This window comes from Micromonospora sp. NPDC023737 (genome assembly GCF_040639715.1).
Classification (GTDB): Bacteria; Actinomycetota; Actinomycetes; order Mycobacteriales; family Micromonosporaceae; genus Micromonospora.
The window spans coordinates 113,442-171,112 of the sequence record NZ_JBFAAL010000009.1; the positions used below are offsets into that span (position 1 = coordinate 113,442).

Consider the following 57,671-nt stretch of genomic DNA (forward strand, 5'->3'; position numbering starts at 1 on the left):
AGGGCGGCCCGGCGGCACGCGTCGACGAGACCCGGCCTCCTGGTTCGGGGGTCGAGCGGCCAACGGATTACGACCATGGGCCTTATGGTATTGGACGAAATCGATCGGGCTGGCGGTCGACAAGCGCGACCTGATTGGCTCTTTTCGCAGGTGGGCCCGAACTGATGGTCGGTGAGGGGCAGTGCGGGTGGCTACCGATCGCTACCATTTGGAGACGGTCCGGAGGTGGCACGCCAGCGGAGCCGGCCTCCGGTACGGGTGTGCCTGGTGCCAGGACCAGAGCTACCGGAGGATCAGGAAGATGGCCGCGATCGAAGGTCCACCGGCAGTTGGCCCGGTCAACCCGTTCTCCCCGACGGCCGTCGCCCGGGTCACCGAGGATGGCACGGACGCGACCACCGTGGTCACGGTCGCCATCCGCGACGCGCTCACCTATTTGGACGACTATCTCCGTACCGGCGACGGCTGGACGCTCGCCGTCGTCGGCGACTACGGAACCGGCAAGACACATCTCGCGGTGGAGTTACTTGCCCACGCTCGTCAGGTTGCCGGGCCGGCGGTGCAGGCGATCTACCTCGACGCTCCGGCCGATACCTTCCTGTCGTTGAGCCGTCAGTTCCTGGGCCGTCTGTCCCGCGACTCGGTACGCGCCCTTGTGGAGGAGCTTCGGCCGCGCTCCCCCGTCCAGGCGCCGGAGCGTGACGGCGACCCGCCAGGGACCGCCATGGAGTTGCTCGCCCAGCGGCTGAACCGGGAGCTGGCCGAGATAACCACAGATGCGTCCTTCGGCAGAGCGCTGGCGATGTTGACGGATCCCAGCACCGAGGCGGTGGCGTGGGACTGGTTGATGGGCTATCCGCCGGGACCGGCCCTCGCGGACGCCGGTGTCACCACCCACACCGACGTGGAAGCCGCCGCCGTGGAGACGATGGCCGCACTCGCCCTGATGCACGGGCGGCGGCACGGTCGCTTCGTCCTGGTGCTCGACGAACTGGACAAGATCCTCTCCACGGCGGGCCGCCCGGGAGACGGGACAGTGAGCCGCTTCGCGCGGATGATCGGGGCCTTCGCGTCGGCCGGAGCCTTCCTCGTGGCAGCCGGGCTGCCTGACATGCTGCACCTGCTCAGTCCCGAGATACGGCAGCGGATCGGCGCGATCATCCGGATGTCGGCGCTGAGCACGCAGGACGTACGGGACTTCATCCGGCGCAGCCAGTTGCGGGCGGCCGGAGAGGCACGGTTGGCGCCGTTCACGGTGGAGACCACCGACTACCTGACCAACCTGGCCGACGGTGTGCCGCGACGGATCATCCGCCTCTGCTACCACCTCTACCAACGCGCGATGCAGGCCGGCGGTCCGGTCACCCACGTCATGGTCCGCGAAGCGTTCCGGGGTCAGTTCGACCTCGCCAGCCGCCAGGACGTCGGCGCCGACGTGCGACGGGTGCTCACCGAGGACGGCTGGCCCTACCAGCGGGACCACCTGGTTGGTTCGATGCGGGATCTGCCCGTCGACTTCTGGGTTCCGCTGGATGAGCAGGGTGCCGGCTGTTGCGTGCTGTTGTCCGACTCGGTACTCAAGTCCGAGGAGGTCGACGAACTCAACCGGCGGGTCGTGGCCATTCGGGCCGCGGTGCCGGACAGCGAGGTGATCCTGGTCGTCGTCGGGCACCTGCCCGCGGACTTCGCCGCGGACCTGGCCGCCACGTTCAGCGTGGAACCGATCGTCTACGACCCGCAGACGTTCGCCGAGGACCTGTCGGGCAGCGTCAAGGCCTCGATGCGCCGCCTGGAGCAGGTGATCGGCGCCGACGCACTGACCTCGGTACGTCAACGCGTCGAACGCATGCAGCGCCAGCAGAGCAACACCCAGCGGTCCATCGAGCGGCTGTCGTACCAGCTCGACGAGATTCGGGGCGAGCTGCGCCAGGACCTCAAGGGAGCAGCGCATCGACTCGAGTCCGATCTCAACGTGCAGCAGCGGTCAGCGGCGACGTCTGCTCTACCCAGTCGGGTGGCGCGGGTCTTCGTCGAGGCGTTCCGGGCACTCGATCAACTGACCGGCTTCGAACGACACCTCCGGGCTGCCTTCACGCCTCCGCGGCGCGGCGTGGAACGTTTCGCCGACACGGAGCTCCCGTTGCGGACGCAGCTACGCTCACGGGACGTGCAGCGGGCATTGGGAACGTCGATGGTGTTGCGGCGACTGATCGAGGCGTTCCAGTCCGGCGTCGAACAGTGGTACGAGTCGCACCGCCGCGATCCGCAACCAACAGACCTGGAGCGGTTGGACCGGCTCTGCGAGACCTACGACGGGATCGCCGAGTACCTGCCGTTGTTCCAGCTCGACGCGCTGGGTGACCTGGCTGTTCCCGGCGAGGACGGTGACGACCCGGTCGAACCGGCGGATCGGTCACGCAGCTGGTCGGAGGCGCGGTCGGTTTTCGACGGGCTCAGCGATCGGGTGCGGCAGTTGATGCTGACGACCGGTTGATTGCCGCTGGCACACGATCGCCCGGCTCACTGGTCCGGTTCGAGTGTCTCGGCTGGGGCGACCCCGCGCATACGAGGAAGTTCGGGCGGGCCGGACGCTGGCGAGGCGTCGCCGTCGGCACCAGGCCCGGGCTGTCCGCGCCGGGCAAGCACCGCGTCGGCCGCCGCGTGAATGGAGTTGATCACGATGATCGCGGTGGCGACGATCCCGACCGTGCCGGGGAAGTTCCGCTCCAACACCAGAGCGAGCACCACCGCGGTCAACCCGTTCTGCTGTCCCCACGCGAGATGCCGCCGGTCGGCGGTCGGCAGGCCACGCGAGATGGGTACGGACACCAGCAGATGAGCGATGACCGCCGCCAGCCCGAGCACCGCGCCCTCGACCAGGTCGACTCCCTGCAGGAGCAACATGCCCAGCAGGAAGGTGGCGACGAGGTAGGCCGCCTGGGTGGAGCGGCCGACCACGGGGCCGAGGCGGGGCCGGAAGAAGAGCCCGGCGATCGCCAGGCCGAGCATGAGGAACTGCCAGGCGGCGATGAGCACGAGCACGATCAGCAGGGCGACGGCCGTCCACCTCAGGGTGGCCCCGACGCGGGCCCCGACGCGGGCCCCGTCGCGCAGGCCAGCGGCCAGCAGCAGCCGCCACAGCAGCCACGCGACCGCCGCGAAGGCGAGGTTGGCACCGAAGCCGAGGACGAGGTCGAGCGGACGGTCCCCCAGCACGCCAGGGGCGGTGCCGACGGCGCCGCCCCTGAGGTCCAGCGCGATCGCGGTGAGGTAGACGGTCATCAGTACCGTCATCGGGTCGTCGAACGATGCCCAGATCGACAGGAGCGAACGGGCCCGCGGCGACATGCGGTCCGGGCGGCTCATCGCGGCCACCGCCAGCGGGTCGATCTGCGCGACGGCCACGCCCAGCACCAGCGCCGCCGGATCACCGAAGAGCAGGAACATGACGCCGGCGATGAGCGCCGCCTTGGCGATCACCCCCACCGTGACGGCGAGCAGCACCGTGGACAGGTGAGCGCGGACCTCCGCGAGGCTGATGTCGCGAGTACTGCCGACCAGTCCCACCGCCAGCAGGGTCGAGGCAAGGAAGAGATAGGTCGGAGACCCGTCCAGCCCGCGGACGCCGCCGGCCCACGCCACCAGCAGGCCGGTGAACCCAGCGCCGATAACCGCTGCCGTTCTTCCCAGGGCTGTCACATCATCCTCTGTGAACTGAAAGCCGGCCGGCTCGACGATGCCCCTACGAGCAGCGCTGAGCCGGTGGTGACCCGCACGGCGCTCAGGGCAGGGTTTCCACGAGCTGCCGAGCGACCGTCCACACGGCGCGATCCGCCTGGCTGACCGACTCCTGGTCGAGGGTGACGCCGAAGACGTAATCGTCCGCTGAAACCCGGTAATAGTATATTGCGCCCATTTCGACGTCGAGTACCAGTCGCGTGACCTCGCTGGCCACAGCCCGGCGCAGGTCGCGACTGATCTGCAGCGCCAGCAGCGACACGTCGCCGGCGAGGCGGTGATACCGCGCTCGGCGGTCGGCGACCGTGACGCCCCGGTTGAAGAACGGGGCCAGCTCCGGGTGCGCCAGGATGTCGGCAACGGCCGCCCGCTCGCCGGCCCGGTAGTGGCTGACGTAGTGCAGGCCGGCCGGTCGCAGCGCCGCCGCGAAGACCCCCGTCAGATCCGTCGATCCGCCCACGTGCAACGGAACGCCCTCGTCGTCCGCGCCTCGCGGGGACGAGTCAGCCTGCCGCCGCGTGGCGGTCGACCAGCCGCCCGGATTGAGCGACGGCTGCCGCACCAGCCGGCGCAGATCGGTGGCCAGCTGGGCGCCGGCCTGATCGATCTCGCTCACCCGGGTCGGGTCGGCGACGGCGCTGTCCCCGGCCCGCGGGACCGCTCCGAAGCTCACCACGTGTTCGCTGCCGACGACCGAGTTGCAGAAGAAGATGTTCTCCCCCGCCTGGACGACCATTCGTATCAGCGCGCCGCTCTGGAGTTCCCACAGCCGCCGGTCGAGTTCGACCGCCCGGTAGACGACCTGTGCGCCCATTCTGCGGTGGACGTCCCGCCGCTGCCGCGCATCCGCGCCGTCCACCGCAGGAGGGGCGGAGCTGTGCTCGAGCAGATCCAGTGCGAAGTCCAGCACGCCCGACGTGTAGTGCGCGACATGGTAGAGGCCGCAACCCCGAAGCAGCACCTCCCGGCACAGCTCCCGCCGCTTCAGGGATCCCCGGAGGTCCTGCTCCGCCGCTTCCTCCCACAAGGCGTCACGCAGCTGCGGGTCTGTCACCTGGCAACTCCTCAGCTCTGCGGCACGTCGATGTCGGTGTCGGTCAACACGGCGTCGTCGGCGCCGTCGCGCAGCGCGAGGAGCGCGGCCAGGTTGGCACTGGCGTCGATGCTGCACGGATGACGCCGGCCGAGGTAGCGGACACAGGTGAGGTGCGTCGCCTCCTGAAGCCGTACGGCTTCGTCCAGATCACCTCGGGCGGCCAGATGGCCGGCCTGCGCCGTCAGCGCGGCCAGGGTCCACGGGTGGACCTCACCGAGCCTCGTACGCAACGCGCGCAGGCCCCGCTCGCCATTGCGGACGGCCTGGTCGTACTCGCCCACACCGCGTTGGAACAGCCCCAGGTTGACCGCGCAGACAGCGGTGAACGGATGCCCGGGCTGCAACTGCCGTTCGTAGCCTCGCAGGCAACGGATGGCGTGCTCGACGGCGATGCCCACGTCGCCGGTACGGTAATAGTCCACCGCCATGCTGAGCAGGCTCGACCGGGTGAGCGGATGATCCTCACCGAGCAGGCCCCGATAGCCACGGAACGTCTCGGCGCTGCGCTTCTTGGCCGGGATCGTGAGCCCGAGCCGGCGCTCGGTGACCGCGAGGCTACGGTTGACGCGCAGTTCGTCCAGGTGGTTCGCGGCCGGCAGCTCGTGGACCCGCGTCAGCGCTTCGCGCAACGTAGCCAGTGACAGCTCGTAGTCGCCCACCTCCCGCTCGTAGGTGCCCACCTGGCAGGACGCCCGCCAGGTACGTGGGTCCTCCGGCCCGAACAGCGACATCCGATGCAGGAGTTCCTGGCGGGCCAGCCGAAGAGCCTCCCGGGCGTCCCCGGTGAGGAGGAAGGAGAGGGCGAGATTGTTGACCGCCATCCTGGTGTTGGGGTGGCCGTCGCCGACGACCTCGTGGAAGCCCGCCAAGGTGGCCTGATCCTCGACCAGGGCATCCTCGAAGCGGCCCAGCCCGCGCAGGTCGCCACCGCGGCCACGGCCGGCGATCAGCGTCCGGAAGTGCCGCAGGCCGTAGCGGCGGCGCTGCTCGCTGAGCACCCGCTCGTCGAGGTGAAGGGCCTCCTCGCAGTGACCCAGTTCCCGGTGCAGATTGGCCGTCTGGACGAACAGCCGCATCGTCAACTGGTCGAGGTCGCCGGTGGCGCCCCACCGCTCGCATGTCGGCATCGCCAGCTGCAACGCAGTCTGCCACGCGTCACTTTCACGAAGCATCAGGAGATAGCGCAACTGTTTGACGACCCAATGCCGTACCAGCGAGTCATCGGTTTCGAGCGCGCCGGATGGAACGAGGTGCGGTTGCAACTCCTCGAAGATGGTCCGATAACGGAGATCATCGGCTTCAGGATCAGTCGGGGCGTACCCGGCGAGGCCACGCAGCACCTGGTAGTGCCGCTCACGCCGTTCCGGTTCGGGCAGCCCCTCACGCAACAGGACCTGGATGGCGCGGTGCATCCGGAGGGCGGCGTCGCGTCCCCAGTCGACGTCGTACAGCGCGAAGCGTGCGCCGACCGTCAGCACAAGATCGATCTCGCCAGCGTTGAGCAGCATCTCCTCCGCGTCGAGTCCAGCGGCTGCGGCGAGTTGGGTCAGCATCGGCGCCGACCGCAGCAAGGGCAGCGCGATACCTTCCGGTGAGAGGAACGCGCTGAGCTCGGCGAGGCGGATCGCCAAGGGCCCGAATTCCACGCCGTGGAGGGTGTCCAGTGCGAGGTCCAAGACCTGGGCGACGGTGCCGGTACGCGACCCGGGAATCCGCTCTGCTCTATCCTCGTCGATGTGCTGTCGCAGGTGGCTCAAAAGTTCCGCGGCACACGTGCTCACCGCTTCGAGATTGGGCACACCGCCGCGTTCCAACGTCCGCGCGCGCTCGCGCATCCAGGAGGTGGCGAGCCGGAGGGCGAGCGGAAGATGTTCCAGCGCGGTCGCGATGGAGCGCGCGTCGTCGGTGCTGATCCCCAGCACACGTCGCAGCATCGCCACGCTCTCGTCGCCGGTGAACGCCGCGACCTCCAGCGGCGCGGGCAGGTTGGAGGATCCATCGTCCCGCGACGTGATCAGCACGTGCCCAGCCTCGGAAGAAGGCATGAGCCCGGTCAGCAGGCTCCCGTCGTCAGCGTTGTCGTAGACCAGCAACCATCGGGCGATGGAGCCACGAGGGTTGGACAGGGCCGCCAAGGCCGACTCCGCCGCGCCCGCGCCGTCCACGGCGTTGATCTCGTGGGCCAGCTCACCGAGGCTCGCCTGGACGGTTTCGCGGTCCTGGGCCAGGATCCACCAGACCACGTCGTAGTCGTAGGCGAAGCGGTGGGCGAACTCGCGGGCAAGCTCACTCTTGCCCACACCGGCGCCCCCGGTGAGGGTCACCGGCCCGCCCCGGCCGGTCAGGCGATCGCGCAGCCGTTCTAGATAGTCGCCCCGGCCCACGAAGGAATCGTTGCGGGGTGGGAGGTTCGTACGCAGCCGACGATCCACCTCCGCGGGGAAGCGCGAGGCGGTCCGCGAGTCGGCGCCGGACTGGGCGGGTGCGATGAGACCGAGCCGGCTCAGCAGCAGTGACTGTGCCCGAGCGGCGTCGGCACCTCGCAGATCGACGGTGCGGCCCGGGTCAATCGGCTGCTCCGACTCCCGGCCGGCCACCAGCACCCCGATCATCTCGCCCTCGGGTGGGGCGGTCAGCCCGGTACCAACCATTCGGACTACGTTCGGGGACAGGACGGCCAGCACGGTGGCGTCTGCGGGAAGTTCCACTCGGGTAGCGGGCCGCACCACGCGGCAGTCGACGGCGACCATGGCGCGACGCAGTTGTCCGCCGATCCAGTCGGCCCACGGCCGGTCGACCGGGTCGTACACCACGACGATGTCGTCCGGCTCCGCCGCCCGCTCCAGCAGGACGCCACGCCGGTAGCGCTGACGAATCCGCTCCGGCACGGTCGCGGCCCGTAGGACCGAACCTTCGCTGATCCACGAGGTCATCCGCTCGTAGGCCGCCAGGATGCTCGTCTCCTCGCCCGGCGGGTCGGCCAAGGCGGCCAGCACGTCATCGTAGGTGTCATAAGTCTGCTCGGGTACCTCGACAATCTCCACTGTGGATGATGTGCCCCGGGCGGAGTCGTCGAGCAGCTTCGCGAAGGCCCTCCGGGCCGTGTCGCGCGCCTCGCCGTACCATGGCTGGCCGACGTCCCGGAGCGTCGGCGCGGCAAGCACCCGGATGCCGCCGGTGGCCTGCCGCTGGAGCTGATCGGCGAGTTCGGCCGCCTGCTGCATCGCCTGTCGCCGCGGCGGCATGCAGACCACCGCGACGTCGCTGAGGACGGCCGTCTCGGTGATGCTCGGCATGGTGTTCGCCACCGGCGTGTCGATCAGGACGTAGTCGTACGCCGTGTGTTGCAGCAACTGACGGACCCGCGCCGCATCGATCTCGGGACGGTCCTCGGCATCGGCCCCGACGCCGACCATGTCGAAGGTGCAGCTCGAGCCCGCGACCACATAGCGGTAGAGCGTGCCTTGCTCGGGCGCGGGCGGAGCGATCACCGCAGGGACCCGGTGCGACGGCCCGTCCGGATACGGACAGATCAACGAGGCGAGCTCCGCGCCCAGCACTCCCGCCGCCGCAACAGCGTCGACCTGGAACGCGCGCAGGTAGTCGTAGACCCTCGGAGTCCTGGCGCACCAGTCGACGGCGAGTACGCGCTTACCGTTCCCGGCGAGGACCCAGGCGATGTTCGCGACGGCACTACTGCGGCCGGTGCCGTTGGTGGGCGACACGAAGGAGACGATCGTGCCGGCGCTCGCCGCCTCGTCGGCCCCTACCTGCCTGGCTCGACCGGGCGCAGCGCGCCGCTGGGGAACACCGGCCACGGCGGACGAGCCGCCCAGGGAATCAGTCCTCGCCATCGAGGACGCTCTCAAAGCCCGCGTACTGGGCGTCCGGGGCGGCGGTGCGGCGCTCCAGTCGGCGCAGCGCGGCCAGGAGCACCGTGTCCGGCAGCGCGTCGAGCGCCGCGGGATCCACATCGGTGAGGTCGATCAGGTCGGAACGCAATACTTCCTCCCTTGCGTCCATCCCCGATCACCGCCTGTCTGCGCCTCGTCATACTTCCGCGTCGTCAGCCGGACATCGACCGGTGGCCAGATCCACTGCGTGTGGTCATGATAACTGTGCGACGCACCGCCCGGGGCCGCGCACACACAGCGCACCGCCCGCGACCCTCTGGCCGGCCAGGCGTCAGGCCCGCCCAAGCGAGGGCCCAACGAACGGTATGTGTCGATGTATGCTGGCGTCTCATCGTTGGCCGGACCGGCCAGCGACATGACGGCGGAGCTGGCTGATGCCCGGAACCGAGGACAGCCGCCGGGCCGTCGGCACGGCGACACGTCATCCGCCGACCGTCGCGTTCCGGCAGTTCGTGGTCAAGCTACACAGCAGGTGCGACCTGGCCTGCGACCACTGTTACGTCTACACGATGGCCGACCAGCGTTGGCGCTCCATGCCACGGTCCATGCCCGACCAGGTCGTCGACTGGACGGCGGAGCGGATCTCCGAGCACGCCCGGACGCACCGACTCGGGCGCGTCGACGTCGTCCTGCACGGCGGGGAGCCGCTACTGGCCGGGGCCGCCCGGATCGAACGGGCCGTCGCGGCGATCCGGCGAAGCACGACGCCCATACCGGTACGGGTGACCGTGCAGACCAACGGCGTCCGGCTCAGCGAGCCGATCCTGCGCCTGTTCGACCGGCTCGGGCTACGGGTGAGCGTCAGTCTCGACGGTGACCGTGAGGCGCACGACCGGCACCGACGCGGGCCCGCCGGACGAGGCAGCCACGACCAGGTCGAGGCGGCGCTGCGTCGCCTGACCGCCGGATACCCGCACCTGTTCAATGGTCTGTTGTGCACCGTGGACCTGCGCAACGATCCGATCGACACCTACCGGAGTCTCCTGGCGCACCGGCCACCCGCGGTCGACTTCCTACTACCACACGGCACCTGGTCCGCTCCCCCGCCCGGTCGCGCGCCCGATCCTCGGCTCGCGCCGTACGGGCGTTGGTTGATCGCGGTCTTCGACGAGTGGTACCGCACGCCGGGCCAACAGACCCGGGTCCGCCTCTTCGACGAGATTATCCAGGTCCTGCTCGGCGGCACGTCCCGGCTCGCCGGTGTCGGCACCAGTCCGGTCGCTGTCGTGGTGGTGCAGAGCGACGGCGCGATCGAGCTGGACGACACGCTGAGCGCCGCGTACCCCGGTGCCGCCCGGACCGGGCTGCACGTGGCCCGGGACTCCTTCGACCTCGCGCTCGCTCTGCCCGCGGTGCGGGCTCAACAGGCCGGTGTGGACGGCCTCTGCGCGGCCTGCCGCGCCTGCGACCTGCACCCGGCGTGCGGCGGAGGACTACGCACCCACCGGCACCGCGTCGACAGCGGCTTCGACAATCCGTCGGTCTACTGCGCCGACCTCTATCTGCTGATCGACCACATCCGGCGCACCTTGCGCCACGACCTGGTCGCGCTACGGGGGGCTTCGTAGTGAGCGTCGCCGTGCATCACCTGCCACTTTCCGTCCTCGACGAGTTGGCCGCCGGCCGGGGTGGAGTGGCGGCCATCGAACGGTTGCGGGCGGCGCAGAGCAGTAAGACGTTGCTGCTGGTACGGACGCTGGTGCTGCTGTCGCACGAAACCCGCCATCCAGACCGGAAGGCGGTCGAGACCGCGTACCGATTCCTCATCGGCCTGCGCCCCGAAGAGCGGGCGGCGGCGCTCGGCCACCCGCCGGTCGCCGCTTGGGCCTTCGGAACCGCGACGCGGCTGCGCCACGGTGACCCCGGCGCCACGTATCCCGCTCTTCTGGCGGCGGTGGCCGTGGCTGCGGCCGTCCGCGCCGGCATCGACGCCAGTTTCGATGTTCCGTTGGCTCCCACCACCGCAGGCCGACTGCACCTGCCCGGGCTCGGCACCGTGCTGGTCCCGCCGCACGCGACCCGGGCCCACGTCCGATGTCTGGGCGGACGGGCTCAAGCACACTGTGCCGGCGAGCGGGTCATGATCGACGGCGGCTGGACGACTGATCCACGATGGCGACCGGTACCCCGGCTGGACCTCGCGCACGATGGGCTGCGACTGTCTCTGCTGGTGGACACACCCACCTGGTGGCACGTACCAGCAGCCGGTGCGGGGCATCCGCTCGGCGGCCTGGTCACCGATGCACACCAGTGGCGGCACCGCCTCGGCGAGGCGTGGCAGATTCTGGTCGACGGGCACCGGCCCGTCGCCGAGGAGGTGTCGGCGGCGATGCGGGCGGTGGTGCCGATCCCCGCGCCCCGGGCCGGTGCCCGTAGCGGCACCTACCATCACGCGTTCGGCTCGATCGCCATGTCGATGCCGCCGGCGGCCCTGCCCGCGGCCGTCATGCTGGCGCACGAGGTCCAGCACCTCAAGCTGGCCGCGGTGACGGACATGTTCGCGCTCGTGGAGCCGGGGCCTACCGAGCTCTTCTACGCGCCCTGGCGCCCCGATCCACGGCCGTTGGCCGGCCTGTTGCACGGCGCCTATGCCCACCTCGCCGTGGCGGACTTCTGGCGGCGGCAGGCGCGGATGACGCCCGTTCCCGGGCACCGGCACCACGCTCTGGTCCAGTTCGCACGCTGGGCCGCGGCGACGAGCGCGACGGTTCAGGTACTCGACGCGCAACAGCGGCTGACCACTCTGGGAACGCGCTTCGTCCGACGCATGGCCGACGTCCTCGAGAGCTGGGCAACGGAGGCGGTTCCGCCGGAGGCGGCGGCAGCGGCGAGGCGACTGTTGACCGCGCACCGGGCACGCTGGAGGCGGGCGCAGGCGCAAACGGGGTGACAGCAGCGTTCGCCGATCTCCACTACGCTGGGATCATGGGGGAGGGCAACGAGGAGGCCGCGCGTCGTGAGTGTTTCGTCATCGCACCGATCGGCCCCGAGGGCTCCGAGGTCCGAAAACGCAGCGACCAGATCCTCAAACACGTCATCCGGCCGGTGGTCGAGGAGCGAGGCTTCGTCGCTGTCCGGGGCGACGAGATCGAGCGCGCCGGCCTGATCACCTCCCAGGTCCTGGACCGCATCATCCAGAACGACCTGGTGATCGCCGATTTGACCGACCAGAACGCCAATGTCTTCTACGAGCTGGCGGTGCGCCACGCGCTCCGCAAACCGTTCGTGCAGCTGATGGCGAAGGACCAGCAGCTCCCCTTCGACGTACAGGGGATGCGGACGATCCTGGTTGACCACACCGACCTGGACAGCGTCCACGCCGCCAAGGAGCAGCTCGGTCGGGCCATCGACGCGATCGGTCGCGACGCGGACATCGTCACGCCGATGTCGGTCGCGCTGACTCTCCAGGACCTACGCGGATCATCCAGCCCGCGCGAGGCAGGCCTGTCGCAGATCATCGAGACGCTGCCGCAGATGATGGACATCCTCCAGGATCTGCAGCGACATCTGGGGACGGACGGTTCCGACGGCGGCTCGGGCGACGAGGACCATCGACGGTTACGGACGCTGGTCGAGTCGCTTGCCACCCGGGGCAGCGTGAAGGCAGAGGACCTGACCGGGCTGCTCGGCGGGGGCAGCAGCAAGTTCGAGCGGTGGGTGGAGCACCTCGTGCAGCGGGTGGGGCAGCCCGCCAACCACCGGGCGGCGTGACGCCCGACGTGGTGATCCCGTGGCCCGACCACGGCCGGCCGATCGAGGTCCGACCGGCGGTAAGGCCCGCGCCGAAACGGCGCGACACGGCCGCCGGCGGGGCCGGCTGCGGTGGCCGCTGCCCGGGCATGTGAGGATCCGCGCATGCGTGCGGTGATCTTCGACGAGTTCGGTGCCCGGCCCGAGGTCCGCGATGTTCCCGATCCGGTGCCGCCGCCGGGGGGCGTCGTGGTCCGGGTGGAGGCGACCGGGCTGTGCCGTAGCGACTGGCACGGCTGGCAGGGGCACGATCCCGACATCCACGCGCCGCACGTGCCCGGTCACGAGTTCGCCGGCGTCGTCGAGGCGGTCGGTGCCGGCGTACGCGGGTGGCGGCGCGGCGACCGGGTCACCGCCCCGTTCGTGTGCGCGTGCGGGCACTGCCCGGCCTGCCTCGCCGGTGACCAGCAGGTGTGCGAGCGGCAGACTCAGCCGGGCTTCACGCACTGGGGGTCGTTCGCCGAGTACGTCGCGGTGCACGACGCGGATGTCAACCTGGTCCGGCTCCCCGACGACCTGGGTTACCCGGCCGCGGCGGCCCTCGGCTGCCGTTTCGCCACGGCGTTCCGGGCGGTGGTGGCGCAGGGGCGCGTCGCCGCCGGCGAGTGGGTGGCCGTGCAGGGCTGCGGCGGCGTCGGCCTCTCCGCCGTGATGATCGCCGCGGCGTGCGGCGCGCAGGTCGTGGCGGTGGACGTCTCCCCCGCGGCCCTGGAGCTGGCCCGACGCTTCGGAGCCACGGTCTGCGTGGACGGCAGTGCCCTCACCGGCCCGGGGGCGGTGGCCGCCGCCGTTCGGGAGGCCACCGGCGGCGGCGCCCACCTCTCGCTGGACGCGGTGGGCAGTCACGCCACCTGCGTCGCGTCGATCGAGAGCCTTCGCCGGCGCGGGCGGCACGTGCAGGTCGGGCTGCTGCCCACCGCTCAGGGGCGCCCGGCGCTGCCGATGGATCTGGTGATCGCGTACGAGCTGGAGCTGCGCGGCAGCCACGGCATGCCGGCGCACGCCTACCCGGAGCTGCTGCGGCTGGTCAGCGCCGGCGTGCTGCACCCCGCCGACCTGGTCACCCGCACGATCGGCCTCGACGAGACGCCCGAGGCGCTGACCACCATGGACCGGCCTGGTTTCGGCGGGATGTGTCTCATCCGGCCCTGGTGATCGTTCCGTGGTCCGCCGCCTGAGCCGGGCGGGTGTCGACGTCCGGCGTCGGGTTCACACCGACGTCGGCGGTGGTCCGACGTAGCCGCTGCTCCACCGGAACCGGTTGCTCGGCTGGGCGTACTCCTCGATGATGTGCGCGATCCAGCCGGCCGTGCGGGCGATCGCGAAGATCACCTCGGCGGCGCCGGGGCCCATGCCGCTCGTGTGGGCCAGCACGGCGAGGGCGAAGTCGACGTTGGGTCGGCTGCCCCGCCGGACCGCGGTGGTGATCAGGCCGTCCACCGTGCCGCGCAACTCGTCGGGGGCCGGCAGCGCAGCCACCAGGTCGAGGAGAGCGGCCGCGCGCGGGTCGCCGTCCGGGTAGAGCGGGTGCCCGAATCCGGGCAGGCCGCCGGTGCGCAGCGATTCGGCGATCGCGGCCGCGGCGCCGTCGCGCAGTGCCGACTCGATCAGTCGGTGGACCGTCCCGCCCACGGCGCCGTGCATCGGCCCGTCCAGCGCGCCCAGGCCGGCCAGCACCGCGGCGTACGGGTTCGCGCGGGTCGATGCCGCCACCCGTACCGCGATGGTCGAGGCGGCCAGGTCGTGATCGGCGAGCAGGACGAGTGCGGCGTTGAGCGCCCGAAGGCCATCAGCGGTCGCCGGCTTCCGGGTCAGTCGGGGCCACAGGCGGGCCGCCAGGCTGTCGTCCGCGGCCGTCTCCCCGGTGGGGGGCAGCGCGTCGACCATGGTGGCCAGCAGGCCGGGCGCGAGCGCCGCCACGGTGGCCGGCGCCAGGTCGAAGCGCAGCGGATCCATCGCCGCCGCGAGCGCGACGACCACCGGGAGCCGGTCGAAGGTTCGGGCGTGCTCCGGCAGGTGGGCGCCGGCTCGTCTGGCACCGTCGATCGTCTCCGGAGCGGCCAGGAAGGCCTCGCCGCGCCGCTCCCCCGTCCAGAGCCACCGGGCGACCTCTTCGAACGGGGTCACCGGGGCGAACTTCGCGGCGTCGACTCCCCGGTAGTGGAGCCGCCCGTAGGCGATCAACGTCGTGGCGGTCCGCATCGTCGCGGCGGTGTCACGATCCGGCCGCGTCGCCTGGGTACGGGCGGCCAGCCGCTCGACGTCGGCCAGCCGGAAACGGCTGATCCGCTCGCCGGGAACCTTGACCCGGGCAAGCAACCCTCGGCTGACGTACGCGTAGATCGTCTCTGGCTTGATGCGCAGGCGGTGGGCCACCTCGGCGGTCGTCAGTAGCTGGTCGTCCGGCATGTGGCCATGCTCTCATATTGACTGGATCAATGTTGACCGGGTCGCCCGGTGAACGTGAGGCTGCCCGCATGGCTGACACCACCATCACCGTTCCCCGGGGCCTTGCCGGCGTCGTCGTCACCGACACCACGATCGGCCGGGTCCGTGGCCGTGAGGGCTTCTACCACTACCGGCAGTACTCGGCGATCGACCTCGCCGAGCGCCGCACGCTGGAGGACGTCTGGGCGCTGCTGATCGACGGCTCCCTGCCGGCGGAGCCGAAGGCCCTGCATCGGGAGATCGCGCCGCTGCGCCACGTACCGCCGGCGGTCGCCGCCGCGCTGCCCGGCATCGCCGCCGCCTGCTCGTCACCGGACCCCATGGGTGGGCTGCGTGCCGCGCTCGCGGTCGCCGGGCTCGCCGCCGGCGCCCGCCCGCTGTACGACACGTCGCCGGCCGAGCGCCGGGCGCAGGCCATGGCGCTCTGTGCGCTCACGCCCAGCCTGCTCGCGGCGCTGTACCGTCTGCGGGCCGGCCTGGAGCCGATCGCTCCGCGCGACGACCTGCCGCACGCCGCCAACTACCTGTACATGATCAGCGGTGAGGAGCCGTCCGAGCCGCAGGCGCGCGCCATCGAGCGGTACCTCATCGCGACAGTGGACCACGGCTTCAACGCGTCGACCTTCACGGCGCGGGTCATCGCCTCCACCGGCGCCGACCTGTACGCGTGTATCGGCGGCGCGCTCGGCGCACTCTCCGGTCCCCTGCACGGCGGCGCCCCGAGCCGGGCCCTCGACACCCTCGACGCCATCGGCACCGTCGACCGGGCCGACGCCTGGTTGCGCGCGCGCATCCTCGGCGGTGAGCGGATCATGGGATTCGGGCACCCGATCTACCGCACGGAGGACCCCCGGTCACGGATGCTCAAGGGGATCGCGCGGGAGCTCGGCGGGGATCTGGTGGACTTCGCCGTGGCGGTCGAGGAGCGGGTGCTGTCGCTGCTGGCGGAGCTCAAGCCCGGCCGGGAGCTGCACACCAACGTGGAGTACTACGCGGGCGTCGTCATGCACCTGTGTGGCCTGCCCCGGGAGATGTTCACGCCCACCTTCGCGGCCAGCCGGGTCATCGGGTGGTGCGCGAACGTGCTGGAGCAGGCGGAGGACTCGAAGATCATTCGGCCGGACTCGCGGTACGTGGGGCCCGGCGCGCCGCAGCCACTGCCCTGATCGGCCCTGCCGGGCGGTCTCGTCGACCAACCGGTGGAGTTCCGGTTAGCGACCGCGCGGCCCGGCTCGCTCCAGTAGTTTCGGATTGGGCCGGCCGCGGGCTCCGCCCGCCGCTGTCGCCTTCGCGGCGGCCCAGCCACCGGCCGGGCATCGTGAGATCCGGCTGGCGTAGGAGCGGACACGGGGGCGTCGACATGGGGCACAAACACGCTGGAGCGACCGCAGCGACGCAGGGTTTCCGGCACGGCGGGCACGTCTACATGCAGACGAACGAGACACGCAACGCCATCATCCACTACCTGCGCTCCGCGGACGGCATCATCACCGAGGTGGAACGCGTCCCCACCGGCGGCGCCGGCTCCGGGACCTTCAAGCCGATCAGTGGCCAGGAGAGCGCGCCGAACGCGTTCGAGGGTGCCGGTAGCGTTCTTCTCACGCCGGACCGACGATTCCTCTTCACCACGAACGGTGGCGACAACACCGTGACCAGCTTCAGCGTCGGCAGCGACGGCCGGCTCACGATGGTGGATCGCACGTCGACCGGAAACCCGGTCACCGGCCGGAGCGGCACGGCCAAGTCCCTGGCGTACGTACCGTCGATCGGAACGCTCGTCGTACTGCACTCGTTCGGGCCGGACCACGTGCGTCTGATGTCGGTCGACGACGCCGGGAAACTCAGCCTGCGGCTGGACCGGTACACGGTGAACACGCCGGACAAGCCGAACCGGGTCGCCACCATGGCGACGCTCTCGCCGGATCAGCGGTTCCTCTTCGTCGGCACCACGTTCGACCAGCCGCCCACCGCCAACCCGGACGGGTCGGCGATTCTCTGGGTTTCCGGGCCCGACGGCAAGCCGAAGTCGATCGCGTCGAACGAGCCCGATCCTGACGGTCTCATCGTCTTCCCCGTGCTGCCGGACGCCACCCTCGGCCAGCCCTCGCTGTACGACGCGAACGGGGGCTCCCCGTTCTTCGTCGCCTTTCTGCACAACCAGCCGGACACCTTCATCATCGGGTACGCGGTGGCCGACGGCATCGCGAAGGGCACCATCGACGCCGACGGCCGGGTCAGCATCGGCCGGCCCGTGCAGATCGACACGAGCGCCGGCAAGCCCTCCGAGCTGTGCTGGTTGTCCATCTCCCCCGATGACCGGTGGGCGTTCGCCACGAACTTCGGCTACAGCGGCATCAGCAGTTTCCGCATCGACGGGCCGGAGCCGGTGGTGGCCCATGATCCCGCGTGCCCGAGGGTCCCGGGTGACGGCACCTTCAGGGCACTCAACGGCACGGTCAGCAGCGGCCCGAGTTGCAGCTGGCTGACCCCGGACGGCGCCTACCTCTACCAGATCTACGGGAACGCCTCCAAGCTCATGGGATACACCGTCCAGCCGGACGGGTCACTCGAAGAGTTGACGAGCATGCCGATCCCCCACAACAGCCCGCAGGGTCTGGCCGGCGTCTGACCCGAGACACGCGTCGATCGCCGACGGCGCGTCCGTCCGGTAAACCGCCTCCGTCGCCTTATGGTTGGCCACGGACGCCGGATGCGTCCGGTTTTATCGCGGTACGGGCTGACTGCGGGGGGCGAGACCATGCATCTCACGCCAAAGGAGATCGAGAAGCTACTCATCCTCTCCCTGGCCCAGATCGCTGCGGCGCGCAAGGACCGCGGCATCAAGCTCAACTACCCCGAGGCGGTGGCTGTGATCTCCGCGGCGGCACTGGAGGGGGCACGGTCCGGCAAATCGGTCGAGGACGTGATGCATGACGCCAGCCATGTCCTCAGCCGGGCCGACGTGATGGACGGGGTGGCCGACATGGTGCCGATGGTGCAGGTCGAGGCCGTGTTCACCGACGGCAGTCGCCTGGTCACCGTGCACGCGCCGATCCAGTAGCCGCAGACCCGGGTGGATAGGCGAGGAATGGGAGGCAGCGGATGGCAAAGGATTTCAGCCGGCACCCCGGGCCCACCGCCAAGCACCGGTGGCCCATTGGCGGTTACGTCCTGGCGGACGAGCCGCTGGAGTTGAACGCAGACCGGCCGACTATTCGGATCGAGGTGCGCAACATCGGAGACCGTCCGATCCAGGTCGGCTCGCACTTCCACTTCTTCGAGGTGAACCGGAGCCTGGAGTTCGACCGGGAGGGGACCTTCGGTTGGCGGCTGGACATCCCGGCGGCCACCTCGGTCCGTTTCGAGCCGGGCGACCGTAGGACGGTCCAACTCGTACCCTACGCCGGCCGACAGCGGGTGTACGGATTCAACGGCCTGGTCAACGGGTGGACCGGCACCGGCCCCACCCCCGGCTACCAGCCGGACCGACCGGAGGCTCTGGAGCGGGCCCGGAAGAGAGGGTTCCGCTCCACCTCGGACGACCGCAGTGCGATCTAGACACAGCCGGACCAGGGGCCGCGGATCGCGGCCGGGAGCAGAGTGATGAGTCAGATTTCCCGGCAGGAGTACGCCGGACTGTACGGCCCGACCACCGGCGACAAGATCCGGCTGGGCGACACGGAGCTCTACATCGAGATCGAGCGCGACCTTCGGACGCTGGGCGACGAAGCACTGTACGGCGGCGGGAAGACCCTGCGCGACGGCATGGGTTCCAGCGCCGAGTTCACCAGCGCGAACGGCGTCGTCGACCTGGTCATCACCAACGTGACCGTCCTGGACGCGCTGTTGGGCGTGGTGAAGGCCGACGTGGGGATCAAGGACGGGCGGATCGCCGGCGTCGGCAAGGCCGGCAACCCGGACACGATGGCGGGGGTCACCCCGGAGCTCGTGATCGGTCCGGGCACCGACGCGATCTCCGGCGAGCATCTCATCCTGACCGCCGGTGGCATCGACACGCACGTGCACCTCGTGGCGCCGCAGCAGGCGTACGCCGCGTTGAGCAACGGCATCACCACCATCTGGGGTGGTGGGACCGGCCCGAGTGACAGCTCCAACGGGGTGAACAGCACCCCCGGGCCATGGAATCTGCACGCGATGATGCGCGCCTTCGAGGGCATTCCGATCAACATCGGCCTGATCGCCAAGGGCAACAGCTCCGGCCTCGGGCCGCTGGAGGAGCAGGCGCTCGCCGGAGCCGCCGGGTTCAAGCTCCACGAGGACTGGGGCGCGACGCCACAGGCGATCCGGTCGGTGCTGACCGCGGCGGAGCGGTTCGACATCCAGGTGGCGGTGCACACCGACACGCTCAACGAGAGCGGCTACATCGAGGACAGTATCGCCGCGTTCGAGGGCCGGACCATCCACACGTACCACACCGAGGGCTCGGGTGGCGGCCACGCACCGGACATCATCAAGGTGGCCGGCGAGATCAACTGCTTGCCGAGCTCCACCACCCCCACCAACCCGTACGGTGTGAACAGCCAGGCCGAGCTGTTCGACATGATCATGGTGGCCCACAACTTCAGCCCGAAGGTGCCTTCGGACGTGGCGTTCGTGGAGAGCCGGGTCCGCGCGGAGACCATCGCGGCCGAGGACGTCCTGCACGATCTCGGCGTCATCTCGATGATGTCCAGCGACTCGCAGGCGATGGGGCGGATCGGCGAGAACTGGATCCGGTTGATGCAGCTGGCCAGTGTGATGAAGGCGGCCCGGGGCAGCCTGCCCGAGGACGCCGCGGGCAACGACAACTTCCGGGTGCTGCGCTACATCGCGAAGATAACCATCAATCCGGCGATCACCCAGGGCATCTCGCACCTGCTCGGCTCGGTCGAGCCGGGCAAGATCGCCGACCTCGTGTTGTGGGAGCCGGCCTTCTTCGGGGCCAAGCCCAAGATGGTGATCAAGAACGGCATGATCCTCTGGTCGATCATGGGCGACCCGAACGCCTCCGTGCCCACCCCGCAGCCGGTGCTCTACCGGCCGATGTTCGGCGCGTACGGCACGGCGCTGAGCGAGAGCTGCGTGACCTTCATGTCACAGGCCGGCTACGAGGCCGGCGTCGCGGAGAAGCTGGGCCTGCGCCGGAGGGTCCTGCCGGTACGCGGGACCCGGGCCCTGACCAAGCGCCACATGGTACGCAACGACGTGCTGCCGCACATCGAGGTGGATCCGGAGACCTTCGCGGTGACGGTCGACGGCGTGCATGCCACCGCGCCGCCGGCCCGTACGGTTCCGCTGGCCCAGCTGTACTTCTTCAGCTAGTGCGGACGACCCACCGCCGGCCGCGGGGCGGCTCGCGGCCGGCGGTACGCGCGCGCTACTCCGGCATCCGTGCGGCCACGGCGATGACGAGCAGGAGCGGCGCGATCAGCAGCGCCGGCGCCCACACGGTCAGGTGGAGCGCGACCAGGGCGCCGACGGCCGCACCGGCCATGAGGGCCAGCAGGACCTGGGCCTTCGGCCGCAGAGTGTGCCAGGGACTTCGGGCGGCGACTCCGCCGATCAGGCTCGTGAGGGTGCCGGTCAGGTAGGTGGAGGAGAGACCCGGGACGCCGAACCGCTGGATGGCGCTGCTCTGCACGCCGAGCGCCGTTGCGGACAGCATCAGCAGCACGAGATCGACGCGTTCCGAGTGGTCGGGAAGGTTGACCTCCCAGACGACGAGGAAGACGACGAACAACAGGAGTTCCAGGATGAGCGCCCGGTTGACCCGGCGCGGCCAGACCGGATCGTCCGGTTGCGCGGCGCCGGCGAGTCGGGCGCCCGCGAGGACACCGGCGATGAAGCTCAGGATGGCGCAGCCGGAGGTCACGGCGAGTTCGGCGTTGCCCCGGCCCGCCGAGAGGCCCAGCAGGACCATGTTGCCCGTCATGACGCTGGAGAAGGCGCCGCCGAGGGCGAGGAAACCGACGGCGTCGGCGCTGCCGGTCAGGAAGGTGAGTACGACGACGAGGGCGTGTCGTCGCCGCAGGAGATCGGCCGGCACCGTCGTGGCGGCGCGGGGGCTTTTGATGTCTCGCTTTGTTCTCGGCACTGTCGGCTGCCCTCCACAGATTGTTCTTCGTATACGCTTCGCGTGGACGTTCACGGAGAGGCGGTCGGGTTGGCTGGAGACCTGCGGGGCAAACTCGGTGCTCAACACCTGCCGCTACGCGACCAGGTCCTCGTCGCCCTGCGGACCGCCATCATCAACGGCGACTACCTCCCCGGCGAGCGGCTCACCGAGGACCGGCTGGCCGAGGACTTCGGCGTTTCCCGTAACCCGGTCCGGGAGGCGTTACGGGTCGCGGAGGCGGAGGGTTTCGTCGTGATCCTGCCGCGGCGCGGGGCGGTGGTCGCCTCCCCGAGCAGCGGCACGGTCGCGGACATGTTCGCCGTCCGCGAGCGCTTGGAGGCGTTGGCCGCCCGCCTGGCGGCCGAGCGGGCGACCCCGGCGGATGTGGCAGCGCTGCGGGAGCTGCTGAACGAGGGCCGTGAGGCGACGCAACGGCAGGACCTGCGCCGGGTCGCCGAGCTGAACAGCGCCCTGCACCTGCGGATCCTCCAGATCAGCGGGAACCCCTGGCTGTCGTCGATCGCCAAGGCGCTGTACCTCCATGTTCAGTGGGTCTTCCGGCTGGGTGCCGCGGAGCGGGCCCCGCACTCCTGGGCCGAGCACATCCAGCTGGTCGACGCGATCGAGTCCGGTGACGGCGAACGGGCCGAGCTCGCGGCTCTCGCCCACCTCGGCGCCGCCTACGCGGCGGCGCACGAGAACGCCGAGGGCGGCTACCAGGCCCGCTGACCGTGGGGCCCGTCTCACCGGACCGTGCCCGGCTGCGCCGGGCGACGACCGGCGGCGTCGGCGGGACGCCGGACACCGCACCGGTGTCCGGACGTACCTCCGCCTTGCCGGCCCGCCGCCCGGACCCTCGGCACGGGCGAGCCCTGCGGCACAGGCCCTAGCGGCCGCTGGCGTAGCCCTGCATACCGCGCGGGTTCGCGCCGGCCGCCAGCAGCCCGGTGCGGGGATCGCGGGTCACCGCACACAGCCGTCCCAGGCTCCACGGGTCGGAGAGCCGCACCTCGTGCCCGTACGCCCGCAACGTCGCCAGCGTGTCCACGTCGAGTCGGTCCTCCACCACCAGCACGCCGGGCTCCATGGCGCGCGGGTAGAACGACGCGGGCAGGCTCATCGTGTGCCAGGCGGGCGCGTCGATGGCCTCCTGAAGCGACCGACCGCCGACGAGGTGGCGCAGCAGGAACAGCAGCTGCCACTGGTCCTGCTGGTCGCCGCCGGGGGTACCGCACGCCATGACCGGATCGCCGTCGCGGAGCACGAGAGTCGGGCTGAGCGTGGTGCGCGGCCGGCGTCCGGGCGCGAGCGACGAGGAGAGCCCTTCCTCGAGCCAGAACATCTGCAGCCGGCTGCCGAGGGGGAAGCCGAGGTCCGGGATGGTGGGCGAGCTCTGCAGCCAGCCACCGCTCGGGGTCGCGGAGATCATGTTGCCCCACCGGTCGACCACGTCGACGTGGCAGGTGTCGCCGCGGGTCACGCCGTCCGACTTGACCGTCGGCTCACCCGTCGTGGCGTCGGTCGTGTCGACGAGAGGTCCCGCGCCCCGTCGTACGTGGCTCGACAACCGTGGGTCGGCCCCGTCGGGGCGCCCCGGGCGCAGCTCCGTCGACGCTCGCTCCCCGATCAGAGCGGCCCGTTCCCGGGCGTACTCCCGCGAGAGCAGCGCCTTCGCGGGCACGTCCGCGCCGTCGCCGTACCATGCCTCGCGATCGGCGAAGGCGAGCTTGAGCGCCTCGGCCTGTGCGTGGATGCCGGCCGCGGTCGACGGGTCGTACACCGCGGCGTCGTCGAGCGCGTCGAGGATCGACAGGGTCTGCAACAGCACCGGTCCCTGGCCCCAGAACCCGGTCTTCGCCACCGTGTGGCCGTGCCAGTCGAGGGTGACCGGCTCCTCCCAGGTCGCGGAGTAGGCGGCCATGTCCGCACCGGTCACGAGGCCGGCGTGCGGGCTTCCGCTGGAGTCCTGGAACGGTTTCCGGCTGAAGGTGTCGACGGCCTCGGCGACGAATCCTTCCCGCCAGGCGCGGCGTGCGGCCTCGATCTGCGCCTCCCGATCCGCGCCAGCCGATCGCCCGGCCTCGACCAGTTTGCGCAGCGTCTGCGCGTACGCCGGGTTACTGAACCGCTCCCCCGCGGTCGGCGGCCTGCCCTCGCGCAGCCAGAGCTGAGCGGAGGTGGGCCAGTGTTCCTCGAACAGTTTCCGCACCGCCGCCACGGTGTCCCCGACCCTGGCGACCAGCGGGTGGCCGTTGGCGGCGTAGCCGATCGCCGGATCCAGCACCTCCGCGAGCGGGAGCGTGCCGTGGTCGCGCAGCAGCAGGAGCCAGGCGTCCACGGCGCCGGGGACGGCCGCGGCGAGGGGGCCGGCGCCGGGGATGAGGTCCATCCCGAGCGACCGGAAGTGCGCGATGGTCGCGCCCGCCGGAGCCGGTCCCTGCCCGCACAGCACCTTCGGTGTCGGATCCTGAGCCGTCGCCACGATGGCGGGCACCTCGCCGCCCGGCCCGTTGAGGTGAGGTTCCACGACGTGCAGGACGAACCCGGCGGTGGCCGCCGCGTCGAAGGCGTTCCCACCGCGTTCGAGGACCCCCATCGCCGCCTGGCTGGCGAGCCAGTGCGTCGACGACACCATCCCGAAGGTGCCCTGCAGCGTCGGCCTGGTGGTGAACGTCATGACAACACCTCATTCGTCTCTGCGGCCCGGACGTCGGGCCGCGTGCCGTCCGGCTGGACCAGGTGGCAGGCGGCCACGCCGTCTCCGAACTCGACCTGCGCCGGCACCTCCGTGGCGCACCTGTCGAACGCCAGTGGACACCGGGTACGGAAGCGGCAGCCCGACGGCGGGTCCAGCGCCGAGGGCAGGTCGTCGCCGAGCAGCACCTGCTGGCGCCGCCGCTGGCGCTCCGGATCGGCCACCGGTGCGGCGGACAGGAGCGCCTGGGTGTACGGGTGCGCCGGTCGGGCGAAGATCTGCTCCCGCGGGCCCTTCTCGACGAGCTGGCCGAGGTACATGACGGCGATGTCGTCGGCGAGGTACTCGACGGCGGACAGGTCGTGGGTGATGAACAGACAGGCGAACCCGATGTCGCGCTGGAGGTCGGCGAGGAGGTTGAGCACGGCCGCCTGGACGGACACGTCGAGCGCGCTGGTGGGTTCGTCCGCGATGAGCAGCATCGGCTCGGAGATCAGGGCCCGGGCGATGCTGACCCGTTGGCGCTGTCCGCCGGAGAGCTCGTGCGGATAGCGGCGGGCGACCTCGGCGCGCAGGCCCACCCGGCCGAGCTCCGCGGCGACGCGCGCCTCCCGGTCACGCCGGGAGATGCGCCGCCCGGACAGGCGCAGCGGCTCGGCCACGATGTCCCCGACCAGCATGCGCGGATTCAGCGAGCCGGCGGGGTCCTGGAACACGATCGACACGTCGCTGCGATGCCGGCGTAGCTGCCGGCGGGACAGGTGCGTGACGTCCGCCCCGGCGATCCGTACGACGCCCGAGGTGGGCTCCACGAGCCGCACCACGCACCGGCCCACTGTCGACTTGCCGGAACCGCTCTCCCCGACCAGTGCGGTGACCCGGCCACGCGGAATGGCGAGGGAGACGCCGTCCACGGCCCGGACCGGCCCGAAGTGCATCACGAGGTCCTCGAGTTCGAGGGCGTTCTCCTGGGGCGTCATGCGGTCGCCTCCTCAACGTGCGCCCGCGGGGCCGGGCAGGGGTGCCAGCAGGCCGCGACGTGATCGGTGATCGCCGGTCGCACCGCCTCCAGCGGCGGCGCGGCCTCCCGGCAGCGCGCGTCGGCGGCCGGGCAGCGGTCGGCGAACGTACAGGCGTCGGGCTGGGTGGACAGGACCGGCACGAGGCCGGGGATCTCCTGCAGACGCTGGGTGCCGGCGTGCACTCCGGGTGTCGGCGAGGCCGACAGGAGCCCGGCCGTGTACTGGTGGTACGGGAACGCGAACAGGTCGGTGACGGGTGCCCGTTCCACCACCCGCCCGGCGTACATGACGACGACTCGGTCGGCGATGTCCGCGATCACGCCGAGGTCGTGGGTGATGATGAGGATGCTCGTGCCGAGCCGGTCACGCAGATCCCGCAGCACCTGGAGGATTCCGGCCTGCACCGTGACGTCCAGGGCGGTGGTCGGTTCGTCGGCCACCAGCACCTTCGGACCGCACGCCACCGCCATCGCGATCATCACCCGCTGGCGCATGCCACCGGAGAGCTGGTGCGGATAGTTGTCGACCCGCGTCGCGGCGGACGGGATGCCGACGAGGGACAACAGCTCGACGGCGCGCGCCCGGGCCGCGCGACCCGACATCCGTTCGTGGACCTGGAGCACCTCCCCGATCTGGCGTCCCACGGTGAGCACCGGGTTCAGCGACGTCATCGGCTCCTGGAAGATGTACGCGATCTCCTTGCCGCGCACCCGGCGCAGCACCGACTCCCGCGTGCCGACCAGTTCGGTCCCCTGTAGTCGCACGGACCCGGTGACGCGGGCGCTGCCGGGAAGCAGCCCGGCGATGCTCATCGCCGTGACGCTCTTGCCGCAACCCGACTCGCCCACCATTCCGACGATCTCCCCGGGGGCGAGATCGAGGCTCACCCGGTCGACAGCCGAGACGGTTCCGCCCTCGGTACGGAAGGCGACCGACAGGTCACGCACCTCCAGGACGGGTGCCTCGGCGGTGCTCGACGGGGTGCCGGTGCGTTCGGCCGTGGTCATCGCCGGTCTCCCTTCGGGTCGAGGGCGTCCCGCAGGGCGTCGCCGAAGACGTTGAACGCCAGCGCCAAACCCATGATCACGACGCCGGGAAGGACTGCCGCCCACGGCGCGCGGGCGGCGAACTGCTGGGCGGTGGCGAGCATGGTGCCGAGGCTGGGTGCCGGCGGCTGGATGCCGAGGCCGAGGAAGGAGAGCACCGCCTCGCCCAGGATCGCGACCGGGATGGCGACCGTGGCCTGCACGAGGATGACCGACGTGGCGTTGGGCAGGATGTGCCGGGCGAGCACCCACAGGTCGCTCGCGCCGTCCACGACGGCGGCGGCGACGAAGTCGAGCGACTTGAGCCGCAGGGTGTCCGAACGTACCACCCGGATCACGCCCGGGATCTGCGCGATCCCGACGGCCACGGCGGCGTTGGTGAGGCTGGCGCCGCGAATGGCGGCCAACCCCACCGCCATGATCAGAAACGGAAACGCGAGGAGCAGATCGGTGAACCGGGAGATGACCGCGTCCCAGGCCCGGAAGTACCCGGCGGCGAGCCCGAGCGGCACGCCGATCACCAGGGACGTGGCCACCGCGAGGATCGCCACCTGGAGGGAGGCCCGCGCCCCGAGCATGATGCGGGACAGGACGTCCCGGCCGAGGTCGTCGGTGCCCAGCACGTGCCCGGGGGTGCCGGGGGCGGCGAACGTGTGACCGAAGTCGGTCTGCTCGACGGCGTACGGCGCGAGCCACGGTGACAGCACGGCGATGATCGTCGCGAGCGCCAGCACGACGAAGCTCACGACGGCGAGCGGGTTTCGGCGCAGCCGGCGCAGGACCCGGGTTCGTCGGGTGAGGCCGGCCGGGGCGGCGTCCACGGTCGGAACGGTGAGGACTGTCATGCCGGGTCCCCCGTCACTCGGATGCGCGGGTCGATGACGGAGTAGAGCAGGTCGACGAGGAAATTGATCACGATGTAGGCGGCCGCGGTGAGCAGGACGACGGCCTGGATAACCGGATAGTCCCGCTGGAAGACCGCGTCGATGGTCATCTTGCCGAAGCCGGGCAGCCCGAAGATCTGCTCGGTGACCACCGCGCCCGATATGAGCCCGCCGAGTTGGAGGCCCACGATCGTCACCACCACGATGAGGCTGTTGCGCAGGGCGTGGTGGGTGATGACCGCTCGTGGCCGGAGTCCCTTCGCCTTCGCCGTCCGCACGTAGTCGGAGGAGAGCGAGTCCAGCATGGCCGATCGGGTCTGCCGCATGATGATCGCGGCGAGACCGGTGCCGAGGATGACGGCCGGCAGGATGAGGTGGTGCAGGTTGTCCACGGGGTTGTCCAGCAGCGGCACGAATCCGGAGGCCGGGAAGAGCCCCGTCGCCACGGAGAGGTAGAGGATCGCGAGCAGCGCGAGCCAGAAGTGCGGCACCGACAGCCCGACCAGCGCCAGGCCGTTGGCCAGCCACTCGGCGGGGTGCCCGCGGCGTACTGCCGCGAGCACCCCGGCGCCGACACCGAGCGCGGCGGCGAGGAGGATGGCGAGGACGGCGAGTTCGACCGTCACGGGTAGGGCGGTGGTGAGCATCGAGGACACCGGTATCCCGGTCCGGATCGACTCCCCGAAGTCACCCTGTGCGGCGCGTCCCACGTACTGGGCGAACTGGAGCGGCAGCGGCTGGTCCAGCCCGTAGTGGTGCCGGATCGCCTCCAGCGCCTCGGGCGAGCGGTCCTCCCCGGCCAGCGCGAGCGCCGGGTCGCCGGGGAGGGCGCGTACGCCGAGGAACACCACGATCGTCGACAGGAGCAGGGTCAGCGCGGACTGCCAGGCGCGCGTGATCAGATACCGGGCCACAGTTGACCTACTTGGTGAATCCGGCGAAGGCCGCGCGGATCACGCCGTCGGGGAAGACCTGCAGACCCTGGATCTTGTTGGAGAACGCGGTCAGGTTCCGCTGCCGGTACAGGTAGATCAGCGCGTCGTCCTGCTGGAGGAGCGTCACCGCCTGCCCGTAGAGCTTCTTGCGCTCCTCGATGTCGCTGGTCTGGCGGGCCTGCGTCAGCAGGTCGTCGAGCTGCGGGTTGCTGTAGCCGGCGACGTTCTGGCTGGCCCGGGTGCCGACGAAGTTGGTGATGTTGGCGTCCGGGTCGATGCGTCCGCTCCAGCCCAGCTGCAGCAGCTCGAAGTTGCCGCGGTCCTGCTCGTCGAGGAGGGAGGAGTACTCGACCGGGTTGATCTTCAGGTCGAAGCCACCCTCCTTGACCATGGCCTGCAGGGCCTGCACGAGGCGCAGCGTGTCGGGCGTGTTCGACGCGAGGATCGTCACCGGGTAGGGGGTCTGGACGCCGGCCTCGGCGAGCAACTGCTTCGCCTTCGCGGGATCGTGCGTCGGACAGTTCTGCGCCTCGGGTGACGAGAACGGGCTCGCAGGTGAGATGGGTGAGCAGGCCTCGGCGTTGATGCCGTTGAAGACCGCCTGGACCAGCGCCTTCCGGTCGATCGCGTGCTCGAAGGCCTGCCGGATCTTCGCGTTCTGCGCGATGGGCCGGTCGATGCTCTTCGGTGCGGTGCCGACACCGTCCACGTTGCCGATGTTGAACGTGAGGCCCTGGTAGCCGAGGGACTGGGATTGCAGGACGGTGAGCGCGGAGTCCTGCTGCAGCGCGCCGACGTCCTGCGTGGAGACGCTGTCGGCGACCTGCGCGTCACCGGAACGCAGGTTGGCGGCGCGGATGCTCGCGTCGCTGAGGATGCGCCAGGTGATGCCGTCGAGGTGCACCTTCGAGGCGTCGTAGAAGTTGGGGTCCCGCACGACCTCGATGGAGTTCTGCGGTACCCGCTTGGCGAACTTGAACGGGCCGACGCAGACCGGAGCGGAGGCGAAGTCGTCGCCGAGGGTCTGCAGCGCCTTCGGACTCATGATCATGCCGGCACGGTCGGCGAGGGCCCCGACCAGGGGTGCGAACGGCTGCTGCAGCCGGATGACCACGGTGTGGGCGTCCGGCGTGTCGACACCGGCGACCGGGCCGAGCTCGCTCTTGCGCGCCGACCGGGCGTTGCTCAGGTGCCGCTCGAGGGTGGCCTTCACGGCGGCGGAGTCGAATTGCGTACCGTCGGCGAAGCGCACGTTCTCGCGCAGCGGGATGGTCACGCTCTTGCCGTCACTGCTGGTGGTGGGGAGCGCGGTCGCCAGCTGCGGTACGACCTGCGCCTTCTCGTCGACGTCGTAGAGCTTCTGGCACATGGCCTGGAAGACGTAGCGCGAGTAGAGGCTGCGCGACAGGGTCGGGTCGAGCGCGTCGGGTTCGGCGGAGAGCGCGATGACCAGGTTGCCGCCGTCGCGCACGGTGGCGGGGTCCGCCGGGGTGCCGAACGAGTCCTGGCCCGCCGACTGGTTTCCACCCGAGCCGGTGCCGCCCCCGCCTTCCGACACCGGCGAGCACGCCGCGACCGTGCAGGCCACGGCGACCGCGGCCAGCGCGGCCCGGAGTGGACGGAGCCTCGGCAGGCTCGGTTCGCGGAAGGGGAGGTTCGTCATTTGAGAGCTCCTCACGTGGGCGATTCGGGGAGCGTATGTTGTATACGAAGGCTGCGCAAGACCTCCTTCGATGGCCACTCGGGCACCGAGCGTGCATGGCCAATCCCGGACAAAGCGGGTTGCCAGAAGCGGTCTAGTCGCTCACCTTCTCCGCGGCCCGCCGTACGTCGTCGAGGAGGATCTCCATGTCCCGCCGCGTCGTGCGGTAGTTGAGCACACAGCCGCGCAGGGCGAAGCGACCGTTGACGGACGCGTTGGACAGGTAGGAGCTGCCGGCCTGTTGCAACGCCACCATGATGCGCTCGTTGAGGCGGTCGAGTCGCTGCTCGTCCGCCTCGGACCGTGGTTCGTCACGCGCGGCGCGGGGCAGATAACGGAAGCAGACGATGGAGAGCCCGACCGGCGCGACAAGCTCGAAATCGTCGCTCGCGTCGACGAGCTCCCCCAGATGGCGGGCGCAGTCGAGGTTCGCCTCGATCGCCTCGCCCAACGCCCGGGAGCCGGCGTGGGCCAGCAGCATCCACACCTTGAGCGCCCGGAAACGCCGGGAGAGGTCGGGGCCGTAGTCCCAGAACGCGAACGCCTCGGCGGACTCGGTCTGGGTGACCCGGGTGTAGTCGGCGTCGAGCCGGAAGGCGGCCCGCGCGGCCTCGGGGTCGCGGTAGATGAGACAGCCGCAGTCCGCGGGCAGGTAGAGCCACTTGTGCGGATCGAGCGCGATCGAGTCGGCCTCCGCCACCCCGTCGAAGAGTGACCTGGCCGACGGGGCCAGCCGGGCGAAGCCGCCGTAGCAGCCGTCGACGTGCATCCACAGCCCGTAGCGGCGGGCGACCGCCGCGATCTCGCGAAGCGGGTCGACCGCGCCGGTGACCACGGTGCCCGCGTTCGCCACCACGCAGAACGGCTCAGCGCCCGCCGCCCGATCCTGCTCGATGGCCTGTACGAGCGCGTCGACGTCCATCCGGAAGCGGGTGTCGACCGGGATCTCGCGCACGTTGGCACGCCCGATGCCGAGCAACGCCGCCGCCTTGTGCACCGAGTGGTGGGTCTCGGTGGAGACGTACACGCGCAGTGGCGCGGGATGCGCGCTCGCGCCGTGCATGGCGACCGCGTCGCCGCAGTGACGGTGCCGCGCGGCGGCGAGCGCCGTGAAGTTGGCCATCGAACCGCCGCTGGTGAACAGCCCGCCGGCGCTCGGATCGCAGCCGAGCGCCTCCTTGATCCAGCCGATCGTGAGGTGTTCCAGCTCGGTGGGTGCGGGCGCCGACCGCCACGCCGGCAGGTTCGCGTTCAAAGCCGACGCGAGGAAGTCGGCGACCGCGGCGACCGCGGTGCCCGGCGCCGAGACGTACCCGAAGAAGCGCGGATGGCCGTTGTGCCGGCTCCCCGGCACGATCACCTCGCGGAAGACGTCGAGCAGGTCGGCGAAGTCGCGTCCGTCGACGGGCAGCGGTTCGGTCAGCCGCTGCTTCAGTTCGGCGGCGGAGGTACGCGGCGTGATGGGCAGGTCGCGGATCGACTCGGCATAGGCGGCAGCCCACTCCACGGCCGCCGTGCCCATGTCGCGGATCCGTGCACCCGAGGGATCCAGGGCGGAATCGACCCGGGACTCAGCAGGAGTGGCAGTCATGTCGCGCACAGTAGTACTCCGGCGGGACAGTCGGGGGGCACCTGCTCGGCTCGCGAGAACGTGGACCGCACCCCGGCGTGATCCCCGCGCGGCCGGGACTCCTCAGTGGCCGGTCAGGTCGCAGGGTAGGTGTCGAGTAGCCCGCACATGCCGTGCCGGCCCCGCTCGTGCGGCTCGGCGAACTGGTGCACCGCCGCGTCGGCCAGGTGTGCCGCCTCGCCGCGAGCGAGCGCGTCGAGCTGACGGCCGGTCTCGGTGGCCGCCCGCAACGCACCGCCGAGCCATCGCGCTCGCCAGGTGTCGACGAACGGCCGGACGAGGCGGACGGCGGCGCGGTGGAAGTCGCGCAGCGGGGTCAGGTCGCCGTTGTTCGCGGCCGCCCGGAGTCGCTCGAATCCGCGTACGGCGAGGTCACGGCGGGCGTAGGCGGCGGTCAGGTCCGTCCCGGGCGCTCCCCCGCCGGGCAGCGCGGTGGCCGCCGCGTAGGTCGCCGGGTCGGTGAGATGCTCCGGTGGCAGGGTCAGCACGGCGTCTCCCGCCTCCGGCAGGCCGCTGTTCTGCATGAGGACCACGATCTGCAGGTCGCCCTGGTTGACCAGCCGGTGGATCGTGCCGGGGCCGAACCAGACGACCGCCCCGGGTCGCAGCCGGGTCTCGCGGTACCCGGCGAGGGTGAGGGTCTGCACGAGCCCGGCGCCGGCCACCACCACGTACGCCTCGGCGCAGCACAGGTGCAGGTGCGGGGTGCCGCCGGCCTCCCCGTCCGGCGCGACGCCGTCGTAGACGCACAGCCGGGACACACCGACCCCGCCGGGCAGGGGCATGGACGGCCCGCCGCTGTGACCGGTCATCAGCTCGCCTCTCAGGTACGTCGGTGGGCCGCTATCCACCCCCACCCGCAGTCGGCTGAGCGACGGGGCGCGGGCTGCACGTGGGTCGGGCCGGAGGGATTCAGTGGTTGGCGCCCGCGCCGAGCAGCGCGCGGATCTGGGTGGCGAGCCGGTCGAACCGCTCGTCCGACATGATCTGCGCGTAGTCACGTTCGGGTGGGATGTCGACCGGGAAGGTGCGCACGATCCGACCCGGCCGCGGGCTCATCACCTCGACGCGGGTGCCGAGGAAGACCGCCTCGGCGATGGAGTGGGTGACCAGCAGGACGGTGGTGCCGGTGTCGCGCCAGATGCGGTTCAGCTCGGTGTTGAGCTGCTCGCGGGTCAACGCGTCGAGCGCACCGAACGGCTCGTCCATGAGCAGCACCGGCGGCTGGTGCAGTAGCGCCCGGCACAGCGCCACCCGTTGCTGCATGCCACCCGAGAGCTCGTGCGGCAGCGCCTTCTCGAAACCGGTCAGGCCGGTGAGCCCGATCAGCTCGTCCGCCCGGCGGGCCGCCGCCGACCGGTCCAGGCCGCGCATCTCGGCCTGGAGCAGGATGTTCCTGCGTACGCTGCGCCACTCGAGCAGCGCCGGTCGCTGGAACACGAATCCGATGTCCTGCTGGGGCCGGCGTACGGAGCGGCCGAGCAGGCTCACGGTGCCGCTGGTGGCTGGTACCAGACCGGCGACGACTTTGAGCAGGGTGGACTTCCCGCAGCCGGACGGGCCGACGATGGTGACGAACTCGCCGGGTTCGACCCGCAGGCTGACGTCGGTCACGGCGGTCGTCCGGGATCGCTTGGACTCGAACCGGACCGTCAGGTCGGTGATGTCGACGGCGGCGCCGGTGAGCGTCGGCGTGGCGGTGGGCATGTCGGCCTCACCCTTCGTTGCCGTAGGAGCCGTCCCAGTACGTCGACGGGCCGCCCGCGTTCTCAAGGCCGGCGTACCGGCTCATCAGGCCGATGGTCTCGGTCCACTTCGCCTCCGCGTTGGCCCCCGGCGCGCCACCGGTGTCGATCTCGAGCAGCGGCACGGCCAACGTGAGCTGCTCGACCAGCACCGGCTTGTCCGGCTCGTTCTCGGCCAGTTCGGCCATGGCGTCCGTGGCGCCCGGGATGTCCTTGGCGGATTCGGCCCAGGCCCGCTGGGTGGCGCGGGTGAACGCGCGTACCAGGTCCGCATCCTCGCGCAGGGTGTCCTCGTGGACGACGAGTCCGGTGCCGAGCATGTTCATTCCCCAGTCGGCGTAGAGCAGGTAGTCGACCTGCTTGCCTGTGCGCGCCTCGATGGTGGGTGCCTGGTCGTGGAAGAAGCCCTGGATCGCGTCCACGCGGCCCTCGGCGAGCGCGGCGATCTTGCCGGCCGCGTCGAGGTTGACGACCTCGACGTCCGACTCGGCCAGGCCGTTGGCCTTCAGCCAGGCGGGGAAGGTCGCGTAGATGGCGTCGCCCGGTGTGCCGCCGACGGTCTTGCCCTTGAGGTCGGCGGGCGACTTGATGCCACTGTCGGCGAGGAACTCGATGGACGCCGGTCCCTTCTGCAGGAACACACCGATGCTCTTGACCTTCATGCCGCTGGCGATGCCCTTGAGCAGTGGCGGGGTGTCCGCCCAGCCGAAGTCGGTCTGCTGTTGCGCCACGGCCTGGATGGTCTTGCCGGAACCGCCGCCGGCGCTGATCGTCAGGTCGATGCCCTCGGCGTCGTAGAAGCCCTTCTTGAGGCCGTAGTAGAAGGGGGCGTGCTCGCCGTAGGGCACCCAGTTGAGGGTGAGGGTCACCTTCTTCTTGCCGTCGGCGGTCGTCTGCCGTTCGCCGCCGACGCCGCACGCGGCGAGCGATCCCAGCAACAGGAGTGCGACGGCCGTGATTGCGAGACGTCTCATGCGTGGTGCCTCCTGGAGCATCCGGCGGGGTGCGGGCGTGGGTGTTCGTGGTTAGGACGTGACGAGCGGTACGCCGCCGCGCCGGCTGGCGTGCCACGGGATGAGTAGCGCCTCGGCGACCTCGACGACGACGAAGAGCACGATGCCGATCAGCGACATCAGGAACAGGTCGGCGAAGAGCAGAGCGGCGTCCAGGTTGCCGTTGGCCACCAGCAGTACGTAGCCGAGGCCCTCCTTGGCGCCGACGAACTCGCCGACGACCGCGCCGACGACGGCCAGCGTGACGGCGACCTTGAGCCCGGACATCAGGTGCGGCAGCGAGTTGGGAAACCGGATCTTGCGGAAGGTCCGCCACGGCCCGGCGCCCATGGTGGCGGAAAGGTCGAGCAGCTCCGGGTCGGTCGATCGCAACCCGGCCACCCCGGAGATGACCACCGGGAAGAACGCGATGAGCACGGCCAGCACGATCTTCGGGGTGAGACCCACGCCGAACCAGGCGACGAGCAGCGGCGCGATCGCGATCTTCGGGATGACCTGTGCGAAGAGGACGATCGGGTAGACGGCCTTCTCCAGGGTGCGGGAGTAGACGATCAGGACGGCGGTGCCCAGGCCCAGCAGGGCGGCGAGGACGAAGCCGATGACGGTCTCGTAGAGCGTCACGTAGGTGTTGCGCATCAGGAACGACCAGTCCTCGGTCATGGTCGCCCAGACCTGGCCGGGGGTGGGCAGCAGATAGTTGGGCAGGTATTCGCGTTCGGCGACGAACCACCAGCCGGCGAAGAACACGGCGAGCAGCAGCGCCGGCCGCCAGAGCGCTTCGAGGAGGCGCACCAGGTGCGCGGCCGGCCGGGTGCCGACCGGCGCGGGCGGGTCGCCGGCCGACGCGGCGACGGACGGGGGCTCCGCCGCCGGTACGGTCCCCGGTCGGTCGTCCGTGGCCGGGCCGGCGCTGCGCTCGGCCGCTGGATATGGCACGGGCACTCCTCCTCGATGTCGCGACGCCGCCGCCGGGCGGCTGTGGGCGAGGCCCACCTGACGTCGCGGAAAGGGCTTTCCCGAGGTGATCCATCCGACCGTAACGACCCTCGCCAGGCCCGTCAACGGTTCCCGAAGGCCGATGTTCATATGACGCTTGTGAATGCACGTACCTCGAAGGCGGTGGCCTGGACATTGACCGATCGGAATGGGCCTCGTAGGGTTGGGCAGCGGCTGGAAAGCGCTTTCCGACCCCGTCCCGTTTTAGGAGCGCGTGCATGAGACGCCAACGCCAGCTAGTTCTCGCCCTGCTCACGGCCGTCACGCTGCTGGTGACGAGCGCCGTGACGACCACCGCGAGCGCGGCGACCACCACCGCCGCCTCGTTCCGCGTACTGGTCTTCTCCAAGGTCACGGAGGTTCACCACGACTCGATCCCCGCCGGTGTGGACGCCATCCGGAAGCTCGGCGCGCGCCATCGCTTCGCGGTCGAGGCGACCGACGACGCGGGCGCGTTCACCGACGCCAACCTCGCACGGTTCGACGCCCTCGTGTTCAACAACACCAGCTCCACGCCGCAGTCCGGCGATCTGCTCGACGCCGACCAGCGGGCCGCGCTGCAGAGGTTCATCCGTGCCGGCGGTGGCTGGGTCGGTCTGCACGCCGCGTCGGCGAGCGAACGCGACTGGGACTGGTACGAGGGTCTGGTGGGGGCCGTCTTCGACAACCATCCGGACTTCTCCGCCACCGGCGGGACCTTCCCGGGCCGGATCAAGGTCCTCGACCACGCCCACCCCTCCACCAAGGACCTGCCGGAGCTCTGGGAGCGCAGCGAGGAGTGGTACAACTGGCGGACCAACCCGACGGGCAAGGTCCACACGCTCGCGCAGGTCAAGGTGCGCGACGGGATCCCCGGCCTCGACGAGGGAGTGGACCACCCGTACGCGTGGTGCCAGAACTACGACGGCGGCCGCTCCTGGTACACGGCCGGCGGGCACAGCCCCTCGTCCTTCTCCGAGCAGGCCTTCCTCCGGCACCTGCTCGGCGGCATCCGGTGGGCGGCCGGCGCCGTCGCCGGCGACTGCGGCGCCACCAGGACCAACAACTTCGAGCGGATCCCGCTGGTCAATCAGGATCTCTCCGACCCGTTCGAACTCGCCGTCGCGCCCGACCGCCGAGTCTTCTACATCGAACGCACCGGCGCGCTGAAGGTCGTCGACCAGGAGAGCCTCGCCGTCACCACGCTCATCGACTTCGCGTACACCCCGGAGCAGACCAGCCAGTCCGACGGCCTGCTCGGCCTCACGCTCGACCGGAACTTCGCCAGGACCAACTGGCTCTACCTGCTCTGGTCCGACAAAGTGGAGAAGCAGCTCAACCTGTCCCGGTTCACCGTCGACGGCGACAGCGTCAGCCTCGACTCGGAGAAGCGGCTGCTCACGATCCCGACGTGGCGCGGCGAAGCCCGCGCCAACTCGCACATGGCCGGGTCACTGACCATGGACGAGCAGGGCAACCTGTACGCCGCCATCGGCGACAACACCGACCCGTTCGAGTCCAGCGGCTTCGCACCGATCGACGAGCGGGACGGGCGACGGGCGTTCGACGCGCAGGCCACCGCCGGCAACACCAACGACCTGCGCGGCAAGATCCTTCGGATCAAGCCGCTGGCTCACGGCGGGTACGCGATCCCGAAGGGCAACCTGTTCAAGCCGGGGACCCCGCGTACCCGGCCCGAGGTGTACGCGATGGGCATGCGGAACCCGTTCCGCGTCACCGTCGACCCGAACAGCGGCGCACTCCTGGTCGCCGACTACGGCCCGGACGCCAGGTCGGCCAACCCGAACCGCGGGCCCGAGGGCACCGTCGAGTACAACCGGATCACCCGGGCCGGCAACTACGGCTGGCCGTACTGCGTCGGTGACAACACCCCCTTCAACGACTACGACTTCGCCACCGGCACCTCCGGGCCGACGTTCGACTGCGCTGCGCTGGTCAACGACTCCCCCAACAACACCGGCCTGACCCGGCTCCCGGCTGCGAAGCCGGCGCTGATCTGGTACGCGTACTCGGCCTCCGCGGAGTTCCCGGAGCTCGGCACGGGCGGCGGCGGGCCCATGGCCGGCCCGGTCTACGACTACGACCCGGCCAACCCGCGGGTGACGAAGTTCCCGCAGTACTTCGAGGACAAGTGGTTCGTCTACGAGCTGACCCGCAGGTGGTTCAAGACGGTGTCGATCCACGAGACCGCACAGCGCTTCCGCGACCCCCGCTTCGGCTCGACCAGGCCGGGTGATCTGCAGTCCATCAACGGCGTGCTCGGCGACATGTCGTGGATCCAGCCCTTCGACGCGGAGTTCGGGCCGGACGGCTCGCTGTACGTCATCGACTTCGGTGAGGGCAGTGGCAGTGGCCGGGGCGGCAGCAACGAGGGCGCGGGCATCTACCGCATCGACTACGTCGCGCACAGCCGGCCGCCGGTCGCCAGGCTGAGCGTCGACAAGGACAGCGGTCCCACGCCGTTGACCGTCGCCTTCTCCAGCGAGGGCTCCGGCGGGCCGGACGGCACGGCGATCGAGTACGCGTGGGACTTCGACGGAGACGGCAGCATCGACTCCACCGCCGCGAACGCCGGCCACACGTACAGCACGCCGGGACGCTTCACCGCGCGGCTCACCGTCACCGCCACGAACGGGCAGACCGCCGTGGCCGTGCGGGAGATAACCGTCGGCAACACCCGCCCGACGGTGACGCTCAGCGTACCGGACGGGGCGTTCTTCGAGTTCGGTGACCGGATCCCCTACACGGTGACGGTGAACGACCCGGAGGACGGCACCGTCGACTGCTCGAAGGTGGTCGTGCAGACCCAGCTCGGCCACGACTCGCACACCCATCCGATGGACAACTACATCGGGTGCAGTGGGGTGGCCCTGACCGAGACCAACGGTGGTGACGGGCACGGGCCGGGGCAGAACCTGTACACGGTGCTCACCGCGCAGTACACCGACGGCGGAGCGGCCGGCGCGCCGGAACTGATCGGCTCGACCAAGGCCGAACTGCAGATCAGGAGCAAGGAGGCCGAGCACTTCGACGGGCAGAACGGGATCCAGGTGCTCGACCGCCCCACGGCCAGCGCCGGCAAGCGCATCGGTGACATCGACACCGGCGACTCGATCAGTTTCGGCCCGGTCAACCTGCGCGGCATCGACTCGGTCACCCTCGGCGTCGCCTCCGGCAGCAACGGCGGTGATGTCGAGTTCCGGGCCGACTCCCCCACCGGGGAAATCCTCGGCCGGGCCACCATCGGTGGCACCGGCGGGTGGGACAACGTCGTGTCGCCCACCGTCGAGCTGACCGACCCGGGTCGGACGACCACCCTGCACCTGGTCTTCGTCAACCCGGACCAGACCGGGGGCACGCCCGACCTGATGGCGCTGGACTGGCTGCGCTTCAACGGGGCCGGCGTGCGCGAGCGGACCGACGCCACGATCTCGGTCACGGCCACGCCGGGCACGGGGACCGCTCCGCTGCCGGTGACGTTCGACGGCACCGCGTCGCCGGCCGCCGGCCGCACCATCGTCGACTACGCGTGGGACTTCGGCGACAACACGGCCGTCGTGCACGCCGCGTCGACCAGTCACACGTACGCCCGGGCGGGCACCTACACCGCGCGGCTGACCGTCACCGACAGCCTCGGGGCGACCATGTCCTCGACCGTCGTCGTAACGGCGAACTGAATGTCCGGTGGTGGCGGGGCGACCCCTCGCCCCACCACCACCGACGCACCTCGACCGTCCCGCCGCGCCGGTACGCCGTTCGCCGGCGTCCCGGCCGTCCGCCCTGCCGACTCCACATCCGGGGAGAGAGAGCATGGATCGAACCACCGCCCGCCCGTTTCGAACCCGACTCGTACGAACCCTGCTCGCCGCGTCGATCGCGGCGGCGATCCTGCCGTTCGCGCCACCTGCGGTGGCGAGCGCCGCCGGTGCGCGTACCTCCGGCATCCAGGAGGAGATCGACGCCTGCCCGTGGGGCTACACCTCCTCGGCCACGGTCTTCTTCGGACAGGGCCGGGCCGACTCCGGCGTACCGAACCGCGACCTCGGTGACGGCTGCACGATCATGGATGCCATCTGGGCCGAGGCGCCCTTCACCAGCCACGGCAGCTTCCTGCTGGCGGTCACCCGCCGTACCAGCTCGATCAGGGCAGCCGGCGTCATCACGTCGGCGGAACAGGTACGCATCCTGCTGGCCGCCGCCCTCTCCGACGTCGGCAAACGACAGCTGGTCACCGGGACCCGCGCCGTGCCCGACCGGCGGATCGGCCTCGTTCTCTACACGGTGCGAGCCACCATGCCGGCCGCGCCGGAGGCCACCCTGGCTGCGCTTGCCGGCTGCGGCTATCGCAACGCCGAGCCCTCCGGCGGGGTGAACAACTTCTACGGCCGGACGGCCGCCCAGCTCGCGCCGCTGGTGAGCGGTGCCGGTCTCACCGTGCCGTCGATCGGTGTCGGCCTCGGCGACCTCGAGAACGATCTCGACGGCGTCATCGCCGACGCCCAGGCGTTCGGCGCGAAGTACGTCCGGATCTCGGGCTCGGGATCGTGGGGCCTCGACGACTACTCGCGCGTCGCGGCGACACTCAACACCGTCGGCGCCCGGCTCAAGCAGGCGGGCATCACCGTGGCGTACCACAACCACGGGTTCGAGTTCACCGAGCAGGACGGCGTACGCGGCTACGACGTGCTGGTGCGGGAGACCGATCCGAACCTGGTGGCGATGGAGCTGGACCTGTACTGGGCGTCCAGCGTCGGCGCGGATCCGGTGCGGCTGATCCAGCAGTACCCGGGCCGGTTCGCGCTGTTCCATGTCAAGGACATGGCCGCCGACGGGTCGTTCGCCGACGTGGGCGAGGGGACCATCGACTTCACCCGCATCTTCGCCCACAGCGCCGTGGCCGGAGTCGAGTACTACCTGACCGAGAACGACAACCCGCGGCCGGACGGCGTCTCGTCGGCCTGCGACAGCTACGCCAACCTGCGCGCCCTGCGCTACTGACGGCCGTGCCGGCCCGTGGCGTCGCCACGGGCCGGCACGGCGTCGGGCCCTCAGGGGCCGGTGACCTCGTTGTGCGGGCGTGGACCGCTCGGCGCGGTCGGCAGCTTGGTGATGGGCGGCAGCACCAGGGCGACGAGCGCGATGATCGCGATGACTGTGAACGGCAGCGTGTAGTTGCCGCCGCTCGCCTCGAAGAGCGCGGACGTGATCAGCGGACCGACCACCCCGCCGATGCTCCAGGCGACGATCATCGCTCCGTACACCGCGCCCGCGTTCGGGGTGCCGAAGTAGTCCGCCGCGGTCGCGGGCATCGTGCCGAAGCCGCCGCCGTACGCGAGGTAGACCACCGCGGCGAGGACCGCGAACACGGCGAACGCGGCCGCGTGCGGCAGGATGAAGAAGCAGATCGCCTGCAAGACCAGCATCCCGATGAACGCCGTCATCCGCCCGATGCGGTCCGACAACCAGGCCCAGAACACCCGGCCTGCGCCGTTGAACAGGCCGAGGATGCCGACCAGGGTGGCGGCGGTCGCGGCGCTCACCCCGGCGATCGTCTGCGCCGCGTCGGACGCCTGCGAGATCAGCGCGATACCGCAGGTGACGTTGAGGGTGAGGATCGCGGTCAGCAGGTACCACTGCCGCGTACGGAGCGCCTCGCCCAGGGTGTAGACCCGGGTGCCGGCGACGGCCCGGCCGCCGGTCTTCGGCGTGAAACCGGGAACGTGGTAGCCCGCGGGTGGGTTCCGGAAGGTGGACGCACCGAGCAGGACCGCGATCAGGTACGCGATGCCCAGCGGCAGGAACACGCTCGGCTTGTCGTCCGTGCCGCTCAGCAGCGCCTTCGCCACCGGCGCGACGATCACGGCGCCGAAGCCGAACCCGGCCACGGCGATGCCGGTGATCAGGCCACGCCGGTCCGGGAACCACTTCGAGAGCATCGCGATCGGCGTGATGTAGACGGCGCCGAGGCCGATTCCGCCCACCACACCGTAGGTGACGATGAGCAGCCAGAGCTGGTCGCTGGAGGACGTGAGCGAGGCCAGGATGTTCCCGACCCCGTAGAGGATGCCGCCGCCCAGGGCGACCGGTCGCGGTCCGCGCCGGTCCTGGATGCGTCCGCCGATCAGGCTGCCGATGAAGATCGTGCCGATCGCCACGGTGAACGGAAGCACCACCTGCGTCTTGCTCCAGCCGAACTGCTCCTGCAGCGGCTGGTTGAACACGCTCCACGCGTACACCGCGCCGAGCGCGAGCTGGACGAGCACCGCGGCGACGACGAGGCCCCAGCGGCCTCCCGTCGGTCGGACGCTCTGTGGACTCGAGTGGGCCATGACCGATCTCCCCCGTGTGTCGGCTCATGGGCTGACGGCTCGATGTGCCGTCGCTCATGTCTCCGGCTCGCGGCGCCTGTCGATCGGCCCCTGACGAGCACGTTGTCCGGTCGCCCCGGCGTCGGCTCCGACCTGGGTCCGATCCGCCGGCCTCGGGCACCGGCGGGGCGGGCCGCAGTCACCACTGCGGTGACGTCGGGGCAGGCGGTCGGCCGACGCGCCGCCGGTCGGCGGCGGCGCGGTCCGATCGGCCGGCCTGCCGTCGGTCCGGGTGCGCGGACCGGGTACGGCATGACGTATGAACGTGAGCAAGTCTGACAATAGATGATTTGTCCGTCAGGCGCAGAACGATGACCGCAGTGGCAGTCGACCGGCCGCGTACGGCACCCAGCTCCCCTTACATCGCGGGCACAGCCGGACATCGGAAACATCGGGGTATCAGCGCCGCGTTTCGGGGAAGAACCTGCCGGTGCCGGACCCGACCGCCCTACCTTGGCCGCTGCCGTTCAGCGCCGCGGTGTTCCTCCTCGCCGGGGCGATCACGGTCGCGGGCAGCATCCGCCTGGCCGGCCTCGGTGACGCTCTCGCCGACCGGACCGGCTGGGGCGAGGCACTCTTCGGCGTGGTGTTCTTCGGCATCGTCACGGGGCTGTCCGGCATCATCATGACGATCGTCGCCGCGGCGAGCGGGGAGGCCGGTCTCGGCTACAGCAACGCCGTAGGTGGTATCGCCGCCCAGACCACCGCCGTCGCCGTGGCCGACGCGTTCCACCGCCGCGCCAACCTCGAACACGCGGCCGCCTCCCTCTCGAACCTGCTCTCGGGCTGCCTGCTCATCGCGTTGCTCTCCCTCGCCCTGCTGGCCAGCTACGTGCCGGAGGCCACCGTCGCGGGCGTCGACCCGATGTCAGCCGTCATCGTCGCCGCGTACGTCGGTGGGCTCGTCCTCATCCGACGCGCCGGCGCGGCACCCATGTGGCAGGCGATCGCCACCTCCGAGACCCGACCCGACGTGCCGCACAACGAGAATCCCCTGAACCGTCACTCGCCCCGTTGGCTGTGGACCCGTTTCGCGGTCATCGGAATGCTCGTCGCCGCGGGCGGCTGGCTGGTCGCGCTCGCCGCCGAGAGCATCGTGAACGTGACGGGACTCAGCTCCGGGTTCGTCGGCGGCGTGCTGATGGGCGTGGTGAACGCGTTGCCGGAGACCGTCACCGCCGTCGCCGCGGTACGTCGGGGCGCGGTGACCCTGGCGATCGCGGCCGTGCTCGGCGGGAACATCCTCGACGTGCTGACCCTCGTCGCCGGTGACCTCGCCTACCGGGGGGGATCGATCTACCACAGCGCGGGCCCCGAGGAGCTGCTCGCCACCACCATCAGCCTGTTCATGACCGCGACCCTGCTCGGCGGTCTGCTCATCCGGCAGACCTGCGGGTGGGGTCGCCTGGGCTTCGAAGGCGTCCTGCTGCTGGCCACCTACGCCGGCATGACCATCCTGCTCGCTCTCTGACGGTCGGCTCCCCGGCACGGTCGAGCCCACGCCGCCGCACCGACAGCGGTGCGGCGCGCGGTCACCAGGTCACCGGCAGTTCCGCCGGACCGAGGATCGCGTGCCCGGCCTTCCACGGCACCTCGCCGGGCGGCACCGCGAGCCGAAGCCGGGGCAGCTCGGTCAGCAGCAGCGCGAGGGCGGTGCGCACCTCCAGCGCGCCCAGGTGTGCCCCGAGACAGTAGTGCGGGCCATAGCCGAAGGACAGGTGCGGGTTCGGATCGCGATCGAAGTCCATCCGTTCCGGGTCGGGGAAGACCCGTGGATCGCGGTTCGCGGCGTCGTGCGACGGAATGACGAGATCACCTTCGGCCAACCGCGCGCCGCTGGGCAACCGCACGTCGGTCATCACCCGACGCGGCATGTCGTCGCCGACGGCCGTGGAGTGGAGCCGCTCCAGCTCGGTCACGGCGGAGTCCACCTGTCCCGGGTGGTCGAGCAGATGCTCCCAGCCGGTCCGGCCGTCCCGGTAGGGGCGGCTCTGCAGCACGTACACGAAGGTGGCGATCGAACTCGCGGTGGTCTCCCAGCCGCCCACCACCAGCGAGATCGGCAGCTTGATCTGCACATCCATCGGCTGGTCCGCCGCGTTGGCCGCGATCCTGCCCAACAGGTCGTGGGCGGGGCAGCCCCGCCGGCGCTCGAGCTGCTCCCACAGGTAGCCGCCCATCTCGGCGGCCGACCGGGCGGCGTCGTCGCGGCTGAGGTCGCCGGCGCCGAGGAACATGTCGCCCCACCGCCGGAACTGGAGCCGGTCCTCGTGCGGCAGTCCGAGCAGGTCGCAGATCACGTCCAGAGCCAGCGGCACGGCGAAGTCCCGGACCAGGTCGGCCGGCCGCTCACGGGCGGTCATCGCGGCCAGGTGCGCCTCGGCCGAGGCCCGCACCACGGCAGCGCGTCGGGCCACCTCGGATCTGGTGAAGGCCTCCTTGACGGTGCCGCGTACCCGCGCGTGCTCCGCGCCGTCCATGCCGAGCACCGTTCCGGTCACGTCGATCTGGTCGGTGGGCACGGCGGCGGCCCGCGAGAACACGTCCTGCCTGCGCAGCACCTCCCGCACGTCGGCGTACCGGCAGATCAGCAGGGCCGGGACCAGCTCACCGGCGACCTGGCGGACCACCGGCACCACCCCCGAGCCGGTGGCGGCGAACCGGGCGTAGTCGGGGTGCTTGTCCGGGCCGGGCGGCCGGGTGACACCGTCCGCGTCGCCGTGGAAGGGGTGCAACAGCTGGACGTCGAGTTCGCGGCCGGAGGCGCTCATGGCCGCACATTGTCATCCGAGAACACGCATGGCAATCAATCAATCACATGACGTCACCTCCGCCGGGTAGACCGCATCAACCGACCGAACGCCCGATCGACGCATACCGATGCTCGCGGGTTGTCAGGGAATGTGCGCATGGGCCGCGACTTGCCGGGTACAACCCGAGACGCAGCAAAGATCAGCCACGACGGAAAGTTCCTGAGGAGATTCGAAGTGACTACCGCGCCCATCCCCTCGAACGTCTCCATCGGCCTCCGGGAGGCCGCCCACGTAGGGATCGCGGTCAGCGATCTCGACCGGTCGGTCGCGTTCTACCAGGCCCTCCTCGGCGTGGAACCGGTGGTCCGGGACGAGAACATGCACGGGCCGGGGTTCGCCCAGTCCCAGGGGCTGGCCACCACGAAGCTCCGGTACGCCACGTTCAACCTGGACAACCTCGGCATCGACCTCATCCAGTTCCAGGATCCGATCGGCGACCCGTCGGAACCGGCCGCCAACCGCCCCGGCTCGATGCACCTCTGCTTCAAGGTCGACGACGTACGTGCCGTCCACGATCGCATGCGCGACGCCGGGTTCGACTTCCTCGGCGAGCCCTACACGTTCGTCGAGGGCGAGGTTTATCCGGCGGAGGCGCACGGGACGGAGGTCGCGTACTTCAACGATCCTGACGGCACGAACCTGGAACTCATCGCGCCGAAGGGTGGATTCGCGCGGCCTTAGCGATCCGTCGGCGCCGGTAAACGTGGCGCCACCATCGCGGATGTCCCGGTCGCGGCCGTCGACCGGGGCATCCGCGGCGTTGGGCCACTCTCCGCGTACACCAGATCCATCGTGTCGGTGTGCCCCGACCATCGCAGCTCGAACCGCCAGCAGCCCGCCTGCGGGAGATCGATGATCGATGGACCTGGACCGCCGGCGACCTCCCGGGTCACCCGGGTGTCGGTGCCGTCCAAGCTGGCGGTGATCCGCAGGTCGGGTGACACCGTCGGATCAGGCGAGTTGACGGCATGACGGGAGACCCAGAGAATCTTGTTGCTCGATCCGTCCTTCCGGTCCACCCGCAGCGGATGACCGAACAGCGCCGCGACGATGTCACCGTTGTCGCCCATGACGTGGGCTATCCGGGCGTCTCCGCTGAACCCGGCGCGCGCCCACTCGGGCAGGGACCCGGTCTCGACCCGCGAGTCACAGCCGGTCCCGACACCACCGGCCGCGGTCGAGGCCGGTACGGACGTGGGCCCGGTCGGTCCGGTCGTCGTGGTGCAGCCGGCCAGCAGAATCACCGACGCCGCAAGCAGGAACCTTCGCCTCGCACCCATCTCGCCCTCCCGTTGAACGCCGGCTCGGCAGTTGCCCGCCACTGATCGGACACCGGTCGAGTGCCCCAGGTTCCGTACACCGCATCGACGTCCACATCGGATGCACGCCGCTACCACACCGAGGCGGCGATCCGGACGGCCTCCGCCTTGGGAAGATCACTTTCAAGCCGGTACGTCACACCGGCCTCCTCCCAGATCAGGGTCGAGGCAGCCAGCCGCGCGGTCTCCACCCGGGTCACACCGGAACGATCCACATAGGTGAGCTCGTGTGGGCCGGCGACCCAGACGGCGAACGCCCCGTTCACCTGTACCCACTCGGTCCCCGGGCCGGTCATCCGCTTCAGGTAGACGACGTCGAGCCGACCGTCGAACGCGTCGAGACGCAGGCTGCCTCCTCGGTAGAGCAGCGACGCCACCCGATACGCGCCCGTGCTGTCCGGATCGGCCACCAGCACCTGCTCGGGCGCTCCCAGTGCGGCCGGTACGCGCAGCGGGAACCGGACGTCCCGCTGCGCCTCGTCGAGAGGCAGGGACCGTTGGGACGGCAGGGGCGAAGGGGTACCTGCGGGCGGCTCCGGCGCGGGCCCGGTCGCGATGGTGACGCCAGCGAACCGTAGCAACCCCGCCACGGCTTCGGCGAGGGCGGCCCGTCCCGGCGGCAGCAGCCCGACGAGCAGCGCGACCAGCAGCGCGGCGAGGTAGTAGCGCCATCGGCGTGGCTGCGGCGCGGGCGCGGCGATCCGGGCGCGTACGCGGGCGGTCACGTCGGGCGTTTCCGGTGTGTGCAGCCACGGCGACAGGTCGCGCAACTGTCTCTCGAGGTCATCCATGACGGACCTCCTGGAGCTCGAGCATGGCGCGTAGCTTGGCGAGCGCCCGGGACGTCCGCGACTTCACCGTGCCGCGTGGCCAGCCGAGCATCGTCACCGTCTCGTCCTCGTTGAGGTCGAGGAAGAACCGGCAGACGATCACCTCGCGGTCCTTCGCGGGCAGCCGGCGGAGCGCCTCCACCAGAATCGTCCGACGCTCAGCGGCGAGGACGGCGCCGACCGCGCTGTCCCCCGCGACAGCCGGGTCCGGGTCGGCGGTGGCCGCCCGCAGGACGAGGCCGTCGCGCCGGGTGCGGGACCGGTGCAGGTTGCGGGTCTCGTTGGCCACGATGGCCAGCAGCCATGACCGGAAGGACGCCTCTCCCCGGTAGCGGGCCAGCTTGCGGTACCCCTTCACGAACGCCTCCTGGACGACGTCCTCCGCGTCGGAGCCGGCGCCGAGCAGGACCGCCGTCCGGTACGCGGACGCGGTGTGCCGGGCGACCAGGAGTTCGTACGCCTCCAGGTCACCGTGCTGCGCGCGCTTGACGAACTCGTCGTCGTCCAGTGGAACCTCCGGTTCGGTCACCCCCATGACACCGGCCACGGCGTACCGGTTCCACTCGGAGAACGTTCCGTTCGGCCCCGGCCGTACCGAGAGCCTCCGAACCGGTGCCCTCGGCGCGCCGTCAGGGAGTCCGCGGCGTGAGCAGGTAGTCGTCGGCGTCGGGGTTCCACGACAGGTGAACGGCGCCGGCCGTGGCGGCCGCCTTGCAGAACTGCAGGAAGCTGCGGTAGCCGAGCTTCTTCTCGCTGAAGTCGGGCCGGGCCCGGCGGAGCTGATCCTTCAGGCCGGAGAGGGCCACCGCTCCGCCCTCGCCCGCCACGTCGGCGACGACTGATCGGAGCAGCCCGAAGGCCGTCTCCCGGTCGCCGTGCTCGGGCAGGGACACCTCGGGGTCGCCCTTCGCGGGCCCCTCGGCCAAGTCGATGACGTTGTGCGCGGCGAGGTGACGCAGGAGTTCGCCGAAGGTCCGGAAGCCGTAGTCGGACTCGCTGAACGTCGGGTCTTTCCGCAGCAGGGTCCGCTTCAGCCGGGAGGCCGTCACCTCGCCGCCGGAGCTGCCTTGCAGGCCGGCGACCGTCTGCGCCACCAGCGCGGCGAGTGCCTCGACGTCACGTACGGACTCCTCGACCGCAGGCTGGGGCTCGGCTGCCTGCACCGCCTGCCGGGTCTCCTGGGTGGCGGCACCGGCCGGGGTACGGCGTGCCCGCGGGGGTGGGATCTCGACGCCCTCGAGGCGGTCGTAGAAGAGGAACTCGTCGCAGGCGGGAGGCAGCAGCGCCGAGGTGGACTTCTCCACCCCGACGCCGACGACGCGCTTGTTGAGCTCGCGGAGCTTGTGGACCAGCGGCGTGAAGTCGCTGTCGCCGGTGCAGATCACGAAGGTCGAGATGTAGTCCCGTTCGAAGGCCAACTCCACGGCGTCGACCGCCATCTTGATGTCGGCGGCGTTCTTGCGGGAGGCCCCCATCCGCTGCGGTATCTCGATGAGTTCGACATGGTTGCGGGTGAGCATGCGCCGGTCTTCGTCGAAGTACGACCAGTCCGCGTACGCTCGGCGAACCACCACGCGTCCCCGCTCGGCGAGAGCGTCGGCGACTGGCCGGAAGTCGAACGCCATTCCGCCATGGTGGTGGTCACGGAACCCCAGGGCGAGGTTCTCGTAGTCGAGGAACAGGGCAATCCGGTCTTCTTGATCCACGCAGGCAGCCTAGCGCGCCGCCTTTGAACGTTGATCGTGTAATCCGTCGGTTCTGAGCACCTATCGGTCAGGCAGTTTCCCGGCACTCGTCCCGCTACGACCGTCTGTCTCCTGGTGGGGCTGGCGGGTGCTTTCGCGCGTCCCACGCATCGGAGAGGACGACGGCGGCGAGGACCGCGGCGATGGCGACAGCGGCCAGCAGCGGTGGGGCGAGCAGCAGCGGTGCCGCCAGCCCGAGCAGGGTGAGCAGGGCGATCGGTCGGTCCGGCGAAACCCGACGGAAGACCGTGTGTTCCAGGAGGGCCCGTCCCACGATGAACAGCGCGGGTCCGCCGACAAGGACAGCGACCCACGCCGGGTCGCTGTGGCCGAACGGTTGGGTGATGACGAGTTCGTCGCCGACCGCAGTGACGACCACGCCGGCCACCATTGTCAGGTGGGCGAGTGCCATGGGGCGGGCCAGCCGTATCGGATCGGCGGCGACGTCGATGGCTTCGGAAAGTAGTTCTCCGGCGCGGAAAACGTAGATCCTCCAAAGGAGCACGGTGGTGAGGATCGAGGCCGCGAAGGCGCCGGTCCGGTCGGCGGTGAAGTCCGTCCGGGTGAAGGTGAGTCCCGTGACGAGGATCAGTTCGCCGAGGGCGAGGATGAAGAGTTGGCGGTGCCGCTCCGCCATGTGCTCGGCGGCGACGGGCCACTCGGGTGCGGTTATCCGCCCGAGCCGTGGGGTGGGAAACCGGAGGGTGAAGGCTGCGTAATTGATCGCCGCGGCGAGGGTCCAGAGCACGGCGCGTGCGGCGTCGCCGGTGACGCTGCCCGCGATCCAGAGCGCGCCGGTGCCGGTGGACCAGATGAGTAGTCGCCAGCCGGTGCGCCTTTCCGGTTGGGGCAGGGCGACGGCGAAGAAGAGCGCCATCGCGATCTGGAGTACGGCGTAAACGCTCGCGAACACGATGCTGCGCTCGTCGAAGGCGTCGGCCAGAACGGCTGCCATCGCGATACTGGCGATCATGGTGCCCAGGACGACCGCCTGGACGGTGGGGCGGCGAGGGTCCAACCGGTTCGTCAGCCACGCCGTAAGGCTCCAGACCCACCATACCGAGAGGAGCAGTACGAGCGTCTGGTACGCCCCCGTCCAGGTCAGCTCCGAGATCAGCTTTCGGGAGAGTTGGGTGAAGGCGAAGACGAACGCCAGGTCGAAGAAGAGCTCCAGGAGCCCCACCGGCTGCCGGTTCCGGGGCGCCCTGAGTAGCCCGCCTGACTGTTCGTCCCCCACCACCTGCGTCCTACCGTTCCGGGCTCCACGCCGAGGTCGGGACTCGGCAGACCACCCGAACGGGTGGAGCCGCACGTACACCGGTCGACGAGCCGTCGCACCCACACCGTGGCCAGTTGACGCCGTCGCAGGTCGGTCAGGACCTCCTCCGGCGGCTCACGACCGAACCGGACCGACCCCACACCCAGCTCGACATGGTCGGTCAGCGGTCCCACAGCCGCGACCCCACCCCCTGCCTGGGGGCGGAGCCCGGCCGAATCGTGACGCGATACAGCCGGCCACGCCGCCGTTGCCATCCGACTCCTTTCCCACGGCTCCAGCACCGGCGTCGTGTGCTCGATCAAGCGGATGGACGAAAGTGGAGCGCCGCGGCTCTTTGACTTGAAGCCGCCCGACGGACGCAATTCCCCGCACGTCGTCTTCCTGTCAATTCCGTTCACTTTCGCAGCTGCGACCCATTCACCTTCCCGCGCAGGATCTGTTGCGTCGCGAAATCCGTGCCGCGCGAATCCCAGCGACGGCAATCCGGGGCCGGGAGCCCGCATGCCACGCCACCTGAGGCACCGCGAGCAGCGACTACGTGCGGCAGCCATCAATGCGACGACGCATTGTCGGAGATACGACATCCGACACGATCCACCCGGGACCACTCACAGAATTGGATGATCGGACGAAACGCATAGCCTTCAGGCCGATCGATCTCCCCATTCGTGTCGCTCAGTCAATTTAGCCCCGTCTACATGTCACTAACCGGTCAAAGGCTTTGCCGAGCGACCCGGAATACCGATGCTCTTCTCGGGCCCGAATCGCGGTCCAGTCCACCGGGCCGAATACGGCCCACTGTGGGGGGGGAGGAGCATCAATGCTCGGTAGAAAGGCCACCAGACCCGCGAGAACGGCGCTCGCCGTGCTCGTGCCGGGTCTCCTGGTGGCGCTCGCGGCAGGGACCGGTCCCGCGTACGCCGGGGACCCGGACGAGGACGCGAAGGCGCGCACCACACCGGCCTATCAGCTGGCGAAGGGTGAGCAGTGCGGCCTGCGGCCGTCAGCCGGCAAGAGCGCGAAGGACGAGCACCTGAGCTGCCTCGGCGTCGAGGCGAAGCTCGACCGGACGCCGGCGGTGGGCGAGACCGCGACACTGCGGGTCGCCGTACGCGCCGCCGGGAAGATCGGGCCGAGCGAGATCAGTGTCGCCCTGCCGGCCGAACTGGAGTGGGTGCGGGCGCCGGCCGAGTTGGGCGTGCAGAAACGCAGCAGCGTCCAGCCCGAGCGGGCCGGCGCCATCTCCGTGGCGACCACGACCCGCACCCTGCGGGCCGGCGACAGTGTCGCGTTCAGCGGTGTGGTCCGGGCGGTCGAGGCGGGGCAGGTGCAGATCCAGGCCCGAGCGACCGCGCCGTACGGCAGGGACGTCCAGGCCGGACAGGACGACGTCTTCCTGACCATCGCGGAGAAGCCGGGGGCGTCCCGGCTCGGACACGCGGTCCCGGCGGGCGACAACGCCACCATGCGGGTACCCACCGCGGAGCGGGCGCCGCGGCCGTCCGGGCAGACGCCGAAGAGCGTCGGCGTGCAGAGCGTGACGGGCGAGGCGCAGGCCGAGGCGCGGGCCAAGGGGCTCAAGGTGATCGGCCCGCAGGCGCCGTGCGACACCCGGGTGGCCGGGAACTGGAGCTTCCAGGACCAGAACGGCACCTGGCACAACCAGATGAACATGCAGGTACAGGTCTGGGACGACGACGTCTTCGGTGACTCGCTGCTCGCCACGGGCGTGACGGACGGCGCCGGGAACTACGACATCTGCTTCGACTCGAAGGTCGAGGGCTTCCCAGACAGTGGAAACGCCGACATCTACCTTCGCTTCATCACGTCGAACTCGCTGTGGCGGGTGCAGCGCGGTGGCAACCCGCTGACGTTCCAGACCGGGACGACGAACGACGTGCCCACCGGCAGCATCCTGAACCTCGGTTCGCTCACCGCCGGGGACGGAGCGCTGCAGCGCGGCCTGCACGCCTACGACTCCGCGAACGACGCGTGGTTGTGGGTCCCGAAGCCGAACAACCTGTGCTGGGACCAGGACGACGCGAGCTGCCGCCAGGTGGTCATCAACTGGGCACCGGACTCGACCGACGGCACGTACTACGACCTGGGCGGCAACCAGGTCCACCTGGCCGCCGACGACCCGAACGCGCCGACCACGGTGGTGCACGAGATCGGCCACGCGGTGATGGACGATCTCTACAACGACAGCTTCCCCGCCGCGCCGAACTGCAACCCGCACAGCGTGACCGGCGCCAGTTCGGCCGGCTGCGCCTGGACGGAGGGTTGGGCTGAGTGGTTCCCGGCCACCGTCTACAACGACCCGTTCTTCCGGTGGCCGAACGGCGCCTCGCTCAACCTGGAGAACGCGAGTTGGGGAAACGGTTGGGGCGAGGGCGACACCACCGAGGGCCGGGTCGCCGCCGCGCTGATCGACATCACCGACTCGGCGAACGAGGCGACCTGGGACCGGTACGGCGAGGGGCCGTGGAACATCTGGACGACCTCCCGGCTGCACAATTCCACGACGTTCGCGAACTTCTGGTCCCACCGCACCGCCGACGGTTTCAACGTGTTCGACTCCGGCGCACTCGCCTCGGTCTACCAGAACACGATCGACTACCAGTTCCGGGACCCGCTGGGCAGCTACGCCCCGCTCACCCGGCCGACGCCGACGCCGCCGCACAACTTCGGCTACTCGACCACGTCGATCTACTGGTCGGTCGTCGCGCTCAAGCCCAACTCCGGTGACCTGGACCTGCAGCTCTACGACGATCGGCCGCAGGGCGCCTATCTGAGCGGCAGCGCCGCCGGTGGCACCGCCATCGACTTCGTGGCGATCGACTCCAACCGTCGGGCGCTGGGTGACTACTACCCGCGGGTCACCAACTGGTCCGGCGGCGGTGGTTACCGCCTCGAACTGGCCCAGGGCACCACTGTGTTGAACGCCGGCAGCAGCACGATCACGATGGGCACGAACAACGTGGTCACCGTACGGGACGCGTACCTCACCGCCGGGGTGCCGGTGACCATCTCGGTGGCGACCACCAACGCCGGCCAGGACGCCGAACTGTTCCTCATGGGCAGCGACGCGAACTCGGCCACCTGGATCCGCCCCCGGTCGGGTGCGGTGGCCGCCGCCACGGGCGGTGGCGCCGGCGCGACCGAGACGATCGTCTACACCCCGACCCTCAGTGGCTGGTACGGCGTGGTGGTGATCAACAAGGCGGGCTCCGGGAACTACACGCTCAGCCGGTCCTGAGGCCTGGCAGCTCCGACCGGTCCGGGAGCGCCCGTCGCGGCGCTCCCGGACCCGCTGTCCGGGACCCGTACGCGCTCCGTCCCGAACTGCACGGAACCGGTGCTCACGCCGTCGCGTCGGACCGGCGTTGACCCGAGGCGGGAGGGGACAGATGCACCGACTGCTTGCCCTGCTGGCCGTACTCGCCGCGCTGCCGACCGTGGCGGGCTGCGGCGACCGCGATGGCCGCGGGTCACCGCCACCGGCGGGCGCGACGACGCTGGTGCTGCGGCTGAGCGAGCTGCCCGGCATGCTGCCACCCGGTGGCATGGCCGCGGTCCCCCCGCGCTACTCCCTGTTCGGTGACGGCCGTCTGGTCAGCGTCCCTCACGGGCCCTCGCAGGGGTGGCCGCAGCTGCGCGAGGACACCGTCGCGCCGGAGGGCGTACGCGAGCTGTACCGTGCGGCCACCGCGCTGCCCGACCGACCTGCGGCGAACGTCCCGGACGGGCCTGTCGTCCAGGTGACCGTCGGTACGGCCGGCGGGCCGCACAGGATCACGCTGGACCGAACCAACCCGGCGGCCGCGCGGCTGCTGGCGGCCCTCGCCCGGCACGCCGACGGCCCGCCGGTGCCGTACGAGCCGGCGGCCGTCGCGATCGTGGCCACCCCGGCCGATCCCGCGGAACCGGCCCGGCCGTGGCCGTTGCCGACCCTGGCCGGCGAGCCGCTGGGCGCGACGTCGGCCGGTTCCAGCTGCCTCGTGCTCCGGGGCGCCGCCCTCGACACCGCGCGGCGGGCGGCCACCACCGCCGACGCCGCCGCCCGCTGGAGCAGCGCGGGGCAGGTGTGGCAGGTGGCGCCGCGTCCGCTGCTGCCCGACGAGACGGGATGCGCGGACCTCTAGCGCGGCGCCTCCGGGTAGCTCGGACGTGTGACAGGGCGGGAGCCCTGCCTCGGCCCGGCCCGATCCACGAGAGTGTGGGCAGGCGCAGTACGGGCAGCCGACGAGCATCGAGGGGGCGACGTGACAGGAGAGCCGAGCACCGCGGACAGCCAACCCCGCCTGCATCAGCACGGGCGGGAGATTCAGGCCTTCGGTAGTGTCCGGCAGCTGCCGGTCGCCCTCGCGTACGAGGCGCGGTTGTACTCGTGCGAGCGGTTGAACCGTGTCCTCGCCGACACCCGCATCCTGCACGCGTTGTACAAGAAGTACCACTGGCTCATGCGGGGGCACACGTTCTACCAGCTGCATCTCCTGCTCGACAAGCACGCCGACGAGCAGCTCGAACTGGTCGACATGCTCGCCGAACGGGTGCAGACCCTCGGCGGTGTCGCGGTCGGCGACCCGCGACACGTCGCCGAGCTGACCCGGATCCCGCGGCCGCCCGACGGTGTCGAGGAGGTTCCCGGGATGCTGTCCCGCCTGCTCGAAGCACACGAGATGATCCTGACGGACGCGCACGACGCGGCAGCCCGGGTCGTCGAGGGCGGCGACGACGGGAGCAACGACCTGCTGGTGTCGAACGTGATCCGCACCAACGAGTTGCAGGCCTGGTTCATCGCCGAGCACCTCGTGGACACACCGGCCGTACGCGCCTGAGCATCGGCCCGGCGGGCCGGGTGTCCCTGGCCGGAGTGGACGCGGCGTGCCGCCGGCCGTGCCCCCCGGTCGGACGGCAGGACACCGGTCGCGTCACACGACGTCGGCGCGCCCGAGCCGCCAGTAGCCCATGAACGCGACCGCATGCCGGTCGAGGCCCCGCTCCCCCACCAGGTGCCGGCGCAACGTCCGGATGACGCCCGCCTCCCCCGCCAGCCACGCGTACAGCGGCGACGAGGGTGCCTCGGCGGGCACCTCCCAGAGGATCTCGGTGTCCACGTCGACGTCGTCGTCCAAGCCGGTGGCGGGCTCGGCGGAGGCGGTGATCAGGTCGCCGGTGGCCGCGGTGACGGCCGGGACGAGAAGGCTGCCGTACGCGGCGGCGCCGCGCGGAAGCCAGGTCAGCTCGACACCGGGTGGCGTCACCAGCGGGAGCGCGTCCGCGGCCTCCGGCACCTCGATGAGTGCCCGGCCGCACGCGTCGAGCGGGAGGCGTTCCAGGATCGCGCCGATCGCCGGCGCGGCGGTCTCGTCCCCGGCGAGCAGCAGTCGACCGGTGGACGGCAACTGGAACTCGATGCCGCCGTGGTGACCGGGGTAGCCGGCGTCCGGGCCGACGAGGGCGAGCTCGTCACCCGGCCGGGCCCGCCGCGCCCACCGGGTGGCCGGGCCGCCGTCGCCGTGCAGGACCAGGTCGATGTCGACCTCGGCCAGGTGCGGACGGACGGCCCGGACGGTGTAGGTGCGGATGGGGTTGCGCTGCTCCTCGGGCAGGGCTCGCCATCGCGCGTACCAGTCGGCACCGTCCGGCAGCCGCACCCCGTGCTGGCCGGGCAACGGCAGCGCCAGCTTGATCCGCTGGTCCCAGCCGTTGTCGGCGAACCGGTCGAGGTCGGGGCCGGTGAACGTGACCCGCACGAACGACGGGCTCAGCCGCTGCACGGCCCGGACCTCGACGGTGAAGACGCGCCAGGGCGCGATGGGCAGGGTCTCGGTCATGGTGCCTCTCTGGGTCGGAACGGGCGCCGGATGATGGTTAGGGTAGCCTAACCTTCATCCCTCGGGAGAGGAAGATCCGCGATTCGCCCCGCCGATCGTCGTCAGCCCGCCTCCGCTCGTCCGGCACCGGCTCGAACGACGAAGCCTGGATCCGCCCCGTCAGACGTCACCAGCCGCGCGTCGGTAGCGCTCGCTGAGGACCCGCAGGTGCGCGACGAGTTCGGGTGGCTCGACGACCTCGAAGTCGGCGCCGAGAAGGCCGAACCAGACAGCCAGCTGCTCCAGATCGTCCGAGCCCGTCCGTACCCGGCACCGCGCTTCGTCGATCGCCTCGACCGGCCCGACCGCAGGGGGAAGCCGTTCCACGACAGTCTGGGCCGGAAGGTGCACGATGACGGTCGCGCAGTGTCGCCACAACGCCGCGCCGACGCCCCGCAGAACGTACGCACCGATGTCGGCGTCCGGCAACGTGCGGGGAGTGAAGCGCGGCCCATGAGGCGGCCGCAGGATCATCCGGTCGACACGATAGGTACGCCAGTCGTCCCGTACGGCGTCCCACCCGACCAGGTACCAGCGTCTGCCCCAGCTCACCAGGCGGTGGGGCTCGGTCTCCCGTCGCATGTCGGCGGAGTCGTGGCGGCGGTAGTCGAACCGAATCCGCTGCCGGTCCCGGCACGCTGCCGCGATGTCACTCACCACCGCCGCCGGGACGGGCTGACCACCGCCGACGACGGAGACGGCAACGCTGTAGTCGCGCAACGCGGCGATGCGATGGCGCAGCCGCGCCGGCAGCACCTGCTCGAGCTTCGCCAGGGCGCGGGAGGCTGCTTCCCCGATCCCCTCGACAGAGCCCGTGGCGGTACTGAGCCGGACGGCGACCGCCACAGCCTCCTCGTCGTCGAGCAGCAGTGGCGGCATGTGCGCACCCGCTCCGAGTCGGTAGCCGCCGTCGCGGCCGTAGGTGGCGTGCACCGGATAACCGAGCGTTCTGAGCCGCTCCACGTCGTTACGCACAGTCCTGGTGCTCACCTTCAGCCGCTCCGCCAACTCGGTGCCGTTCCACCGGCGCGAGGTCTGCAGGAGGGTGAGCACCTGAAGCAACCGCGCGGACGTCTCCAACATGTCAGCAGTTTCCCATCCTTATAGGAACCAACCCTTCCTACAGAGCTGTCAGAGTCCGCCCATGCAGAGAACACACATGTCGGAGCAGTCCATGGTCCTGGTGACTGCGGCTACTGCGCCGGTCGGTCGGTCCATCGTCGAGCAGCTGGTCTCGATCGGTGTGCCCGTACGGGCGCTGACGCGCGAGCCTCAACGCGCGAGCCTTCCTGCCGGCGCCGAGGTCGTGGCCGGGGATGTGAGCGACCCGGTGAGCCTCGCCGCCGCGATGAAGGGCGTGGACGGGCTTTTCCTGCTCGCCATCGGACCTGGAGCACAGACGACAGTCGACGCTGCGAAGGAGGCAGGCGTCGAGCGTGTGGTTTTCCAGTCGACCGCCGAGATCGATGACGACGCCGAACTGCAACCCAACGGCATCGCCGCGCTGCACCACGACATCGAAAAGTCGATCGTCAACTCGGGGATGGGGTGGACCTTCCTTCGCTTGGACATCAACTCCGCCGACGCCCTGCACTGGGCCTTCGACGTCCCAGGCCAACTCGCCGTGGGCGACGTCGTTCGTGGCCCCTACGCCGACGCCGCCGGCTCCCCCATACACCCCGCTGATTTCGCGGCGATCGCCGTCGCCGCGCTCACCCGGAACGGGCACAGCGGCCGGCGGTACCACGTCACCGGCCCGGAGTCGCTGACCCACCGGGAGCAGATCGAACTCATCGGCCGAGTTCATGGCCGCCAGCTTCGGTACGAGGAGATCGACGTCGCCACAGCCCGAAAAACGATCGCTGCCCACGCGCCGGCGGACCTGCTCCTCGACACCTGGGCGGCTCACCTTAACCAGCCGGCACCGATCACCGACACGATTCAACGCGTCACCGGGCGTACGCCGAGAAGCGGGTGGGAGTGGGCCGAGGCGCACTCCGCCTGACCCGATCCCGCCGGGCGGCGACAAGCTCGCCGCCCGGCAGGGGCTGTCCCGCGGGCGATGCCACGGCCTACACCTCGATGTACGAGCCCATGATGACCGTGCGATCGCGCGGCAGGCAGAAGTGTTCGGCGGCGTCGGCGGTGATGAACGAGGTCGTGATGAACAGCCGCTTGCGCCAGCGTGGCATGGTCGGCCGGCCGCCGGCGCGCAGCTCGATCTTCGACAGGAAGTAGGACGCCTCGTCGGCCTCGATCCGCCCCTCGACGTCACGCGCGTTCAGCCGCCGCAGCATCTCGGGAACGTCCGGGCTCTCCATGTAACCGAAGTAGGCACTCACGTGGGTGATGCCGTCGTCGGAGTACCCGAGATCGTCGACCATGATCCGCTGGTCCACGGAGACCCGGGGCACCGGCTTGGTCTCGATCGAGAGGATCACCACGTGTTCGTGGCGTACGTGGTTGTGCTCGACGTTGGCCCGCATCGCGAGCGGCACGGTCTCCTTGCCGCGGTTGAGGAAGATGGCCGTACCCGGGACGCGCCGGGCCAGCCTGCCGTCCTTGCGCAGTTCATCGACGAAGTCGCGCAACGACCCCTCATGCCGTTGGCGTTCCGTGGTGACGATCTCGCGTCCGCGTTTCCACGTCGTCATGATGGTGAACGCGGCGAGGCCGATCAGCAGCGGCACCCACGCGCCGTGCAGCAGC

Annotated in this window: 45 protein-coding genes and 1 pseudogene (1 of these 46 only partly in view); 19 read left to right on the forward strand and 27 right to left on the reverse strand. The window is 70.6% G+C overall.

Annotated features, from left to right (window positions below; genetic code table 11):
- The first annotated feature begins 301 nt into the window (after nt 1-301).
- Nucleotides 302-2,494, forward strand: a complete 2,193-nt coding sequence (locus AB0F98_RS20195) for a hypothetical protein (protein ID WP_357737416.1) — start codon at nt 302-304, stop codon at nt 2,492-2,494.
- Between the two features lie 26 nt (nt 2,495-2,520).
- Here AB0F98_RS20195 and AB0F98_RS20200 read toward each other — a convergent pair whose 3' ends face one another.
- From AB0F98_RS20200 to fxsA, 4 genes are all read right to left on the reverse strand, one after another.
- Nucleotides 2,521-3,699: a hypothetical protein gene (locus AB0F98_RS20200; RefSeq protein ID WP_357737418.1), complete on the reverse strand. Its 1,179-nt coding sequence runs from the start codon at nt 3,697-3,699 to the stop codon at nt 2,521-2,523.
- A gap of 82 nt (nt 3,700-3,781) precedes the next feature.
- Nucleotides 3,782-4,792 carry a hypothetical protein gene (locus AB0F98_RS20205; RefSeq protein WP_357737420.1) on the reverse strand — a complete coding sequence of 337 codons (1,011 nt, stop codon included), beginning with the start codon at nt 4,790-4,792 and terminating at the stop codon, nt 3,782-3,784.
- Nucleotides 4,793-4,803: 11 nt separating this feature from the next.
- The gene (gene fxsT / locus AB0F98_RS20210) at nt 4,804-8,559 is read right to left on the reverse strand and encodes an FxSxx-COOH system tetratricopeptide repeat protein (RefSeq protein WP_357737422.1); all 3,756 of its coding nucleotides are present in this window, start codon (nt 8,557-8,559) and stop codon (nt 4,804-4,806) included.
- 115 nt (nt 8,560-8,674) lie between these two features.
- Nucleotides 8,675-8,857, reverse strand: coding sequence for an FxSxx-COOH cyclophane-containing RiPP peptide (gene fxsA / locus AB0F98_RS20215; RefSeq protein ID WP_357737424.1), 183 nt, complete (start codon nt 8,855-8,857; stop codon nt 8,675-8,677).
- A gap of 265 nt (nt 8,858-9,122) precedes the next feature.
- Between fxsA and AB0F98_RS20220 the strand changes: the two genes are divergently transcribed.
- From AB0F98_RS20220 to AB0F98_RS20235, 4 genes are all read left to right on the forward strand, one after another.
- Entirely contained in the window at nt 9,123-10,316 is a 1,194-nt protein-coding gene (locus AB0F98_RS20220; protein ID WP_357737426.1) for an FxsB family cyclophane-forming radical SAM/SPASM peptide maturase, read from the forward strand.
- Nucleotides 10,316-11,638, forward strand: a complete 1,323-nt coding sequence (locus tag AB0F98_RS20225) for an HEXXH motif domain-containing protein (protein WP_357737428.1) — start codon at nt 10,316-10,318, stop codon at nt 11,636-11,638. Before AB0F98_RS20220 ends, AB0F98_RS20225 begins: the two co-directional genes overlap by 1 nt.
- A gap of 35 nt (nt 11,639-11,673) precedes the next feature.
- Nucleotides 11,674-12,459 (forward strand): hypothetical protein, encoded by a 786-nt coding sequence (locus AB0F98_RS20230; protein WP_357737430.1) that lies wholly within the window; start codon nt 11,674-11,676, stop codon nt 12,457-12,459.
- Between the two features lie 144 nt (nt 12,460-12,603).
- Complete coding sequence (locus tag AB0F98_RS20235) at nt 12,604-13,653, forward strand: zinc-dependent alcohol dehydrogenase family protein (protein ID WP_357737432.1); 1,050 nt, start codon at nt 12,604-12,606, stop codon at nt 13,651-13,653.
- Nucleotides 13,654-13,707: 54 nt separating this feature from the next.
- On the opposite strand, the gene AB0F98_RS20240 is transcribed toward AB0F98_RS20235, so the two are convergent.
- Nucleotides 13,708-14,907: a citrate synthase gene (locus AB0F98_RS20240; protein ID WP_357737434.1), complete on the reverse strand. Its 1,200-nt coding sequence runs from the start codon at nt 14,905-14,907 to the stop codon at nt 13,708-13,710.
- Nucleotides 14,908-14,975: 68 nt separating this feature from the next.
- Here AB0F98_RS20240 and AB0F98_RS20245 point away from each other — a divergent pair, with 68 nt between their 5' ends.
- The 5 genes and pseudogenes from AB0F98_RS20245 (at nt 14,976) to AB0F98_RS20265 (ending at nt 20,268) form a co-directional block, all read left to right on the forward strand.
- Entirely contained in the window at nt 14,976-16,112 is a 1,137-nt protein-coding gene (locus tag AB0F98_RS20245; RefSeq protein WP_357737436.1) for a citrate/2-methylcitrate synthase, read from the forward strand.
- A 194-nt stretch (nt 16,113-16,306) separates the two neighbouring features.
- A complete protein-coding gene (locus tag AB0F98_RS20250) occupies nt 16,307-17,575 on the forward strand; it encodes a beta-propeller fold lactonase family protein (protein WP_357737438.1) in 1,269 nt (422 codons plus the stop codon).
- A 129-nt stretch (nt 17,576-17,704) separates the two neighbouring features.
- Nucleotides 17,705-18,007: an urease subunit gamma gene (locus AB0F98_RS20255; RefSeq protein ID WP_357737440.1), complete on the forward strand. Its 303-nt coding sequence runs from the start codon at nt 17,705-17,707 to the stop codon at nt 18,005-18,007.
- A 95-nt stretch (nt 18,008-18,102) separates the two neighbouring features.
- Nucleotides 18,103-18,393: pseudogene (locus AB0F98_RS20260) on the forward strand (urease subunit beta); the annotation flags it as partial.
- A gap of 156 nt (nt 18,394-18,549) precedes the next feature.
- Entirely contained in the window at nt 18,550-20,268 is a 1,719-nt protein-coding gene (locus tag AB0F98_RS20265) for an urease subunit alpha (RefSeq protein WP_357737442.1), read from the forward strand.
- A 55-nt stretch (nt 20,269-20,323) separates the two neighbouring features.
- On the opposite strand, the gene AB0F98_RS20270 is transcribed toward AB0F98_RS20265, so the two are convergent.
- Nucleotides 20,324-21,040, reverse strand: coding sequence for a YoaK family protein (locus AB0F98_RS20270; protein WP_357737444.1), 717 nt, complete (start codon nt 21,038-21,040; stop codon nt 20,324-20,326).
- 42 nt (nt 21,041-21,082) lie between these two features.
- Here AB0F98_RS20270 and AB0F98_RS20275 point away from each other — a divergent pair, with 42 nt between their 5' ends.
- Entirely contained in the window at nt 21,083-21,790 is a 708-nt protein-coding gene (locus AB0F98_RS20275; protein WP_357737446.1) for a GntR family transcriptional regulator, read from the forward strand.
- Nucleotides 21,791-21,947: 157 nt separating this feature from the next.
- Here AB0F98_RS20275 and AB0F98_RS20280 read toward each other — a convergent pair whose 3' ends face one another.
- From AB0F98_RS20280 to AB0F98_RS20330, 11 genes are all read right to left on the reverse strand, one after another.
- Nucleotides 21,948-23,738 carry a gamma-glutamyltransferase family protein gene (locus tag AB0F98_RS20280; protein ID WP_357737448.1) on the reverse strand — a complete coding sequence of 597 codons (1,791 nt, stop codon included), beginning with the start codon at nt 23,736-23,738 and terminating at the stop codon, nt 21,948-21,950.
- Nucleotides 23,735-24,736: an oligopeptide/dipeptide ABC transporter ATP-binding protein gene (locus AB0F98_RS20285; protein WP_357737450.1), complete on the reverse strand. Its 1,002-nt coding sequence runs from the start codon at nt 24,734-24,736 to the stop codon at nt 23,735-23,737. Before AB0F98_RS20285 ends, AB0F98_RS20280 begins: the two co-directional genes overlap by 4 nt.
- Entirely contained in the window at nt 24,733-25,785 is a 1,053-nt protein-coding gene (locus AB0F98_RS20290) for an ABC transporter ATP-binding protein (RefSeq protein WP_357737453.1), read from the reverse strand. Before AB0F98_RS20290 ends, AB0F98_RS20285 begins: the two co-directional genes overlap by 4 nt.
- Nucleotides 25,782-26,669, reverse strand: a complete 888-nt coding sequence (locus AB0F98_RS20295) for an ABC transporter permease (protein WP_357737455.1) — start codon at nt 26,667-26,669, stop codon at nt 25,782-25,784. The genes AB0F98_RS20290 and AB0F98_RS20295 overlap by 4 nt, the downstream gene beginning before the upstream one ends.
- Nucleotides 26,666-27,622: an ABC transporter permease gene (locus AB0F98_RS20300; RefSeq protein WP_357737457.1), complete on the reverse strand. Its 957-nt coding sequence runs from the start codon at nt 27,620-27,622 to the stop codon at nt 26,666-26,668. The genes AB0F98_RS20295 and AB0F98_RS20300 overlap by 4 nt, the downstream gene beginning before the upstream one ends.
- Nucleotides 27,623-27,629: 7 nt before the next feature.
- Entirely contained in the window at nt 27,630-29,306 is a 1,677-nt protein-coding gene (locus tag AB0F98_RS20305; protein WP_357737459.1) for an ABC transporter substrate-binding protein, read from the reverse strand.
- Nucleotides 29,307-29,439: 133 nt separating this feature from the next.
- Entirely contained in the window at nt 29,440-30,936 is a 1,497-nt protein-coding gene (locus AB0F98_RS20310; protein WP_357737461.1) for an aminotransferase class I/II-fold pyridoxal phosphate-dependent enzyme, read from the reverse strand.
- Between the two features lie 113 nt (nt 30,937-31,049).
- Nucleotides 31,050-31,787, reverse strand: a complete 738-nt coding sequence (locus AB0F98_RS20315) for a cupin domain-containing protein (RefSeq protein ID WP_357737463.1) — start codon at nt 31,785-31,787, stop codon at nt 31,050-31,052.
- 100 nt (nt 31,788-31,887) lie between these two features.
- Entirely contained in the window at nt 31,888-32,682 is a 795-nt protein-coding gene (locus AB0F98_RS20320) for an ABC transporter ATP-binding protein (protein ID WP_357737465.1), read from the reverse strand.
- 7 nt (nt 32,683-32,689) lie between these two features.
- Entirely contained in the window at nt 32,690-33,694 is a 1,005-nt protein-coding gene (locus AB0F98_RS20325) for an ABC transporter substrate-binding protein (RefSeq protein ID WP_357737467.1), read from the reverse strand.
- A 51-nt stretch (nt 33,695-33,745) separates the two neighbouring features.
- Nucleotides 33,746-34,669, reverse strand: coding sequence for an ABC transporter permease (locus AB0F98_RS20330; RefSeq protein ID WP_357737469.1), 924 nt, complete (start codon nt 34,667-34,669; stop codon nt 33,746-33,748).
- A 278-nt stretch (nt 34,670-34,947) separates the two neighbouring features.
- Between AB0F98_RS20330 and AB0F98_RS20335 the strand changes: the two genes are divergently transcribed.
- Together AB0F98_RS20335 and AB0F98_RS20340 are read left to right on the forward strand one after the other, a co-directional pair.
- On the forward strand, nt 34,948-38,406 hold the full coding sequence (locus tag AB0F98_RS20335; protein ID WP_357737471.1) for a ThuA domain-containing protein: 3,459 nt from the start codon (nt 34,948-34,950) through the stop codon (nt 38,404-38,406).
- 133 nt (nt 38,407-38,539) lie between these two features.
- The gene (locus AB0F98_RS20340) at nt 38,540-39,727 is read left to right on the forward strand and encodes a sugar phosphate isomerase/epimerase (protein ID WP_357737473.1); all 1,188 of its coding nucleotides are present in this window, start codon (nt 38,540-38,542) and stop codon (nt 39,725-39,727) included.
- A gap of 50 nt (nt 39,728-39,777) precedes the next feature.
- On the opposite strand, the gene AB0F98_RS20345 is transcribed toward AB0F98_RS20340, so the two are convergent.
- A complete protein-coding gene (locus AB0F98_RS20345) occupies nt 39,778-41,058 on the reverse strand; it encodes an OFA family MFS transporter (protein WP_357737475.1) in 1,281 nt (426 codons plus the stop codon).
- 469 nt (nt 41,059-41,527) lie between these two features.
- Here AB0F98_RS20345 and AB0F98_RS20350 point away from each other — a divergent pair, with 469 nt between their 5' ends.
- Nucleotides 41,528-42,568 (forward strand): cation transporter, encoded by a 1,041-nt coding sequence (locus AB0F98_RS20350; RefSeq protein WP_357737477.1) that lies wholly within the window; start codon nt 41,528-41,530, stop codon nt 42,566-42,568.
- A gap of 61 nt (nt 42,569-42,629) precedes the next feature.
- Here AB0F98_RS20350 and AB0F98_RS20355 read toward each other — a convergent pair whose 3' ends face one another.
- Nucleotides 42,630-43,868 carry a cytochrome P450 gene (locus AB0F98_RS20355; protein WP_357737479.1) on the reverse strand — a complete coding sequence of 413 codons (1,239 nt, stop codon included), beginning with the start codon at nt 43,866-43,868 and terminating at the stop codon, nt 42,630-42,632.
- A gap of 216 nt (nt 43,869-44,084) precedes the next feature.
- Between AB0F98_RS20355 and AB0F98_RS20360 the strand changes: the two genes are divergently transcribed.
- Entirely contained in the window at nt 44,085-44,591 is a 507-nt protein-coding gene (locus AB0F98_RS20360) for a VOC family protein (protein WP_357737482.1), read from the forward strand.
- Here the strand turns inward: AB0F98_RS20360 and AB0F98_RS20365 are convergent.
- The 5 genes from AB0F98_RS20365 to AB0F98_RS20385 all read right to left on the reverse strand — a co-directional run bounded on the left by AB0F98_RS20365 (nt 44,588) and on the right by AB0F98_RS20385 (nt 48,987).
- On the reverse strand, nt 44,588-45,190 hold the full coding sequence (locus AB0F98_RS20365) for a hypothetical protein (protein ID WP_357737484.1): 603 nt from the start codon (nt 45,188-45,190) through the stop codon (nt 44,588-44,590). The two genes, AB0F98_RS20360 and AB0F98_RS20365, sit on opposite strands and share 4 nt — an antisense overlap.
- Nucleotides 45,191-45,300: 110 nt before the next feature.
- Nucleotides 45,301-46,020, reverse strand: a complete 720-nt coding sequence (locus tag AB0F98_RS20370) for a hypothetical protein (RefSeq protein ID WP_357737486.1) — start codon at nt 46,018-46,020, stop codon at nt 45,301-45,303.
- On the reverse strand, nt 46,013-46,588 hold the full coding sequence (locus tag AB0F98_RS20375) for an RNA polymerase sigma factor (protein ID WP_357737488.1): 576 nt from the start codon (nt 46,586-46,588) through the stop codon (nt 46,013-46,015). The genes AB0F98_RS20370 and AB0F98_RS20375 overlap by 8 nt, the downstream gene beginning before the upstream one ends.
- 100 nt (nt 46,589-46,688) lie before the next feature.
- A complete protein-coding gene (locus AB0F98_RS20380) occupies nt 46,689-47,765 on the reverse strand; it encodes an NYN domain-containing protein (RefSeq protein WP_357737490.1) in 1,077 nt (358 codons plus the stop codon).
- Nucleotides 47,766-47,859: 94 nt separating this feature from the next.
- Complete coding sequence (locus AB0F98_RS20385) at nt 47,860-48,987, reverse strand: low temperature requirement protein A (protein WP_357737492.1); 1,128 nt, start codon at nt 48,985-48,987, stop codon at nt 47,860-47,862.
- A 916-nt stretch (nt 48,988-49,903) separates the two neighbouring features.
- Between AB0F98_RS20385 and AB0F98_RS20390 the strand changes: the two genes are divergently transcribed.
- The 3 genes from AB0F98_RS20390 (at nt 49,904) to AB0F98_RS20400 (ending at nt 53,924) form a co-directional block, all read left to right on the forward strand.
- Nucleotides 49,904-52,342 (forward strand): hypothetical protein, encoded by a 2,439-nt coding sequence (locus AB0F98_RS20390; protein ID WP_357737494.1) that lies wholly within the window; start codon nt 49,904-49,906, stop codon nt 52,340-52,342.
- Nucleotides 52,343-52,493: 151 nt separating this feature from the next.
- Nucleotides 52,494-53,228 (forward strand): hypothetical protein, encoded by a 735-nt coding sequence (locus AB0F98_RS20395; protein WP_357737496.1) that lies wholly within the window; start codon nt 52,494-52,496, stop codon nt 53,226-53,228.
- Nucleotides 53,229-53,348: 120 nt separating this feature from the next.
- Nucleotides 53,349-53,924 carry a DNA starvation/stationary phase protection protein gene (locus AB0F98_RS20400; RefSeq protein WP_357737498.1) on the forward strand — a complete coding sequence of 192 codons (576 nt, stop codon included), beginning with the start codon at nt 53,349-53,351 and terminating at the stop codon, nt 53,922-53,924.
- 93 nt (nt 53,925-54,017) lie between these two features.
- On the opposite strand, the gene AB0F98_RS20405 is transcribed toward AB0F98_RS20400, so the two are convergent.
- Both AB0F98_RS20405 and AB0F98_RS20410 read right to left on the reverse strand, forming a co-directional pair.
- Entirely contained in the window at nt 54,018-54,923 is a 906-nt protein-coding gene (locus AB0F98_RS20405) for a siderophore-interacting protein (RefSeq protein ID WP_357737500.1), read from the reverse strand.
- 159 nt (nt 54,924-55,082) lie between these two features.
- Entirely contained in the window at nt 55,083-56,045 is a 963-nt protein-coding gene (locus AB0F98_RS20410; protein WP_357737502.1) for a YafY family protein, read from the reverse strand.
- Between the two features lie 61 nt (nt 56,046-56,106).
- Between AB0F98_RS20410 and AB0F98_RS20415 the strand changes: the two genes are divergently transcribed.
- Entirely contained in the window at nt 56,107-56,967 is an 861-nt protein-coding gene (locus AB0F98_RS20415) for an NAD(P)H-binding protein (protein WP_357737504.1), read from the forward strand.
- Between the two features lie 67 nt (nt 56,968-57,034).
- On the opposite strand, the gene AB0F98_RS20420 is transcribed toward AB0F98_RS20415, so the two are convergent.
- Nucleotides 57,035-57,671: the final stretch of a potassium transporter Kup gene (locus tag AB0F98_RS20420; RefSeq protein WP_357737506.1), read on the reverse strand. The gene runs 1,331 nt beyond the window's last position; the window shows 637 of its 1,968 coding nt (coding positions 1,332-1,968); the start codon falls outside the window, past its right edge — the gene reads right to left on this strand; the stop codon is at nt 57,035-57,037.

Bases quoted from the DNA above. Each gene is read 5' to 3' on its own strand.
- AB0F98_RS20245 (WP_357737436.1), top strand. From the start codon at position 14,976: ATGGCTGACACCACCATCACCGTTCCCCGGGGCCTTGCCGGCGTCGTC.
- AB0F98_RS20285 (WP_357737450.1), bottom strand. From the start codon at position 24,736: ATGACGCCCCAGGAGAACGCCCTCGAACTCGAGGACCTCGTGATGCAC.
- fxsA (WP_357737424.1), bottom strand. From the start codon at position 8,857: ATGGACGCAAGGGAGGAAGTATTGCGTTCCGACCTGATCGACCTCACC.
- AB0F98_RS20410 (WP_357737502.1), bottom strand. From the start codon at position 56,045: ATGTTGGAGACGTCCGCGCGGTTGCTTCAGGTGCTCACCCTCCTGCAG.
- AB0F98_RS20365 (WP_357737484.1), bottom strand. From the start codon at position 45,190: ATGGGTGCGAGGCGAAGGTTCCTGCTTGCGGCGTCGGTGATTCTGCTG.
- AB0F98_RS20250 (WP_357737438.1), top strand. From the start codon at position 16,307: ATGGGGCACAAACACGCTGGAGCGACCGCAGCGACGCAGGGTTTCCGG.
- AB0F98_RS20320 (WP_357737465.1), bottom strand. From the start codon at position 32,682: ATGCCCACCGCCACGCCGACGCTCACCGGCGCCGCCGTCGACATCACC.
- AB0F98_RS20370 (WP_357737486.1), bottom strand. From the start codon at position 46,020: ATGGATGACCTCGAGAGACAGTTGCGCGACCTGTCGCCGTGGCTGCAC.
- AB0F98_RS20265 (WP_357737442.1), top strand. From the start codon at position 18,550: ATGAGTCAGATTTCCCGGCAGGAGTACGCCGGACTGTACGGCCCGACC.
- AB0F98_RS20195 (WP_357737416.1), top strand. From the start codon at position 302: ATGGCCGCGATCGAAGGTCCACCGGCAGTTGGCCCGGTCAACCCGTTC.
- AB0F98_RS20230 (WP_357737430.1), top strand. From the start codon at position 11,674: ATGGGGGAGGGCAACGAGGAGGCCGCGCGTCGTGAGTGTTTCGTCATC.
- AB0F98_RS20280 (WP_357737448.1), bottom strand. From the start codon at position 23,738: ATGACGTTCACCACCAGGCCGACGCTGCAGGGCACCTTCGGGATGGTG.
- AB0F98_RS20235 (WP_357737432.1), top strand. From the start codon at position 12,604: ATGCGTGCGGTGATCTTCGACGAGTTCGGTGCCCGGCCCGAGGTCCGC.
- AB0F98_RS20395 (WP_357737496.1), top strand. From the start codon at position 52,494: ATGCACCGACTGCTTGCCCTGCTGGCCGTACTCGCCGCGCTGCCGACC.
- AB0F98_RS20240 (WP_357737434.1), bottom strand. From the start codon at position 14,907: ATGCCGGACGACCAGCTACTGACGACCGCCGAGGTGGCCCACCGCCTG.
- AB0F98_RS20325 (WP_357737467.1), bottom strand. From the start codon at position 33,694: ATGAGACGTCTCGCAATCACGGCCGTCGCACTCCTGTTGCTGGGATCG.
- AB0F98_RS20315 (WP_357737463.1), bottom strand. From the start codon at position 31,787: ATGACCGGTCACAGCGGCGGGCCGTCCATGCCCCTGCCCGGCGGGGTC.
- AB0F98_RS20290 (WP_357737453.1), bottom strand. From the start codon at position 25,785: ATGACCACGGCCGAACGCACCGGCACCCCGTCGAGCACCGCCGAGGCA.
- AB0F98_RS20415 (WP_357737504.1), top strand. From the start codon at position 56,107: ATGCAGAGAACACACATGTCGGAGCAGTCCATGGTCCTGGTGACTGCG.
- AB0F98_RS20220 (WP_357737426.1), top strand. From the start codon at position 9,123: ATGCCCGGAACCGAGGACAGCCGCCGGGCCGTCGGCACGGCGACACGT.
- AB0F98_RS20335 (WP_357737471.1), top strand. From the start codon at position 34,948: ATGAGACGCCAACGCCAGCTAGTTCTCGCCCTGCTCACGGCCGTCACG.
- AB0F98_RS20305 (WP_357737459.1), bottom strand. From the start codon at position 29,306: ATGACGAACCTCCCCTTCCGCGAACCGAGCCTGCCGAGGCTCCGTCCA.
- AB0F98_RS20295 (WP_357737455.1), bottom strand. From the start codon at position 26,669: ATGACAGTCCTCACCGTTCCGACCGTGGACGCCGCCCCGGCCGGCCTC.
- AB0F98_RS20390 (WP_357737494.1), top strand. From the start codon at position 49,904: ATGCTCGGTAGAAAGGCCACCAGACCCGCGAGAACGGCGCTCGCCGTG.
- AB0F98_RS20345 (WP_357737475.1), bottom strand. From the start codon at position 41,058: ATGGCCCACTCGAGTCCACAGAGCGTCCGACCGACGGGAGGCCGCTGG.
- AB0F98_RS20405 (WP_357737500.1), bottom strand. From the start codon at position 54,923: ATGACCGAGACCCTGCCCATCGCGCCCTGGCGCGTCTTCACCGTCGAG.
- AB0F98_RS20310 (WP_357737461.1), bottom strand. From the start codon at position 30,936: ATGACTGCCACTCCTGCTGAGTCCCGGGTCGATTCCGCCCTGGATCCC.
- AB0F98_RS20340 (WP_357737473.1), top strand. From the start codon at position 38,540: ATGGATCGAACCACCGCCCGCCCGTTTCGAACCCGACTCGTACGAACC.
- AB0F98_RS20355 (WP_357737479.1), bottom strand. From the start codon at position 43,868: ATGAGCGCCTCCGGCCGCGAACTCGACGTCCAGCTGTTGCACCCCTTC.
- AB0F98_RS20255 (WP_357737440.1), top strand. From the start codon at position 17,705: ATGCATCTCACGCCAAAGGAGATCGAGAAGCTACTCATCCTCTCCCTG.